This is a genomic window from Arcicella sp. LKC2W (assembly GCF_034931005.1).
Classification (GTDB): Bacteria; Bacteroidota; Bacteroidia; order Cytophagales; family Spirosomataceae; genus Arcicella.
Genome location: NZ_JAYGIN010000015.1, coordinates 1 through 57,671, shown reverse-complemented (window position 1 = coordinate 57,671; position 57,671 = coordinate 1). Strand labels below are relative to the sequence as shown.

40 protein-coding genes (1 of these 40 running past the window's edge) are annotated in these 57,671 nt (G+C 36.6%); 22 read left to right on the top strand and 18 right to left on the bottom strand.

The window, feature by feature from the left end:
* Both VB796_RS13295 and VB796_RS13290 read left to right on the top strand, forming a co-directional pair.
* Window positions 1-701, top strand: the final stretch of a protein-coding gene (locus VB796_RS13295; protein WP_323347041.1) for a TonB-dependent receptor domain-containing protein. The gene continues 2,107 nt to the left of window position 1, outside the view; only the last 701 of its 2,808 coding nucleotides appear in the window; its start codon lies beyond the left edge, outside the window; it ends in the stop codon at window positions 699-701.
* A 219-nt stretch (window positions 702-920) separates the two neighbouring features.
* Window positions 921-1,664: a GLPGLI family protein gene (locus tag VB796_RS13290; RefSeq protein WP_323347039.1), complete on the top strand. Its 744-nt coding sequence runs from the start codon at window positions 921-923 to the stop codon at window positions 1,662-1,664.
* Here the strand turns inward: VB796_RS13290 and VB796_RS13285 are convergent.
* On the bottom strand, window positions 1,651-2,223 hold the full coding sequence (locus tag VB796_RS13285; protein WP_323347038.1) for a hypothetical protein: 573 nt from the start codon (window positions 2,221-2,223) through the stop codon (window positions 1,651-1,653). The genes VB796_RS13290 and VB796_RS13285 overlap by 14 nt on opposite strands.
* Window positions 2,224-2,626: 403 nt before the next feature.
* Between VB796_RS13285 and fbaA the strand changes: the two genes are divergently transcribed.
* Complete coding sequence (gene fbaA, locus VB796_RS13280) at window positions 2,627-3,709, top strand: class II fructose-bisphosphate aldolase (RefSeq protein ID WP_323347037.1); 1,083 nt, start codon at window positions 2,627-2,629, stop codon at window positions 3,707-3,709.
* Between the two features lie 239 nt (window positions 3,710-3,948).
* Complete coding sequence (gene rplS, locus VB796_RS13275; protein ID WP_323347036.1) at window positions 3,949-4,311, top strand: 50S ribosomal protein L19; 363 nt, start codon at window positions 3,949-3,951, stop codon at window positions 4,309-4,311.
* 142 nt (window positions 4,312-4,453) lie between these two features.
* On the opposite strand, the gene VB796_RS13270 is transcribed toward rplS, so the two are convergent.
* The 4 genes from VB796_RS13270 to VB796_RS13255 all read right to left on the bottom strand — a co-directional run bounded on the left by VB796_RS13270 (window position 4,454) and on the right by VB796_RS13255 (window position 8,652).
* On the bottom strand, window positions 4,454-6,253 hold the full coding sequence (locus VB796_RS13270) for an acyl-CoA dehydrogenase family protein (RefSeq protein ID WP_323347035.1): 1,800 nt from the start codon (window positions 6,251-6,253) through the stop codon (window positions 4,454-4,456).
* A 134-nt stretch (window positions 6,254-6,387) separates the two neighbouring features.
* Window positions 6,388-6,867, bottom strand: coding sequence for a MarR family winged helix-turn-helix transcriptional regulator (locus VB796_RS13265; protein WP_323347034.1), 480 nt, complete (start codon window positions 6,865-6,867; stop codon window positions 6,388-6,390).
* Between the two features lie 221 nt (window positions 6,868-7,088).
* Window positions 7,089-7,883 (bottom strand): hypothetical protein, encoded by a 795-nt coding sequence (locus tag VB796_RS13260; protein WP_323347033.1) that lies wholly within the window; start codon window positions 7,881-7,883, stop codon window positions 7,089-7,091.
* A 235-nt stretch (window positions 7,884-8,118) separates the two neighbouring features.
* On the bottom strand, window positions 8,119-8,652 hold the full coding sequence (locus VB796_RS13255) for a hypothetical protein (protein ID WP_323347032.1): 534 nt from the start codon (window positions 8,650-8,652) through the stop codon (window positions 8,119-8,121).
* A gap of 503 nt (window positions 8,653-9,155) precedes the next feature.
* On the opposite strand from VB796_RS13255, the gene VB796_RS13250 reads away from it, so the two are divergent.
* The 8 genes from VB796_RS13250 to VB796_RS13215 all read left to right on the top strand — a co-directional run bounded on the left by VB796_RS13250 (window position 9,156) and on the right by VB796_RS13215 (window position 17,569).
* Complete coding sequence (locus VB796_RS13250) at window positions 9,156-9,662, top strand: GbsR/MarR family transcriptional regulator (RefSeq protein ID WP_323347031.1); 507 nt, start codon at window positions 9,156-9,158, stop codon at window positions 9,660-9,662.
* 764 nt (window positions 9,663-10,426) lie between these two features.
* Window positions 10,427-11,233, top strand: coding sequence for a LytR/AlgR family response regulator transcription factor (locus VB796_RS13245; RefSeq protein WP_229201512.1), 807 nt, complete (start codon window positions 10,427-10,429; stop codon window positions 11,231-11,233).
* 411 nt (window positions 11,234-11,644) lie between these two features.
* Window positions 11,645-12,250, top strand: coding sequence for a lysophospholipid acyltransferase family protein (locus tag VB796_RS13240; protein ID WP_323347030.1), 606 nt, complete (start codon window positions 11,645-11,647; stop codon window positions 12,248-12,250).
* A 103-nt stretch (window positions 12,251-12,353) separates the two neighbouring features.
* A complete protein-coding gene (locus VB796_RS13235; protein WP_323347029.1) occupies window positions 12,354-13,133 on the top strand; it encodes a TIGR00266 family protein in 780 nt (259 codons plus the stop codon).
* A gap of 169 nt (window positions 13,134-13,302) precedes the next feature.
* Window positions 13,303-13,911, top strand: coding sequence for a gliding motility lipoprotein GldD (gene gldD / locus VB796_RS13230; RefSeq protein ID WP_323347194.1), 609 nt, complete (start codon window positions 13,303-13,305; stop codon window positions 13,909-13,911).
* Between the two features lie 134 nt (window positions 13,912-14,045).
* Window positions 14,046-15,260: a TlpA disulfide reductase family protein gene (locus VB796_RS13225; protein ID WP_323347028.1), complete on the top strand. Its 1,215-nt coding sequence runs from the start codon at window positions 14,046-14,048 to the stop codon at window positions 15,258-15,260.
* A 169-nt stretch (window positions 15,261-15,429) separates the two neighbouring features.
* Window positions 15,430-16,626: an MFS transporter gene (locus VB796_RS13220; RefSeq protein WP_323347027.1), complete on the top strand. Its 1,197-nt coding sequence runs from the start codon at window positions 15,430-15,432 to the stop codon at window positions 16,624-16,626.
* Between the two features lie 295 nt (window positions 16,627-16,921).
* On the top strand, window positions 16,922-17,569 hold the full coding sequence (locus VB796_RS13215) for a hypothetical protein (RefSeq protein WP_323347026.1): 648 nt from the start codon (window positions 16,922-16,924) through the stop codon (window positions 17,567-17,569).
* An 82-nt stretch (window positions 17,570-17,651) separates the two neighbouring features.
* Here the strand turns inward: VB796_RS13215 and nhaD are convergent, their stop codons facing one another.
* On the bottom strand, window positions 17,652-18,944 hold the full coding sequence (gene nhaD, locus VB796_RS13210) for a sodium:proton antiporter NhaD (RefSeq protein ID WP_323347025.1): 1,293 nt from the start codon (window positions 18,942-18,944) through the stop codon (window positions 17,652-17,654).
* Between the two features lie 192 nt (window positions 18,945-19,136).
* Between nhaD and VB796_RS13205 the strand changes: the two genes are divergently transcribed.
* From VB796_RS13205 to VB796_RS13195, 3 genes are all read left to right on the top strand, one after another.
* A complete protein-coding gene (locus VB796_RS13205) occupies window positions 19,137-20,342 on the top strand; it encodes a pyridoxal phosphate-dependent aminotransferase (RefSeq protein WP_323347024.1) in 1,206 nt (401 codons plus the stop codon).
* A 204-nt stretch (window positions 20,343-20,546) separates the two neighbouring features.
* Window positions 20,547-21,008, top strand: a complete 462-nt coding sequence (locus VB796_RS13200; RefSeq protein WP_323347023.1) for a (2Fe-2S)-binding protein — start codon at window positions 20,547-20,549, stop codon at window positions 21,006-21,008.
* 21 nt (window positions 21,009-21,029) lie between these two features.
* A complete protein-coding gene (locus VB796_RS13195) occupies window positions 21,030-23,165 on the top strand; it encodes a xanthine dehydrogenase family protein molybdopterin-binding subunit (protein ID WP_323347022.1) in 2,136 nt (711 codons plus the stop codon).
* Window positions 23,166-23,243: 78 nt separating this feature from the next.
* Here VB796_RS13195 and VB796_RS13190 read toward each other — a convergent pair whose 3' ends face one another.
* On the bottom strand, window positions 23,244-23,969 hold the full coding sequence (locus VB796_RS13190) for a nitroreductase family protein (protein ID WP_323347021.1): 726 nt from the start codon (window positions 23,967-23,969) through the stop codon (window positions 23,244-23,246).
* Between the two features lie 217 nt (window positions 23,970-24,186).
* Here VB796_RS13190 and VB796_RS13185 point away from each other — a divergent pair, with 217 nt between their 5' ends.
* Window positions 24,187-24,684, top strand: coding sequence for a DUF6169 family protein (locus tag VB796_RS13185; RefSeq protein ID WP_323347020.1), 498 nt, complete (start codon window positions 24,187-24,189; stop codon window positions 24,682-24,684).
* 4 nt (window positions 24,685-24,688) lie between these two features.
* On the opposite strand, the gene VB796_RS13180 is transcribed toward VB796_RS13185, so the two are convergent.
* The gene (locus VB796_RS13180) at window positions 24,689-25,930 is read right to left on the bottom strand and encodes an RsmB/NOP family class I SAM-dependent RNA methyltransferase (RefSeq protein ID WP_323347019.1); all 1,242 of its coding nucleotides are present in this window, start codon (window positions 25,928-25,930) and stop codon (window positions 24,689-24,691) included.
* A 314-nt stretch (window positions 25,931-26,244) separates the two neighbouring features.
* Here VB796_RS13180 and VB796_RS13175 point away from each other — a divergent pair, with 314 nt between their 5' ends.
* The gene (locus VB796_RS13175; RefSeq protein ID WP_323347018.1) at window positions 26,245-26,574 is read left to right on the top strand and encodes a hypothetical protein; all 330 of its coding nucleotides are present in this window, start codon (window positions 26,245-26,247) and stop codon (window positions 26,572-26,574) included.
* A gap of 42 nt (window positions 26,575-26,616) precedes the next feature.
* On the opposite strand, the gene VB796_RS13170 is transcribed toward VB796_RS13175, so the two are convergent.
* Both VB796_RS13170 and VB796_RS13165 read right to left on the bottom strand, forming a co-directional pair.
* Complete coding sequence (locus VB796_RS13170) at window positions 26,617-28,734, bottom strand: tetratricopeptide repeat protein (RefSeq protein ID WP_323347017.1); 2,118 nt, start codon at window positions 28,732-28,734, stop codon at window positions 26,617-26,619.
* 7 nt (window positions 28,735-28,741) lie between these two features.
* A complete protein-coding gene (locus VB796_RS13165) occupies window positions 28,742-29,494 on the bottom strand; it encodes a LytTR family DNA-binding domain-containing protein (protein ID WP_323347016.1) in 753 nt (250 codons plus the stop codon).
* Between the two features lie 167 nt (window positions 29,495-29,661).
* Here VB796_RS13165 and VB796_RS13160 point away from each other — a divergent pair, with 167 nt between their 5' ends.
* The 3 genes from VB796_RS13160 to VB796_RS13150 all read left to right on the top strand — a co-directional run bounded on the left by VB796_RS13160 (window position 29,662) and on the right by VB796_RS13150 (window position 31,164).
* Window positions 29,662-30,393 (top strand): hypothetical protein, encoded by a 732-nt coding sequence (locus VB796_RS13160; protein WP_323347015.1) that lies wholly within the window; start codon window positions 29,662-29,664, stop codon window positions 30,391-30,393.
* A 21-nt stretch (window positions 30,394-30,414) separates the two neighbouring features.
* Window positions 30,415-30,750 (top strand): LytTR family DNA-binding domain-containing protein, encoded by a 336-nt coding sequence (locus tag VB796_RS13155; RefSeq protein ID WP_323347014.1) that lies wholly within the window; start codon window positions 30,415-30,417, stop codon window positions 30,748-30,750.
* A gap of 216 nt (window positions 30,751-30,966) precedes the next feature.
* Complete coding sequence (locus VB796_RS13150) at window positions 30,967-31,164, top strand: hypothetical protein (protein ID WP_323347013.1); 198 nt, start codon at window positions 30,967-30,969, stop codon at window positions 31,162-31,164.
* Window positions 31,165-31,315: 151 nt separating this feature from the next.
* On the opposite strand, the gene cysM is transcribed toward VB796_RS13150, so the two are convergent.
* From cysM to VB796_RS13130, 4 genes are all read right to left on the bottom strand, one after another.
* Complete coding sequence (gene cysM, locus VB796_RS13145; RefSeq protein WP_323347012.1) at window positions 31,316-32,194, bottom strand: cysteine synthase CysM; 879 nt, start codon at window positions 32,192-32,194, stop codon at window positions 31,316-31,318.
* A complete protein-coding gene (locus tag VB796_RS13140) occupies window positions 32,191-32,673 on the bottom strand; it encodes a DUF6169 family protein (protein WP_323347011.1) in 483 nt (160 codons plus the stop codon). Before VB796_RS13140 ends, cysM begins: the two co-directional genes overlap by 4 nt.
* Before the next feature lie 130 nt (window positions 32,674-32,803).
* Complete coding sequence (locus VB796_RS13135; RefSeq protein ID WP_323347010.1) at window positions 32,804-33,676, bottom strand: serine O-acetyltransferase; 873 nt, start codon at window positions 33,674-33,676, stop codon at window positions 32,804-32,806.
* Window positions 33,673-35,280, bottom strand: a complete 1,608-nt coding sequence (locus tag VB796_RS13130; RefSeq protein ID WP_323347009.1) for a GMC family oxidoreductase — start codon at window positions 35,278-35,280, stop codon at window positions 33,673-33,675. Before VB796_RS13130 ends, VB796_RS13135 begins: the two co-directional genes overlap by 4 nt.
* Before the next feature lie 310 nt (window positions 35,281-35,590).
* Here VB796_RS13130 and VB796_RS13125 point away from each other — a divergent pair, with 310 nt between their 5' ends.
* Window positions 35,591-36,187: a HupE/UreJ family protein gene (locus VB796_RS13125; protein WP_323347008.1), complete on the top strand. Its 597-nt coding sequence runs from the start codon at window positions 35,591-35,593 to the stop codon at window positions 36,185-36,187.
* 80 nt (window positions 36,188-36,267) lie between these two features.
* On the opposite strand, the gene VB796_RS13120 is transcribed toward VB796_RS13125, so the two are convergent.
* The 4 genes from VB796_RS13120 to VB796_RS13105 form a co-directional block, all read right to left on the bottom strand.
* Window positions 36,268-37,332, bottom strand: coding sequence for a phosphotransferase family protein (locus VB796_RS13120; RefSeq protein WP_323347007.1), 1,065 nt, complete (start codon window positions 37,330-37,332; stop codon window positions 36,268-36,270).
* A 134-nt stretch (window positions 37,333-37,466) separates the two neighbouring features.
* Entirely contained in the window at window positions 37,467-38,183 is a 717-nt protein-coding gene (locus tag VB796_RS13115; protein WP_323347006.1) for an SGNH/GDSL hydrolase family protein, read from the bottom strand.
* Window positions 38,184-38,249: 66 nt separating this feature from the next.
* The gene (locus tag VB796_RS13110; RefSeq protein ID WP_323347005.1) at window positions 38,250-39,602 is read right to left on the bottom strand and encodes a vanadium-dependent haloperoxidase; all 1,353 of its coding nucleotides are present in this window, start codon (window positions 39,600-39,602) and stop codon (window positions 38,250-38,252) included.
* A 436-nt stretch (window positions 39,603-40,038) separates the two neighbouring features.
* Window positions 40,039-40,197, bottom strand: a complete 159-nt coding sequence (locus VB796_RS13105) for a hypothetical protein (RefSeq protein WP_323347004.1) — start codon at window positions 40,195-40,197, stop codon at window positions 40,039-40,041.
* A 391-nt stretch (window positions 40,198-40,588) separates the two neighbouring features.
* On the opposite strand from VB796_RS13105, the gene VB796_RS13100 reads away from it, so the two are divergent.
* On the top strand, window positions 40,589-57,671 hold a 17,083-nt coding region (locus tag VB796_RS13100), incomplete at its 3' end, for an SdrD B-like domain-containing protein (protein ID WP_323347003.1).

Here is a 57,671-nt window from a genome sequence, read left to right as displayed (position 1 = left end):
ATTATAACTATTATACAAGCCAAGTGGTTTATAATCAGACGGTTGATGCTAATACTTTTGTGGTTCGTACTCGTCCAGAAAATCTATCAGGCGGACAAAGATTTAGTTCAGGTATTTATGCTGGTTTTCCAATCGTGAAAACTAAATTGACCGTCAATTTTAGCTCAAATATTAACTTGTCATCAAATCCAACCTTTATCAATGGCACTTTGAATCAAAACGATACACAAGGTTACAGTTTTAAACTTGGTTTTAGCCTCACACCGAGTGATAAATTGATAGTTTCGGGAAATGGTAAATTAGGATTTAGTACCATCAAATATACCATTAGTGAAGCCCAAAATCAGAACATCAAAAACAACAGTTTAGATGCTTCTGTGAAGTGGAATTTTGCCAAAAAAACATTCTTAGAAACTAATTTAGATTATACAAATTATCGCAACGACCGTTTTAATTTTAATCAAGATATTCCAATTTTGAACTGCTCTGTGCGTCGTTTATTCTTGAAAGAAAATAAATTAGAAGTACGTTTGGCGGCTTTTGATATTTTCAATAAACGTCAAAGTATTATTCAACGAGGTTTCCAAAATACCGTAACCAACCAAACCTCCTTGACTTTAGCACGTTATTTTATGTTGAGCCTTACTTATAATTTAAAAGGTCACGTAGATAAATTGAAGAAAAATCAAGGTTGGATGTAGTATTTGAAATACTTTAGTTTGTCGGATATTTCTTGAAAAAACATTTTGGTTTAACGGTCTGACTATCGTTTGACCGAATACTTGGATGGACTCGGTCAGACGATAGTCAGACTGCTAAGAAACAAGTCAAATTAAAGTTTTTTAAACAGTAGTTTTAAAATATTTCAAAACTGTCATTGCGAGGCACGAAGTAATGACAGCTTATTAACAATTAAAATCATGAAAAAAGTAATCATAATTATAGCAATATTTTTAGTGTCTATTACAACTTATGCCCAACAAGAGGGCGTTGTAAGTTATACACGTACCACTTACTGGACTAAACTCAACAGTACACTTTCGTATTTGAGCAAGCAAGAAAAAGAAAAGCAAGCCTATATGTTTGGCGGACGAGACGATTGGAAGGAATATACCCTGCTATATTTCAACGAAAAAGAAAGCCGATATACACACTCAGAAGAAAAATCGGACGAATCGGAAGGGTATGCTTGGCGTAAAGAAGAGTACAACGTAAGACGGAATTTTGAAAAAAATACCATGAATGATGCAATGGAAATGTTGGGGAAAGTTTATATCGTAGAAGATTCTTTACAAATGCCCAATTGGAAAATCTTGAATGACATTAAAGACGTGGCAGGGCATATTTGTATGAAAGCGATGATTCAAGACACTGTGAAAAAACAGAAAATTATCGCATGGTTTGCCCAAGATATTCCCGTAAATGCAGGCCCAGAAAGATTGTATGGTTTACCAGGGTTAATTTTAGAATTAGACATTAATGACGGAGCTGTAACGATTGAAGCAACCAAAATTGAAAATAAAAAACTAACAACCGAGTTTGATTTACCCAAAAAACAAAAAGGCAAGAAAATCAATGATTTAGCTTTTCAAGATATGCTTCGGAAATTTATTCAAGAGAAAATAAAAGAAGAACGTAATCCATATTGGACTATTCGATATTAGGTTTTAACAATGGACTTGAATAAGCTAAATGATACAAATGAAAATAATGGTGTTTGTTGATTTTATAATTTTGGCTCGATACCATTTTTAGTAAATAACTTGCACCAATTAACCCAGCACTTATGCCAAGAAGTGTTGGGTTATTTTTTATAGGAAGATTTTTCAATTGATTTAAAATATCAAAGGTATAAAGCATAACGCCCGCACTGCCCAAAGTGCCAAATCCCCTCATGGAAATAGCACTATGATTTTTCCCAAGATATACCTTTTTGATTTCTTTAAACTTCAATTCCTGCAAATCGAAAACCGTATTCAAATCCTCACTCGGAGCGTAGAAAAATGAACTATCCGTTAATTTGATAATTTCAAAGCGTTTGATTTTATGACTTTGGAAAGTTTTAAAGGATATTTCATTCCCTTCAAAAAAGTTGATATTCTTCTTTTTACCCGTCATTTGAAGTGAAAGACAACGCACAAAAGGCTCATTTTTATGGGCAATTTGAGCGAATGAGATAAGAACGTTTAAGAGAAAAATAAACAGTAAAATTGATTTTTTCATAGCGTTTAAATAAGCGTTTTCAAAATAACGTATGAAGAAAATCTGTATTTTGTAGGCTTGGAGAATTAACGTTATTTAACAGTAATTGATGTTTAACATTGAGTTAAAGATGAATGGTTGAATCAAATTAAATTTATGCTCATAAATAGATTGTGACACGGTGCCTTACCCCAACAGTACCATACAAAAGAAAACAAGCCCATTAAAAACTATAAAAGGGCATAAACCTTCGTATATTTGTGAGGGAATTGGCTGAAAGCGTTTTTTATATTATTTGGCAAAAAATCTATTTTCCAAATAATATTCTGTAAAAAGTGCAATATGCCAATTAAAATAATTATTTTTGGATTCTTTTATCCCAAAAAATAGTTAAAATAAGTTTTTAACAAGAAAAAATTAAATTATGTCAAGTTTGTCTTCTCAGAAAGGTGTTTTGTACGGAGATGCCGTACAAGAACTGTTCGAAATCGCTAAAAAACATCAGTTTGCTTTGCCAGCCGTAAACGTTACCGGAACAGATACTGTAAACGGTGTATTAGAAGCAGCCAAAGCGGTAAATTCTCCCGTAATTATTCAGTTCTCGAATGGTGGAGCTCAATTTTATGCAGGTAAATCTTTACCAAACGGAAAGCAAGAAGCTTCTATCGCAGGCGGTATTTCTGGAGCTCACCACGTACACCAAATGGCTGATGCTTATGGCGTTCAAGTGATTCTTCATACAGACCACTGTGCTAAGAAATTATTGCCTTGGTTAGATGGTCTTTTGGATGCAGGTGAAGCATTTTATGCACAACACGGCAAACCTTTGTTCTCTTCACACATGATTGACCTTTCAGAAGAACCAATCGAAGAAAACATCGAAATCTGTAAGCACTATTTAGAGAGAATGGCTAAAATAGGCATGACTTTAGAAATTGAATTGGGCGTAACAGGTGGAGAAGAAGATGGCGTTGATAACTCAGATATTGATTCGTCAAAATTATATACTCAACCTTCTGAAGTAGCTTATGCTTACGAAGAATTGAGCAAAATCTCTCACCGTTTCACAATCGCTGCGGCATTTGGAAACGTACACGGAGTTTATAAATCAGGAAACGTTAAATTGTCTCCAATCATTTTACATAATTCTCAAGAATTCGTAAAAGAGAAATTCGGTTTAACTGCTGAGAAGCCAATCAACTTCGTATTCCACGGAGGTTCTGGTTCATCTCGTGAAGAAATTCGTGAAGCACTTTCTTACGGAGCAATCAAAATGAACATTGATACAGACTTACAATGGGCATTCTGGGAAGGTATTTTGAACTTCTACAAAGAAAAAGAAGGATACTTGCAAGGACAAATCGGTAACCCAACAGGTGAAGATTCTCCAAACAAGAAATTCTATGACCCACGTGTATGGTTACGTAAAGGTGAAGATACATTCGTAAGTCGTTTGAAATTAGCTTTTGAAGATTTAAACGCAGGAAATGCCAATCAATACTTATAATACGAAGAATTATTTTGTTTGATAAAAAAAGCGTCTCTATTCATTTAGAGACGCTTTTTTGTTTAATAATATTTCAAATTCTCAAAAATAATCCATACCTTTGCAGTCCCAAACAAAAATGATTATGTGGCTGGGCAATCTTGATGTAACTAATTTATTGTTAATCAGACCTTTAAGGCTACCGCTGGTGATTTTTTCGGAAAATAAATCAAAATTTTCAACAGTCAAAAAAACAAAAAATGAACGATTTAATTAAGTTCGTAGAGGCTGAAAATGCTGCACGCCGTGCAGAATTGCCCGAGTTTTCAGCAGGTGATACTATCAACGTACACGTAAAAATCCGTGAAGGTGCTAAAGAGCGTATTCAGGTTTTCCAAGGAACAGTAATCCAACGTCGTAATGCAGGTGCAGGTGAGTCTTTCACAGTACGTAAAATCTCTAACGGTGTAGGTGTAGAAAGAATTTTTCCATTACTTTCTCCAAACATCGACAAAATCGAAGTATTACGTAAAGGTAAAGTTCGTCGTGCAAGATTATTTTATCTTCGTGGCAAACAAGGTAGAGCTGCTAAGGTTAAAGAAATGGTTAAGAAAAAGAAATAATCTTTTGATTAATACTGATATAAAAAGAGTCGTTTCGCAAGAAACGACTCTTTTATTTTGTCTTGAATTTAAGGACAAAAAAAGAGGCAGAAAATCCGCCTCTTTTTTCTTTCTAAACCAAAAAATATAATTTATTCTATCCCTAAAATACGTAACTGTTTTTCTCAATTGAAGCCTCTGCAATGCGTCTGCGAGCATCTTTCAAATTCATCGGTTCAATTTTCGTAAAGCGTTTCAATCCCATCAACATTACTCTCAATTCGTCACCTTCTGCAAAACTTGTAATGGCTGATTTTCCTGCATTATTCACTTTTTCAACGGCATGATATAAATAAATCATGGCGGCATCACGTTGTAATTCACAAGCTGATTCGCCCTTCATACCAATTAATTTCTCAACTCTTAATAAAGTTGACTCTGCAATGTAAAGTTCGATTAACATATCCGCCAAATCCATGATGATTTCTTGTTCTTGTTCAAACTTCATCATAAATTTCTGTAAAGCAGCACCTGCAATCATCAAGGTCGCTTTTTTCAAATTCTTAATAACTTTTTTCTCAGCGATAAATAAGCCTTCCTCTTCCTCCGCTCCAAAATCAGGAATTGACATAATTTCTTTACCAACCGCCATTGCCGCAGGCATCAAATTCAATTCGCCTTTCATGGCACGTTTTACAATTGTTCCTACCGAAAGCAAACGATTAATTTCGTTTGTTCCTTCAAAAATTCTATTGATACGTGAATCACGATAAGCTCTGTCCATTGGTGCTTCGGCTGAAAAGCCCATGCCACCATAAATTTGCACACCTTCATCTACTACATAATCCAATACTTCTGAACCATGCACTTTTAACATCGCACACTCAATCGCAAATTGTTCAACACCTTTTAGTTTTGCCTGAGCAGAATCCATGCCACCAGCCAACAAATCTTCAATGGCATCATCAATGTTTTGTCCTGCACGGTAACAAGCTGATTCTGAGGCGAACACTTTAACAGTCATTTCGGCAATTTTATGCTTAATTGCTCCAAAATTACTAATTGAAGTACCAAATTGTTTACGTTCATTAGCATAATTAACTGCCGTAGAAATAACACCTTTCGATGCTCCCATAACAGCCGATGCCAATTTGATACGCCCAATATTTAAGATATTTACTGCAATTTTAAAGCCTCCTTCACGAGTAAATAATTGATTTTCAACGGGTACAACACAGTCATTAAAGAAAACCTGACGAGTTGATGAACCCTTAATCCCCATTTTACGCTCTTCCTCGTTCATCGTGATTCCACCAAAATCTTTTTCTACAATAAAGGCAGTCAATGATTTATCAGAATCAATTTTTGCGAATACAATAAATAAATCGGCAAAACCACCGTTTGTAATCCACATTTTTTGTCCGTTGATGATGAAATTCTTACCATCTTCCGACAAAACCGCTTTCGTTTTTCCTGAATTAGCATCTGACCCAGAATCTGGCTCGGTCAAACAATAAGCTGCTTTCCATTCTCCAGAAGCTAATCTTGGTAAATATTTTGCTTTTTGTTCTTCGTTTCCGTAATATAAAATAGGTAATGTGCCAATGCCCGTGTGTGCCGAAAGTGCCACCGAGAATGAATGTCCACCTCCACAAGCTTCTGCTACCAACATCGAAGTGTTGAAGTTCATACCAAAGCCACCGTACTCTTCTGGAATAGCCGTTCCTAATAGACCCAACTCACCCGCTTTGTCCATCAATTCTACCATCAAATCCGTATTTTTGGCATAATCAACTTCGTCTAAACGAGGATGAACTTCTGTACGAAGAAAGTCAATACAGGTTTGAGCAATCATTTGTTGCTCTTCGGTAAATTCTTCAGGAATAAAAACCTGTGAAGCGTCAATATCTTTGATTAAAAACTCGCCTCCTTTGATAGAAGCTTTGTTAGCTGTGAGTGTCATATTCTTTGGATGTTATAATACTGATATTCGGTTTTATTAAATTGGTATGCTTGCATACCAATTTTTTGTAAAGATACTTAATAATAAAAATGTTATGCAAGCATACTATTTAAAATATTTTCATTTTTTTTTACTTAGATGATTTCTTCTTCAATATTGGCATCAGCTAAACTTTCTGCTCGGTAATTTGCCGTATCATTGTTGACTACTTCATTAATTTTTTTCATTACCTCAAAAAATGTATTAAGGTTTTCTTCGCCAATTTTTTCATAAACAGCATTATTGAAAAGAATCACACCTTCACGAGCGAGGTCACGTTTACGTTTCCCTTCTTCGGTTAAATAAACTTTTACTACTCTGCGGTCATCTTCATCGGTTTCTCGACGAATCCATTTTTTGTCTTCCAAAGATTTTAACATCCGAGTCAAACTACGTGCCTCCAAACCCAAAGCAGGTGCAATTTTGGTAGCAGGAGTTCCCTTTCTGTCGATATTTAGTAAAACATACCCAATTGCCATTGTCATATCAAATGGAGCGGCATATAGGTTATACATTCTGCTGATTGCGTGCCAGCCAGATTTAATATGATAATCTACGGTTTTCTCTGCTTTCATGGGCTTCATTATAAATTGAAATATTTATACTATTTTAGTGGTTAATTATTATGCACTGCATAACATCGTAAAATTGTAAAATAAAAAATTATTATGCAAGCATACTATTAAATATTCGTTAAATTTTTATTTACACTTGCAAAAATAAAAAATGGTCAGATTGATAGATATTAGCTTCCTAAATCTATCAATCTGACCATGAGATAGTTATGAGTTAAATTTTAAAACATTTTTTCTGTTCTTCTAAATTGAACTTTGAAACGTTTTTCATCTTTAACATCTCTTATTTTAACAATATATTCTCCTGGTGATAGGGGATATGTTGGTAATAAAATTACTTCACTTTTACTTTTTTGTACAGCATCGCATGGTACTCCCATACCCGTAATTGTACTTAATAAAACATCAGATTCTTTAACATTGTCCATTTTGACACGTATCATTTCTCCTTCTTCTGATGTATGCAAGGTTACTCCAAACGCTTCACCATTCATGGCATTAGCTTGTACAGCCATCGGCGAATACACGTGCATATTTCTATCAGTATCAAATTCAATAACTCGATAGTGGTTGACAAAGCCCCCCGATGGGTTTTCGTCAATAAAAGTATGGATTAACTCATTTGCTAAAGGTTTGACTTCGGCAACGTCATAAAATTTTTCTAAATCTTTGCTTCGTTGAATAATAAATTTGCGACTATTATGCCCTTGCGGAGTTGTCCATGTTAATTGAATGTTTTGTTCCGTGGCTACAGTTGTTAATCCAATCGCCAAATTGGACGTGGTGTGTACTTTCCCTTTCAGAGTTGTTTTGGGTGATGAATTATCACTTGTTTCTTTTTCGGGACCTTTTTTACTGGCAAAAGAATCCAGAAACTCAAGTTCTGATTTAGCTACCGCTAAGTTCAGGGAAGTTAGAATGCCTTTAGGTTGTTTGGGCAGCGATACAAATGCCATACCCACCAACGACGAACAGGCTACGCCTACGCTTAGAATGCGTTTGTGAAGATTTTTCATGGGAAATCTAATGGTTGTTTAAAAATACTTCGGGCGGAAGAGCGGAGATGTGCGTACTTAGAGATGAGCAAATATCATTCCAAAATATGGCTAACAAAATACAAGAGAAGGGAGGCAAATAAATTGAAATGATGTAGCTTTAATATGATGTTTTGAGATAAAAATAAAAAAAGGCATTAAAAATGGAAGACTTGATTCTTCAATTTTTAATGCCTTTCGAATACTTTTGGGCTGATTATTTTACTTTATTTCCCTTCATCTTACGAACTTTAATTTTCAGATTGTTCAAAACACTTTTTGAAAGCATAATTCGTACTCTTGGTTTTTTATAAATCACTAAATATTTATTTCCTTCATAATCTAATCTTGAAAATGCTGGACTTCCTTGAGAATCAACAAGTTGATAAAAGAATTCACCTTTTTCTCCCGCAACTGGTCCAAAATTTAGAGCATTGTCATCTTTACTTTTTTCAAACGATAATAACAAATTGCCTGCATTTTCTTTTTGAAGCAAACCTGGAGTTCCTTTTTCTAAAGAAATTCGGTTGATATATCTTCCATTTTTAAAAATCACTTTCCCTGATTTTATGTTGGCATCAGACGAAGGTACTTCTCGTTCCAAATAGAGAGGATTATCATTGTAAAATTGAATTCGAGTTAAGTCGAGTTCATTTTCTTGGAGCTGGTGCATCAACGAACCTGTTAAATACACATTTTTTTGACAGCTTGCCAGTGACAGAACACTGAGAATGAGCAAGATTTTTTTCATTATTTCAAGTAAGGATTTTCAGGCTATTACGGTATAGGTTTGATTATATACAATAACCGTATGCTGGGTTTGGTTACTATTGACCGTATTTTATATCCATTTAATTATAAAAATACTCAAAAGTTCGCTCAAAATCCAAATTTTTGGATTTTATTGAGTATTTGGTCAGTCATTATATACGTTCATTTATTATTTATGACTTACAATAATAATTAATGAACTTGTTGAAGTTGTTGATTATCAGTTGTTTAAATTCTCTTTTTGATTTATAGTCCCTTTGTTTATCATCGTATAGTGATAGTTGCCAAAGACTATGCCAGTTTTTGATTTATGAAAGGACTACTCTTGAGAAGTTTAAAAGAAAGAGTTCTTGTAATAGTAAATATTATAGATATAACTATTATAAAAATACTTTCAAAAAATTTTGAAAGTTCAATACTATTCCATATTTTTGTTTCATAAAAAGCAATCGCCACACAATTAAAACTATTAAATCTCAATCTATGACGCTTGATGAAGCAAAGCAACATTTAATCCAAGCATGGGGAACTTTAGGTTCGAGTTGGGGTGTAAGCCGAACAATGGCTCAGGTACACGCACTCTTATTAGTATCACCAGTTCCGATGACGACCGAAGATATTATGGAAGCCTTGCAGATTTCGAGAGGGAATGTCAATATGAACGTTCGGGATTTGATAGACTGGGGAATTGTACGAAAAGTATTGAAACCAGGTGAAAGGAAAGAATTTTTTGAAGCAGAAAAAGATGTTTGGAAAATTGGTATGCAAGTAGCTAAAGAGCGTAAAAAACGTGAATTAGAGCCAGTTTTAAGAGCATTAGAACAAGTTTCAACTATTGAAGCAGACATTACAGACCCTGACGTTAAGCAGTTTGCTGAAACAGTTGAGAATCTGAAAAAATTTGCTTCAAATACAGATAAAACGTTAGAATCTATCATCAAAGCAGATGAAAATTGGTTTTGGGGAAGTTTCTTTAAGTTATTCAAATAAGCAAGGTCATTCCAGAAACGGAATAAATTTATACCAAACCACTATTATTAAATTAATCCTTACTTTGTGACGTACCAAATAAAAGACCCATTTTGGGTCTTTTATTTATTTTAGGACCTTTCAATATTTATTGAAAATAAAAGATGATTTATTGAAAGTAGTTGGATGTTATTTTTCGTGATTTGAGTATTAATCCTTTTGACTTTCAATATTTATTGAAAATTAAAAGGATTAATACTTTAGAATTGAAGCAGCTTCATCATTCGCCGTTCACCGCTACATATTTAGTACAAATATCAAAATGCAATGAATTATAAAATCCCTAAAAAGGATGTAAATATGGATGCAGAATAATGCACTCTTTTGAGGTTTCAAAATCATAGATAATCAAACTTATGATAATCATAAATTGTAATTCTCAAACCGTCATTGTACTTATATTATTGATAAATTAGTTGCAGAATTTTAAAGAAAAATACTTTTTATTTGTAATTTTTGAAATAATACCGATTAAATTACATTTAATAAAAAAACCAGTTATAAATATATTCAGATTGCAAAATATGGATTGGAATTTGTTATATTAGCAGTTAAATACCTTAAAGCAGACACATTTTATTGAAATACCGTCAATTTCAATTTATTTTGTATTCGTTCTGCGATAAATCAGTAAGAATAGGTAAAAACAAGATACCATCCCCTGATTGGTTCACAGGTGTTGAATCATATTAGTAAACAATGTTTGAAAATTAAGTTACACAGATATGGCAAATAGAAAACCCTATTCTCCCCGAGCTGGTAACCGCCACTATCAAGACTTGTCCCCTGTAAAGCAAATGACTAAGAAAATTAAAACCATCTTGGTGGATGACGAAAGGTTGGCCCGCCAAGAGTTGAAGTATTTATTACAAGAATATCCAGATATTCAGATAATCGATGAAGCAGAAAACGTAGATGAAGCTTTAGAAAAAATTCATCGTCTGCAACCAGATTTAATTTTTCTCGACATTGAGATGCCAGAGAAAAATGGATTTGATTTGCTGACTGATTTGGAGTACGTTCCTAAAGTAGTTTTTGTTACGGCTTATAATCAATATGCGATTCAAGCATTTGAATCGGAGGCGATGGACTATCTGTTGAAACCGATGAAGTCTGACCGTTTGGCAAGAACTATCGAAAAGGTTCGTGCGGATATTCAGCAACATCGTATTACAGAAGCCGTATCGGAGGGAAGACTTCCTCCACAAAAGCGAATCTTCTTGAAGGATGGCGAAAAATGTTATTTTGTTCGTTTGACCGAGATTTATATGATTGAATCGGTTGGGAATTACTGCCGTTTCCATTTTGGAACGAGTCGCCCAATGATTCACCGTTCTTTAAATAAAATTCAAGAGCGTTTAGACCCACATATTTTCTTCCGTGCCAATCGCCAGCAAATTATTAACACTGAATATATTGCCGATATCGAATCTTATTATAAAGGTGGTATGAAGGTGGTTTTAACGAATGGTATTGAATTAGAGATTTCAACCCGAAATTCTGTTGCTTTTAAAGAAATGATGGGTATGTAATTCATAAGAATTATAGTTATTGAAAAGGTCTTTGAGAATATCAAAGACCTTTTTTATTTGTCTCAGAAATGGCTTAAAAATCAAAGTAATATTTAATAGGTTTATCATCAAGATTCAGCAAACGTGTACTTTCTCTTGTTTTCTTATCATAGGATAACTAAGTTTGTATCAAATATCTGCACAGATATTCTTAAAGGGCTTAACAGTGGCGGCTGTTTAGCCCTTTTATTTTTTCTTCAAGTTTCTGATAATTCCGAAACTTAGTATCTTTGCCTCATGCGTATTCTGATTTTCTTCTATACACTCTGGGCGACCTTTTGGTTTGTATTCCTGTTTTTATTATTGTTTCCTTTGTTTTGGATTTTTCTTCAGAAAAACGAATGGAAACCCTATGCTCATTATCTAAATAGGTTGTGGGGAAAATTTTTCTTTCCAATTGTCGGTATTCCTATTAAGGTTGAATACGAATTTGAACCTGATACAAAACAAGCTTACGTTTTTTGTGCCAATCATTTTTCATATATGGATATTGCTTGTATGGGTATGGTTATTAAAAACTATTATGCTTTTGTGGGGAAGGCTTCTATCAAAAATGTGCCTTTATTTGGGTATATGTTTGCGAAGTTGCATATACAAGTAGATAGAAATGATAAGAATAGTAGAGTGACTTCATTGACTCGTTCTGTTAGGGCATTACAAAGTGGGCGTAGCATTATGATTTTTCCAGAGGGAGGAATTAAATCAACTAATTTCCCACAAATGCACTTGCCTTTAAAAGATGGAGCTTTTGTAATGGCAATTCAACAGCAAGTTCCGCTTGTTCCGATTACCTTCTTGAATAATTATAAAATCATGCACGATAATCAGTTTGCCGTTTATCCACAAACATTACGTGCAGTTGTTCATAAACCTATTGAAACAAAAGGTATGACTCAAGCCGATGTTGATATTTTACGACAAGCTTTTTATGATGTCGTTCAGGTAAGATTAAATAAGTACGAACTGGAAAAAGGGTAATGCTTTTGCCGTTTAATAGTTTTCCTGACCAATTAGCCATATTTGCTTTTTTGAATAAACAAGACCGCATTATTTTGTGGTATTAATTTTAAACCCAAAAGACATGAACTCACACGAAATTGATTACAAAATTATTGGCGAGGATATTCAACTCGTAGAAATTGAACTTGACCCAAGTGAAACCGTAATTGCAGAAGCAGGTTCAATGTGCTATATGGAAGACGGAATTACCTTTGAAACTAAAATGGGGGACGGCTCAAATGGAGATAATTCGGTGATGGGGAAAATATTTCAAGCGGGTTCTCGTTTGTTGACAGGTGAGTCTTTATTTATGACACATTTTACCAATCGTGGTGTTGGGAAACGTAAAGTAGCTTTTTCTGCCCCGTATCCAGGAACTATTGTACCGATTAATTTGGCAACTTTACCAGGAAATACTCTGATTGCTCAGAAAGATAGTTTTCTGTGTGCAGCTTTAGGAACGAAGGTTTCTATTACTTTTAATCAGAAAATTGGTGCGGGTTTCTTTGGTGGAGAAGGCTTTATTTTAGAGAAATTACAAGGCGATGGGCTTGCTTTTGTTCACGCAGGTGGAACAATTATTGAAAAGCAATTGAATAATGAAACGCTTAGAATTGATACAGGTTGCATCGTTGCTTTTGAGCAGACATTGAGTTATGATATTCAAAGAGCTGGAAACTTAAAATCAATGATTTTTGGTGGAGAAGGTATTTTCTTGGCAACTGTACGTGGCACAGGACGAGTTTGGATTCAGTCAATGCCAATTTCAAAATTAATCCGTGCCGTAAGTCCTTATAGTGGAAATGCTAACAAAGAAAATGGCTCAGTTTTGGGCGGATTAGGTAATTTGTTAGGAGACTAATTTTTCAGTTATCAGTGAGCAGTAAACAGTAAACAGTTATCAGTGAACAGTAAACAGTTATCAGTGAACAGTAAACAGTGAACAGTAAACAAAATTATAGATGATAGAGAAAGTCTCAAAGCAAACAATTAATAATGTGCAAACTCCTGAAAACAGTTTCCAACATAAAATGTATAAAATTAATAGCTTGTTGCTGCTTACTGCTTACTGTTTACTGATAACTGTCTTGTTTTCTTGTGGGAAAAAAACTGAATCTGGAGATTTTATGCCAAAACCAAAAGGGTATAACCGAATAGAATTGCCTGCGGTGAAATATCAACACATGACTGAAAGTCATCCATTTAGTTTTGATTATTCAACCCAAGCAATTTTGAAACCCGATACCGTAAGATGGGCAGAACCACATTGGATGTATGTGTATTATCCCGCATACAAAGCAATGATTCAGTTGACCTATAAACCTTTGGGGGGAGATAAAAATATGTTAGCAAAATTGATTGATGATGCCCATAAATTAGCCGCTAAACACGGACAAAAAGCCTCTTCTATTCAAGATTTAATTTTGAAAACACCTTCTGGAAAATCAGCAATGTTGATGGAATTGGAAGGAGAAGTGCCAACATACTTACAGTTTTATACCACTGATTCTACCAAACACTACTTGAGAGGAGCTTTGTATTTTAATACTGCCATGAAGAGCGACTCACTTGCTCCAGTAATTGATTATCTGAAAAAAGATGTTATTAAATTATTGAATACTTTAGAATGGAAAAAGTAAGAGTGTTCAAATATCTCACAGAGAGTCAGAGGTTTAGAGCTTCTGGCTCTTTTTATTTTTTAACCTTTTTGAGGTAAATTGAGAACTAATCTTTGATTTTAGAAATTATACCTTTGTACTTCATCCAAATTATCATGAGAAAAATCTTTGTTATTTTAACGCTAATCTTTTTTAGTCAGTCATTCACTCAAGCACAAACAACCCGCTGGCGTGCTACCGTCCAAGTTGAAAATGGTCAACTTCCTTTTGGTTTAGAAATTCAAAAGAAATCAAAAAATACCTTCGATGTTTATGTTTTAAATGCCACAGAAAGGTTTAAAACGGATAAAGCAACACTTTCGGGGGATTCAATCACGATTCCTATTTCTCTTTTTGACGCTGAATTAGTCGCAAAAATGACTGATAAAACGCTTACAGGTGTTTATCGAAAAAATAAAGGTAGAAAGTCGTTTTTTCAAGTGCCATTCAATGCCAAACTTGGTTATCTTGACCGATTCAGAACGAATAAAATGGCAATTTTAGGGAATGTTCAAGGGAAATGGGCAACCAATTTTACCAATCCAACAAGCCAAAAAGTAAGTTTTGCGGTTGGTACTTTCCAACAAAAAGGGAATGTAGTAACTGGGTCGTTCTTGACAACTACTGGCGACTATCGTTACATGGACGGAAATATGGTAGGTGATAGTTTATTTATGTCCACTTTTGATGGTTCTCATGCTTTTTTGTTGAGAGCAAAAGTGGAGGGTGACAAAATCACTGGTAAATTTCAAGATGGTGTGTTTGGCTATAAAATCTTTGAAGCTAAACGAGATGCAAAAGCAGCATTGCCAGATGTCAAGAAAATTACTTATTTGAAAGAAGGTTACGACAAATTAGATTTTACTTTTCTGAATGAGAAAGGAGAGAAGATTTCACTTTCAGACGATAGATTTAAAGGGAAAGTTGTGGTTGTGCAAGTGCTTGGTTCGTGGTGTCCGAACTGTATGGACGAAACTAATTATTTAGCTCCCTTCTACAAAAAAAATAAAGCAAAAGGATTTGAAGTAATAGGTTTGGCTTACGAAAAGACATTGGATAAAGATTTTTTCGTAACAAAAATGAATTTGCTACGCTCACGTTTTGGCGTAGAATATCCATTGCTTCAAGCAGGAATTAATAGTTCAGAGAGTGCGTCAGAAAGTTTGCCGATGTTGAATAAAATTATCGGTTTTCCAACTTCGATTATCATCGACAAAAAAGGCAAAATTCGTGAAACTCATGCAGGTTTTTCTGGGCCAGGAACGGGGAAATATTATACAGAATGGGTAGCAGAATTTGAAAGTCTAATTGATAAACTATTGAAAGAATAAGAGGGTTTATGCGTGCGGAACTATGATTTAGAAGATTGGATGATTTTGGGATTGATTATTTGATTTACTGCAAATTTTTTATAGTTCAGAAATCCATCAATCTTAAAAATCATAATTCCGAGCTAAAAAATCACTCAATCACTAAAAAGATAATCACTTACAACAAAATATGACTAAAGACCAAAAAGTAATACTTTATTTATTAGCGTGTGTACAGTTTACCAACATCATGGATTTTATGATAATGATGCCAATGGGACCCATTATTATGAAAGAATTTAGTCTCACCGCCAGAGAGTACAGTTTCTTGGTTTCGGCATATTCGATTAGTGCAGGTGTTTGTGGATTCATCGCAGCGTTCTTTGTAGATAAATTTGACCGTAAAAATGTATTAACTATTGCTTATATTGGGTTATTGATTGGCACATTTGCCTGTGCAGTTGCCCCAACCTATACGATGCTTATGATGGCTCGTATAGTGGCAGGTGTTTTTGGTGGAGTATTAGGTTCACAAGTGATTGCCATCGTGGGTGATACCATTAGTTATCAATACCGTGCTGAAGGAATGGCAATTATTATGGCTGCTTTTTCAACTGCTTCCGTTTTGGGTGTTCCGTTGGGTTTATATTTAGCATCAAGCATAAGTTGGCATATTCCATTCGTTTTTATCGTGGTAGTTGGTTTTGTAAATTTGTTGCTGATTTATAGGTATTTACCAAATTTGACAAGTCATATCAATACATCTCTAATAAAGCCAAGTCCCTTTGCTGTTCTGACAAATATCGCCAAAGATTCTAACCAAATAAAGGCATTATGTTTATCAGTTATTGTGATTTTTGGGCATTTTTGTACCATACCATCTTTAAGTCCTTATTTGACAATCAACGTAGGAATGTCTGTTGATAATGTCTCTTTGATATATTTAATCGGTGGTGCAGTAACCATTGTAAGTGCCAGAGTTGTAGGGAAATTAGCTGATAAGAAGGGGAAATATTTGATATTTGCGATTTGTGGAACGCTATTTTTAATACCTGTATATTTGATGACAAATCTCTACACAGGAGCGAGTTTGGTGGTGATACTTTCTATTACCACAATGTTTTTTTTATTTGCTAATGGGCGAACTTTAACGATGCAAGCCATTGTGTCGGGCGTGGTGGATAATGAACAACGAGGAGGCTTTACAAGTATCAATTCTTCTGTGCTTCAGTTAGGTTCAGGGGCAGCGTCATTTGTGGGCGGATTAATCGTCCAAAAAGCCTCAGATGGTAAACTTTTGCATTATGAGTGGGTAGGTTACCTATCAATTGCGTTTATGATTGTTGGAATTGTTTTAGGAAAATATATAAAACCCTACAAAGAATAATCTCTCAAAATTTATTGACCCTCGAATTAGCAATCAAATTTTCTTCGTTCAGATAAAACAGGGCTATTATTATGGCATATTTTTTTTATCACCATAAATTAATAGTAATTTTACCGTAAAATAAATTTAATGTAAATAATTCGTTAAATAATCATATATTTATACAGTGATAATTTTTCAATGAGTTATTTTATTATAACGTAACTTCAACTACCATAATCCGCCAATTTGTTAGTTAGAATCCTTGAAAATATCCTTAATTGTTTTGTTAACTATTCTTATTAAGCCATTCATAATGAAAACACACTTTACACTTGCTGTGGCGGCAGTATTTTGTCTATTATTTGTAAGCAATACTTCTATTGCTCAGTCTCCCAAAGCCCGCACAAATAAAGAAATCCTGATGGAGACAGCTATCAATCCAGATAACCGTGTAGTGATAAAATGGGTAAGTCAGGAAGAACACCAGTCTGCTCGTTTTATTGTTCAAAGAAGTAAAGACAATGATACTTTTTTTGACATCAGAGAGATTGATGTAAAGAAAACCATAGACGGAGAACAACCTCAACGTTTACAGTTTGCTTTTACAGATGTAAAAATGTTGCGTAATACAGAATATTATAGAATTATGGAATATGACCATGATGGAGAAGTATATGTTTATTCTACTATGTCTGTAAAACCCATAAGTCCAGTTTCAATTATCAGAAATGGGGAATCAAGTATTGTAAGAGTTATGGTAGATGATAGCAAAAATTTAACGGCTTTAATGAGTACCGAATCAGGATTAGGCGTTCCGTGTGAGTTTGAACTTTCAGATAATAATGACGTGATTTTAAAACCTGCTTATTCTTTAAACGGAGGAAGTTATTTAGTAAAACTTCGCTCTTCAGCAGGAGAAAAGCAAATTAAGTTTTCTGTAAAAGCAGATGACTTGTTATAATTTGAATTTTAGATATTCTTTCATAAAAAAAGCGGGATTTACATTTGAGTAAATCCCGCTTTTTTTATGACTTGTTATGATATTAATGTAGTAATGCAAAGATTAATAAGTAGGTTATAACTCCTGCGAAATAGCCAATCAGAGCAGTAAATGAGATTTTGCGGAGATACCACAAGAAATCAATTTTTTCCATGCCCATCACGGCTACTCCTGCCGCTGAACCAATAATTAGAATACTTCCTCCTGTTCCTGCACAATAAGCCATAAATTCCCAAATTTTTGAATCAGTCGGGAAAGTCGACAAATCATACATTCCCATTGAAGCCGCTACCAACGGAACATTATCAATAATAGCCGAAGCTATACCAATTACAATAACGATAATGTCTTGATTGCCAATGGTGCTATCCATCCATTGTGCTAAACTTGATAATAAATGTGTTGATTCTAATGCTCCAATGGCGACTAAAATTCCTAAGAAAAACAGAATACTTGACGTGTCTATTTTGCTTAAAGCATGAGCCACTGTAAATGGATGACGTTCTTCTTCGTCTTTTCCAGAATGAAGGATTTCTGAAACTACCCAAACTATCCCCAGTCCTAATAAAATGCCCATGTATGGAGGCAAATGTGTGATTGTCTTAAAAATTGGAACAAATAGGAGCGTACCAAGTCCTGTTAAAAGCATGATAACAGAATTTTGAGTTTTGATAATTAACTCATGTGGGTTTGTTTGTGAATCATCGTCTGCTTTATTCAAATGTACCGACCCTTTCATTTTAAATGTAAGATAAATAAGCGGTATAATCAATGAAATTAAACTTGGAATTAGTAACATCTTGATGATATTAGTAGGCGTAATTTGACCACCAATCCATAACATGGTGGTAGTTACGTCGCCAATTGGTGACCATGCTCCACCTGCATTGGCTGCAATGATGACTACACCTGCAAATAGTTTTCGGGTTTCTGGCTCTTTAATTAGTTTTCTCAAAACAGAAACCATCACGATTGCCGTTGTTAGGTTATCTAAAATAGCGGATAAAAAGAAGGTAATCAGAGCGATAAGCCACAATAGAGTAACTTTATTACGACTGGTGATGCGGTCGGTGATGAGTTTAAATCCTTGATGAGCATCAATTAATTCTACGATAGTCATTGCTCCCAAAAGGAAGAAAAGAATTTCAGAAACACTGGCTAAATGATGAGATAATTCTCCAAGAACTAATGTTGGTTCATGTTCAGAAACGATATAGACAGTCCAACACAAAACACCTGTAATGAGGGAAGTTGCTGTTTTATTAATTTTTATTGGATGTTCTAAGGCGATTGCTAAATAACCAATTACGAAAATCAGGATTAGAAGTGTTTGCATGAAGAGTTTGTTTATTTTGATATTTAGAATTCCGAAATATAAGCACCGAAAACAAATTTAACACTAATAAAATAATGCTTTTCCCATAAAAACCTTTTTTTTCTTTTGTATCCCACCTATCAGCCCTAACTTTGCACAATTTTTAGGGACAAATAGTCCAAAAGCTTTTTCATTAAAAACAATTGAACAAAAATGAGTTTAACAGTATCGCTCGCCGACCGCATTAATGCACTTGAAGAGTCTGCAACACTCGGGATGACTAAAAAAGCCCGTGAACTTGCCGCTCAGGGACACAAAGTTATTAGCCTTTCAGTAGGTGAACCTGATTTCAAAACCCCAAAGCACATTTGCGATGCAGCTAAGAAAGCCATTGATGATGGTTTTCATGGGTATTCGCCTGTAGCTGGTTATCCTGACCTTCGTAAAGCGATTGCCGATAAGTTAAAACGTGATAATAATATTGAGTGGGGACCTGAAAATATTGTGGTTTCGACGGGTGCAAAACACTCTTTGGCAAATGTAATTTCTACTTTGGTTAATCCAGGTGAAGAAGTTATCATTTTCTCACCATACTGGGTTTCATATTCAGAAATGGTGAAATTGGCTGATGGCGTTTCAGTAGTTGTTGATGGTGCTTTTGATAATAATTTCAAAGTGACACCTGAGCAATTTGAAGCGGCTATTACACCAAAAACTAAATTGGTCATGTTTGCTTCTCCAAATAACCCAACTGGTTCGGTTTATACTGAAGCTGAGTTGAGAGCAATTGGTGCTATCGTGGCAAAACACCCAAATATTTTTGTAATGGCTGATGAAATTTACGAATACATCAACTTTACAGAAGAAGGACATTTCTCAATCGGGTCAATTCCAGAAATTAAAAACCAAGTAATTACGGTAAATGGTGTGGCAAAAGGACACGCTATGACTGGTTGGAGAATTGGTTTTATCGCTGCGGCAAAATGGATTGCTGACGGTGTTGAGAAATTGCAAGGACAAGTAACTTCTGGTACAAACTCTATCGCACAAAAAGCGGCAACAGTTGCCTTTAACGGTACTTTGGAAGAAGCTTACAAAATGAAAGATGCTTACAACCGTCGTCGTGGATTGGTTGTTGGTTTATTACGTGAAATCCCAGGATTTAAAGTAAATATGCCTGACGGAGCATTTTATGCTTTCCCAGACATTAGTGCATATTTCGGAAAATCTGACGGAACAACGTTGATTAAAGATTCAGATGATTTCTCAATGTGGTTATTGGACGGTGCTTTTGTAGCAACCGTAGCAGGTTCAAGTTTTGGAGCTCCCAACTGCATCCGTATTTCAACGGCAGCGGCTGACGAACAATTAGTTGAAGCTTGCGAGCGTATCAAAGCAGCCGTAGCAACTTTGAAATAATTGTAGCACAGGAATCTTTCCTGTAATTGAAAAAAGCCTCTTCTCTGTTTGGGAAGGGGCTTTTTATTGCCCATGTTTTATGGATAGTCGCACGATTAGGTATCTCTATCAAATAGAAAATGGACTTACGTCTAAAATAGTAATCTTCTAAACTTATTCTTCGTATTTTCGTTTAAGATATTAGCATTAATTCCCAAAAACTTCATGGCAAATTTATCTCTAAAAATTAACGGAAAAACATATAACACAGATGTTGACCCGAATACTCCGCTATTGTGGGTTCTGCGTGACCACATTGGTTTGGTTGGAACTAAATACGGTTGTGGTATAGCTCAATGTGGAGCTTGTACTGTTCATCTCAATGGTTCGGCAACACGCTCTTGTATTTTGCCAGTTTCGGCAATTTCGGGTATGGACGTTACCACAATTGAAGGACTTTCTGAAAATGGAACGCATCCTGTACAACAAGCTTGGGACGAATTGGACGTGCCTCAATGTGGTTATTGTCAGGCGGGGCAAATGATGTCAGCTTCGGCTCTTTTGGCAACCAATAAAAAACCGACGGACAAAGATATTAGTAATGCCATGAGTGGAAATATCTGCCGTTGTGGTACTTATCACAGAATTGAGAAAGCCGTTAAATTGGCAGCAGAAAAAATGAAATAACCGTAATTAAAACCAAACACAATGGAAAATATTCAATCAAGAAGAAATTTTTTAAAAATAACTTCGGGTATTACGGGAGGACTGATTCTCGGTTTTAATTGGTTTTCTGCAAATGCTACTGAAACTGAAATTATCAATTCCACGTTTTCTTCTTCTTTAGATTTCAATTCATTTTTAGCGATTGAACCAACGGGGAAAGTAATTATTTATTCGCCAAATCCTGAAATTGGACAAGGAATCAAGACGGCGTTTCCAATTATTGTTGCAGAAGAATTGGACGTAGATTGGAAAGACGTTATCGTTAAACAAGCTGATTTAGATAAAAAATTTGAACGCCAAGTGACGGGTGGAAGTGGAGCAATCAAACATTCGTGGGATAGATTACGCAAAGCAGGAGCAACCGCCAAATATTTGTTAAAAGAAGCGGCTGCCCAACGTTGGAAAGTAAATATGAGTGAATTAAAAACCGAAAAAGGGTTTGTTATTCATACCTCAGGAAAGAAATTAAGTTACGGAGAATTAGCAGAAGAAGCATCTAAACTGAAAGTTCCTGAGAAAGTAGAATTGAAGAAATTTGCTGATTATCAATTGATTGGAAGTACCATCAAAGGAGTGGATAATCCAGATTTATTGGTTGGAAAACCACTTTTTGGCATTGATTATCAGAAAGAAGGAATGTTGCACGCTCAAATTCAACGTCCGCCTGCTTTTGGCATGAAACTCAAATCATTCGATGCTACCGAAGCCAAGAAAATGTCAGGAATTGTCAATGTAGTTTCGTTTGGCAATAAAGTGGCAATTGTCGGAAAGTCAACATGGGAGGTAATGCAAGCTCGTAAAACGGTAAAATACGAGTGGGAAAAAGAAAAAGACCTCGAAAGTACCGACGACCACAACAGAATTTTCAATGAATTGCTGAACAAAAAAGAAGCAGAAATTCGTAGAAAAGACGGTGATATTGAAACGGCTTTCAAGAATGCTTACAAAGTAATTGAAGCGGAATATCAATGTCCTTTCATCCCGCACAATCCGATGGAGCCGATGAACTTCTTTGCTCATGTACGTGAAGATGGTGTAACATTGGCAGGACCAACCCAAAATCCGCAAAGTGCTCAACAACAAGTAGCCAAATTATTAAACATTGCTCCCGAAAAAATAACGGTTGAATTAACCAAAATGGGTGGAGGTTTCGGAAGAAGATTGAATAGTGATTATGCTCTGGAAGCTGCCGAATTATCAAGTATCATCAAAGCTCCTGTTCGGGTAATGTGGACACGTGAAGACGATATGACAGGTGGAATTTACCGTCCTGCCGTAAAATATCGCTTCAAAGCCTCAATTGATAAAAACGGAAACATGACAGGTTTTTATCTGAAAGGTGTCGGAATGAATGCAGGTAATGCAACTCGCCAAGACAATTTTCCAGTTGGAGCAGTTGAAAATGTGCTGATAGAATCGGTTGATTATAAATCATCCATTACGACAGGGCCTTGGAGAGCTCCAATTACCAATTTCTTAGCCAGTGCCGAGCAGTCATTTTTAGATGAAGTGGCAGTGGCAGTAGGAAAAGACCCCATCCAATTTCGTTTAGAATTATTGGAAAAAGTAAAATCAAATCCCATTGGTAAAATCACGTATGAACCCAATCGTTTTATTGAAACTATCAAAATGGTAGCAGAAAAATCGAATTGGGGTAAACAGAAAAAAGGTATTTATCAAGGATTTAGCGTATATTTTTCACACTTTTCGTATGTCGCACAAGTGGCACAAGTAGAAGTAAAAAAAGGAAAACCTACTTTGAAAAAAGTGTTTGCCGTAACAGATTGTGGCGTTGTTGTGAATCAGAGTGGGGCAAGAAATCAAGTTTACGGAGCAATTGTAGATGGTTTTGGTCACGCCATGTTTGCCAATTTGAAGTTTAAAAATGGAGCTCCCGAAGAAAGTAATTACGACAAATATCGCTTGATTCGGTACAATGAAGTGCCAGAAATAGAAGTACATTTTGTCAATAATGGTATCGACCCAACGGGTTTGGGAGAACCTGCACTTCCGCCAACAGGTGGAGCAATTGCCAATGCCATTTTCAAAGCAACTGGTAAAAGATTATACAGTCAGCCGTTTATTTTGGCGGATGAAAAATTAGAGAATTTTGTGTAGAATATCGGTATTGCCATAAAAACGGAAGTCGTCACTCAAAGCGACGACTTCCGTAAAATAAATAAGTTTCTATAAACGCTACACTTCAAAAATCACTTCTTCATTTGGCACCCTTAATCTTTCTGAATAAATGCCTTCAGGTTTCCCAATTCCACAGGCAACAATCATGGTGATTTCTGCTAAAGCAGGTAAATTCAAGGCTTTTTTTACTAAATCTGCATCAAATCCTTCCATCGGACAAGTGTCATATCCTTCCGATGCCAAACTCAACATAAAAGTTTGAGCTGCCAAAGCACATGATTTATGCGTCATTACTCGTTGGTCGCCATTGTTTCTAATTCTTAAAAAAGGTTTATTGAAACCCATAAAAAATACGATAATTGTTCGTAGTAAAGTATTTAATCCGAATGGGTCGTAACGATAAACCAAAGGCATTAATTTTCGATAATAATCAAAGGCTCTTTTATCTCGTGAGGTTAATTCCTTTCCCTCAAACTGCTTTTCCAAATTCGTAATATTCCATTTGACACGCTCCTTCCATTTATCTTGTCGAGTCACAAAAACAACCAATTGCTTTGCCGTTTTCGCCGCCGATTGTCCCATACAAGCGTGCGAAAGTACATTGTGAATTTCCTTTGATTTTACCCAATAAAACTCCCACAACTGCATATTACTACTGTTTGGGGAAAGTACCGCACGTTCAAGTCCACGTTTGATGACACTTTCATCAAAAGGAGCAGTTTCATCGTAGATTCTAATAGAACGACGTTTTTGGATAATTTTATCGAAATCTTGAATTTGCATGGAATTGAAGATGAATTTTTGGAAACAGTTTTTTGTTTATATCTTTGATTATCAAATACTAATGAAAATGGAAACTAAAAAGAAGTTATCAAAAGAGGAAAAGCGAGCTAAAGTCTTAAAATTCCTTAGACAGTCTGCTAATAACTATAAAGAAACCAATTTGATTTTAGACCAGATTTTACCCGATATTATTCAAAGTTCTTCTACTAAATGAAAAATGATGCAATACTACACTTATGATATTATTGAAGAAGAGTTTACTACTTATTTCTTCAAGACAACCTTTCAGGTCTTTTATCGTATTGAATTTAAACCTACAGGATATATTTTTAGAGAAGAATATATTTGGTCGCACTACTGTTATGAGTTTTCAATAAAGCTATCTGAGAATTCTCCTAAAAATACACCTTTAGACCCTTTAGTTTCTTCAACGATAGCAGTAATCTTTATGGATTTCTTTAAGGATAAAGAAAAAATTATACTATATACCTGTGATACTGCTGACAGAAAACATTTAGTGAGGGTCAGGAAATTTGATAGATGGTTTGAGCAATTCAATAAAGAGTTATTTTTAAAAATTGATAATTCAATTACTGACTTTGCTCAAAACACAACCTACTATAATTCCTTAATTATCAGGCGGGATAATCCTTATAAAGATGAAATTGTAGAAGCTTTTGAAGACCTCATTGGTGGATTTGAAGAAGACAAATAATTTACTATTTCTTCAACAAACAAGCCATATAAAATCCATCATAACCGTCAGTTGCAGGAGAAGTTCTTTGTTCTTTCAATAACTCCCATTTATCGGGTTGTTCTGCTAATAATCTTTGTACATGTGCTTCACTTTCAGATGGTAATAAACTACACGTTGCAAATACCATTTTCCCACCTTTTTTCAACATAGAAGAATATTGTGTAAGAATGTCCCATTGGATTTTACGGAGATTCTCAATAAACTCTGGTGTAAGTTTCCATTTTGAATCTGGATTTCTACGAATTACGCCCAAACCCGAACACGGAACGTCTAATAATAATCTATCAGCACTTTCTTGTAATCGTTTTAGTGTTTTTGGTTCAATTAGTTTCACCTCCACATTATTTACTCCGTTGCGTTTGGCACGCTTCATTAATTCGGTAAGTTTGTATTCTTCTACATCCATTGCCACAATACGCCCTTTATTTTGCATCAAAGAGGCAAGGTGTAACGTTTTTCCACCTGCACCTGCACAAGCATCAATAACTCTCATGCCAGGTTTAACATCTAAGAAAGGGGCAATCATTTGAGAACCAGAATCTTGTACTTCGAAAAGTCCATTTTTAAAGAATTCTGTTTTGAAAATATTACCTCTTTGTTTTAACATTAAAGCATCGGGTAAATTCTCTGGAATGATGGTTTCTATCTCAATATCAACCAATAAATCTTGTAATTTATAAGGATTGGTTTTCAATGAGTTCGCTCTTAAAATCACAGGAGCTTGTTGATTCATAGCTCGGATTTCAGTAGTCCATTTTTCTGTGCCTAATTCTGCTTCTCCCATTTCGTCTAACCAATCAGGGATAGATTCTCTGATTTTACGTACTTTTTGAGCTTCTTCTAAACGAGCCAATATTGTTTCTTCATTAACAAAAGAAAACTCTTCCCATTTAGGTAGAAAATCTATGTTATCACCATCGGGATTCAATTGTTTTTTTATCAGAAGCCATGAACCTACCATCTGAAAAAAGAATTGTGGTCGGAGCTTATCTGCTTGCATTTCATTGACAAAAAGCACCAAACGCCAATTTCTGACAATTTCGTAGGTGTGTTCTGCAATAAAGGCACGGTCACGGCTGCCCCATTGTTTGTTGGATTTGAGAGTTGCCTCAATAACTCGGTCTGCCTGACGTGGTTTGTCATTAAGGAATATTTCTTGCAAGGCTTTAACAGTTGCCAAGATTAATGGACGATGAAGACGCATTGTTTTAGTTAAAATTAAGCGAAAAAGTGATTGGCGAAAAGCGAAGGTGGTAATTCAATAAATGATACACTAATCTTTTCAATCACATTGGCTTATCAGTAAACCGTTTACTGATAACCATGACAAATTTCCGAAAATTTACCGACAATCACGAATGATTATGTGAATGCTCCTATTTTATGGGTTAATCTTATTTCCTTTTATAAACTCAAAAGCCCATTTCGTGTTGTTAAGAGTCCGTTTCATGGATTAGGAAAAATACTTGACATTGAATCCAATAATTTTGAACCATAAACTAAACAAAAAATAAAATCATGAAAAAAACATTATCTCTTCTTATGTTATTGGCTTTGGTATCAATGACTTCAATTGCTCATAAAAATGTCAAAATTGTTCCTGTAACAAAATCTTTTGCGGTAGGAGGAAGTATCAAAATTAAAATCAAAAATGATACGAGTGATGAAGTAACCGTTTATAATGGTGGCGGCAATAGCTCGTATAGACTACAAAAAAATATCATTACAACGATTGCAATGGATGCAGGCGATAAACTTTTTGACTATGCAGGGGGCAAAAAAGGAAGAGTGCTTCTGGTAGTTTCGGCTGATATGGATGGTAAAGTTCAGATGTATAGTAAGTTGTAAATAAAAAATCCCGTTCTCAATCTGAAAACGGGATTTTTTATTTTACCCTAAGGCAATGGTAAGCGTAACTTTTGTACCAATGACTTGGTTATCATCATTTTTCAAATCTTCATAAACGATTAAGTTTTGATTTTGGAGGTCATTGTTCAATAATCTCAAACGTTCTTCTGTGGCAGATGTTGAAAAAGATTCATGTTGCTGCACACGTTTACTTTTGATTTCGGCTGATTTTACACGTCCAACTCCATTGTCTTCTACTACACAAATCAAGTTTTCTTCTGTTTCATCCAAATCAAAACTTATGCTTAATTTTTTGTCTCCTTGTTTGTGGAGTAACCCGTGTTTGACACTGTTTTCTACAAAAGGCTGAATCAACATGGGCGGGAGTTGGTGATAGTCTTCGTCAATGTTTTTGCTCAGATTTATGGTATAGTCGAAGCCCTCTGCAAAACGCATTTTTTCTAATTCTAAATATTTAGTAAGAATTTCGATTTCGGTGGAAAGGTTGATTTTTTTCTTACCCGAAACCGTTAAAATTTGGCGGGTCAAGTACGTAAAATTCCCCATTTGCTCGTTGGCTTTTACCTTATCTCCATACATAAATTGCTCTTGAATACCGTTTAGAGCATTGAACATAAAATGCGGATTCATCTGGCTTTTGAGGGCTTTTAGTTCACTTTCGGTGGCTTTTTGTTCAATCTCGATACGGCGTTTTGCTTCTTCGAGTTGGGTTGTTAATAATTCATTTTCTTTTTTGGCTCGGAACCTTGTAAATGAAAAATAAGCAATGGCTGATAAGGCTAAAATTGCTCCTAAGATGCTGTAAATTAGGGTAGTTTTACGAGTAGATTCGAGTTCGGAGATTTGTTTTTGTTGAGCAATTTTTATGATTTCATCATCTTTGGCTTCGGTTTCGTATTTGAATAATGCTTTGATGGCTGAGTTTTTAGTATTGATTTTATTCAAACTATCTTTCATTTTAATCTCAATCTCTGCATACTGAAAAGCTAAAGGTGTATTATTAAGGTTTTTATAGATTTCTTTTAATCTTTTTGAGGCTTGCATTATTGTTTCAACACTACCCGAATTTTCTCCTCTTTTGTAAGCAGTTAAACCAAAATTTTCGGCTTCTCGGTATCGCTTTTTTAATTTCAGAATATTGGCATATCGAATAATTGCCATTGTATAACCTGGTTCAATTATACTCTTTCTACCATACTCCAATTCAATATTTGTAAATTTGTAGGCACTATCTAATTGATTGTGGTCTAAATAATAACTTGCTAAAAGTCCGTATGTATCTGAGAGTAGAGAAGGTAGATTTTTTTCTTTTGCGATTGCCATTGCCTTTTCAGAATATTGGAACATTTGTTTGTATTTCCCTAATTCACTGTAAACAAAAGCAATCTGGTGATATACTTGACCCAATAATATTTTATCCCCACTCTTCACGTAATAGTCAATTAACTCAAAAGCATAATCTAAGATTTTTTGATATTCTTTTTGGTCTAAAAGAGAAGAAGTTAGAAAACCTAACGTTCTTGCCTTTGAGGCTTTGTCGTTGATGTCATCAGAGATTTTTAGCGATTTTGTAAAATACTCCATCCCTTTATTAATGGCTCCGTTTTCACAATAAACCCGCCCAAAATCAGCATAAATGTTGGCTAAACCAGCAAAATTCTTTGTTTTTGTATAAATATCTAATACCTGATTATAGTTGTTTAAAATCTGTTTGGGTTCGCCTTTATAATCATAGTGAGTACCAATATTTTGAAGCGTTTGAGCCAAAGCGTTTAAGTTATCTCCATTCTTAAATTTTAACACGGCTTTACTGTAAAAGTATAAAGCACTATCATAATTTCCTTTTATAGTTGTGTAGTAAAATCCAATATTATTGAAGTGCATTCCCCAATAATTATTATAGGCTTTTCGCTCTTTGTCGGATAGGGATGTACCTAATTTTTGGCTACAAATTTGTCCTAAAATAGTATTGTATTTCATCCAAACCTTTTCATCGTTTTCAAGCTCAATAAATTGATTCAATCTTTCACATTGAATGGTATCTCTCAACTTGTAATTATTGATAACCCTCAGTAAACTATCCTTATTTTGCCCAAACGAAGACCAAGAAATTAGTAGCAACAAATATATTTTTTTCATCGAAAAATTACACTTTAATATCTGAAATAAACTCATCAAATTCCTTCACCTTTTCACGGGCAACGGGTGCCGAAAAACCATTGGTAAATTCAATCATGGCTCCGTCTTTTTTGTTGTACTTTACAATCTGGTGCGTGTTGATAAGATAAGAGCGATGTACTCTATAAAAGCGAGTGTCGTTACTTAGAAGCTCATCAAATTCCTTGATTTTTTTGCTCACAAGTGTTTTGCCAGCCTTCGTAACCACGTGTGTATATGAACCGTCGGCTTCAAAGAAAAAAATATCTTCTAACTGCACAAAAACCAAACTATCTGCCATTGGTAGAGCAATTTTTTGGAGTTTACTTACGCTCAAATTTTCTTTCAAAACACTCACTCGCTGAATAATTTGATTTTGCCCGACCAGTTTTATGGCTTTTTCAACTGCTAAAATCACTTTTGAAATACTGATTGGTTTCAAAATATAATCCACCGCCGAAACCTCAAAAGCACGCAAGGCGTATTCTGAATAAGCAGTACAAAAAATAGTCTCGAAAGTTGGTTGGTTGAAGTATTCAAATAGAGCAAAGCCGTTTTCTTCGGGCATTTCGATGTCCAAAAATACAAGGTCAATGGTGTGCTTATTAATCAATTTTACGGCAGATTTTACATCAGGAGCTTCATCTACCAGGTTAATCATTGGGCAATGTTCAGTGATAATTTGCCGAAGCATGGAGCGGGCTGCGGGTTCGTCATCAACAATGATGGCGTTGAGAGTCATAACAGTTAAAAATGTTAGTGGATATTTCTTAGTGCAAAATACTTAAAACGGTTTATGAATCCAAATGTACGTTTCATTCGGTTTTAATGACAGTTCATGGAGTGACTCTAAAAAAGGATGACTGAGTTTGTAGTTTTGAACCATCAAATAACAAAAGAACTTTACTCATGAAAAAAATATTCTTATTAATTCTCTTTATAAATTTCTGCTTTTCAGCAATTGCCCAACAACCCATGACCATTAGTCCAGGTCTTACGGTTACGTCGCCATCGGCAGGAACAAGTGGATTGAAATTTACGAACTTAAATTCCTCATCATCCGCAGCAACAACACCAACCAAAGTATTATCAGTAGATGCTTCGGGAAATGTTATTTTGGGAAATGCGGCTTCGGGCGGGGGAGGAACTTCCTCTTGGACATCAGCAAGCGGTATAACTTCAACAACTGAAAAAGTAGTTATTGGCGGTTTTACAAAGTTGGGTAATGAAACCACTACCACAACGGCAGGGGTCACTAAATCTACTCCTTCCATTAAAACAATATTATTGACAGGAAGTATTAATGTTGCACTTGCCACTGAAACATCGGCTTCTTTGACGACCTCAGTACCACATGGACTCAATTGGGATAAAATCATTGACGTTTCCATTATTCTAAAACCTACAATTCTCTCAGCCAGTGGAAATTATGACCTTATCATTCCTCCAAAATTTATCGATAACAGACCGTCTCCTGGTGGTACAAACGGATTTGAGTTCACTTATATCATTGGTTCAACCAGCGTTGATATTATTAGAAATAATGGAAATAGTAGCAAGCTTGCCAGAACTGCCGTTGCAGGTACAAATATACCCGCATACGGTTCGCCCTATAAAATTCTAATAACTTACCTTGAATAAATTATCACTTACACACTAAATATGGAAAATTTCAAAATCTATAAAGATGACTTGTTGACAATTGACCAACGTAAAAAGAAAGTCATTTATATAAACCAAATAATTATGCTCAAAGGTATTTCTAATTATACCTGCTTTTATCTGAAAAATGGTACGCAACGGCTTACATCACACACACTGAAATACTATGAAAACCAATTGGAAAGTAAGGGGTTTTTGAGAGTTCATCGAGGGTTTATCGTCAATCAGCAATGTATTGTAAAGCACGACTCTTATAATTCTCAACTCTTACTGACTGATGGTTATGAAGTGGAGATTTCAAGACGTAAAAGAAGACAGTTTGAAGGAAGTTTTTAAGAATGGATTATTTTGAAAAATAATCTAATAATTTTTCAAACATGAAACAAAAAGATATACTTCATCGTTTTACTGATATGTTGTCTAAATTAACAGAAAGCCTTGCTCATCAGCAGGGCTTTTTTATTTGTACTTAGTGCAAGAATTTGTATATCGTATTATCAACGAAACATCAATAATTTCAAACTGTGGTTAAAGTTGAGAATATAGTAGAAATTGAAGACTCTTATTGCTTGCAAAACGATTCCTACTTTACAAGAATATGTTTTAACAGACAATCCTGAAATAGAGATTTATAGAAGAGAAAATGAAGACTACTGGTCATTAATAAAAGAGAGAGAGGTCAATCATTATGTTCATTTTAATGCCATAGATTTTAGTTTTGAATTAGGAGAGATTTATCAGAGAAAATAGTAAAAAAAAGCCTTGCAGAATTACTTTGCAAGGCTTTTTTGTCGGGCGGATAGCCTACCACAATTCTTCAGAATCGTGAATTTAGTGGATACGATTCTGGAGAATTGTGAATTTAGTGGATACGATTCTGGAGAATCGTGGTACATAATTATCACCCAAATAAATCACTTGATAAATATCTATCCCCTCTATCACAAACGATAAAAACAATTACACCTGATTCTAATTCTTGGGCTAATCTGATGGCTGCTGCTGCTGCTCCTCCGCTACTCATTCCACCAAAAATAGCTTCTTCTTTTGCCAAACGATTTGCCATAATTCGGGCTTCTTCTTCTGAAATATCCATGATGCTATCAACTCTTGCTGCATCAAAAATCATGGGTAAATATTCTTTTGACCAACGTCTAATCCCTGGAATTTTAGACCCTTCCGTTGGCTGGCAACCCACAATTTGAATTTTCGGATTTTGCTCTTTCAAGTACATCGACGTTCCCATGATTGTACCCGTTGTTCCCATCGAGCTTACAAAGTGAGTAACTTCTCCGTTGGTATCTTTCCAAATTTCTGGACCTGTTGAACGGTAATGAGCCAAATAGTTATCCGAATTCCCGAACTGGTCGAGCATAAAATAACCACCCTTTGTCATTTGGGCTTCGGCATAATCTCTTGAACCTTCGATACCTTCTTCGGCAGGAGTCAAAATTACTTTTGCTCCGAATGCTTCCATCGTAAGGACACGTTCACGGGTAGAGTTTTCGGGCATCACTAATTCAATATCAAGATTATACAAACGTGCAATCATGGCTAAGGCAATACCTGTATTTCCAGAAGTGGCTTCAATCAGTTTCATGTCTGGCTCGATTTCACCTCTTTCCACAGCACCTTTAATCATGCTATATGCTGCACGGTCTTTTACCGAACCACCTGGATTATGTCCTTCTAATTTTCCGTAAATCTTAACGTTAGGATTCGGATTAATTCTGTTTAATTCTACGATGGGCGTGTTGCCCACTAAATCTAATATTGTCATTTGTATTCGTTACCAAAATTCATAAACTCATATTGGAAAGTAAATAAATTAGGGTTTTTTGAAGAGGTTAAAAAAGAGACATAAGTATCGCCATCATAAGTAATATCATACTTGACAAATCCCATTTGGTTGTAATCTTTAAACCATCTATTAAAAAGACGATTTCTATATCTCTGTTTAGCATCTGATTGCCCACAAACATAGATAAGAATGTTAGTTTCTTTACTTAAAAAATTTAAGATAGAAGTGATTATAGTATCCGAAATTTTCTTATCATATTTAACACTTTTAGGTTTGCCAAGATAGTCAAATCCAAAAAGTTTTACAGAATTTGAATAAGACAATTTCGGGAAATATCCTTCTGTATCCGTAAAATAGATAGTATAATCATCTCCTTCATCTGTTGTAAAGAAAAACTCACTATCGTTTTCTTCTTGGTAAGTGGGATAAGGTGTCAGGGATAGAAAATTTAAGTCCATATTCTTTTGAAGCACGTTCCACACCAACTTTGCTGATAAGTTCCTTGTCTCTCAACATCTGTTCGATTATCAATTGTAATCTTGGTTTTTTTATTGTGTCCATAATTTTATTTTTTTCAAAGGTACAAATTTACTGTAAAATCTTCACTTGTTCTTGATGGTAAATCTTGGTGTTTTCAGGTACACTTCGGGTTAACCAAACGTTGCCACCGATGATAGAATTTGCCCCTACAACGGTTTCTCCACCTAAAATTGTTGCTCCTGCATAAATCACTACGCCGTCTTCAATCGTGGGATGGCGTTTCATAGATGCCATTGATTTACTAACCGATAATGCTCCCAATGTTACACCTTGATAGATTTTTACATTTTTACCAATAGTGGTTGTTTCCCCAATAACGATACCTGTTCCGTGGTCGATAGTGAAATATTCGTCAATTTCTGCCCCTGGGTGAATGTCAATGCCTGTTTTGGAATGAGCATATTCTGTCAAAATTCGGGGTACTATTGGAACATCAAATTTCAATAGTGCATTTGCCAAACGATAAAAAATAACGGCATAAAACCCTGGATAAGCCCTAATTACTTCATATTCACTTTGAGCAGCGGGGTCGCCCGCCATAATCGCTTGTACGTCTGTCAGTAAAATACGGTAGATTTCGGGTAATTGTTGAATATAACTACTCGCAATTTTACGTGCGTCGTCTCGCAAATGTTGTTGCATCGACCGTAACATTCGTGTTAAACGTAATTCTATTTGGTCAAAAGCTTCTTGAAGTTCATCCACACAACCAAAGTGTCTTTGCGTTTGTTCGGGGAACATCGCCAGCATAATGTCGGTAAATAATTCCTTTACCACCGTAGTTGCTGGAAAAGTGTTTGGCTTGGAATGTTTCTCGCAAAGTTGTTCTAAGAATGATTTTGGCAACATATTATTTGTCGTTAGGTTTTGCTTTGACTTCTTTATTTCAAAATTAACGATAATCATGCCTAATTGATTCATCCATTTAAAATTAAATCAGCCGCTTTTTCTGCTACTGCAATCACTGGAGCATTGGTATTACCAGAAATTACCATTGGAATTACTGACGCATCGACAACCCTTACGCCTTCCAAACCTCGTATTTTTAAGTTCTCGGGAGCAACAACTGCGTTATCATCTATGCCCATCGTACACGTTCCGCAGGGGTGATAAACGGTTTCACAATGATTCAGAATATGCTCAATGAGTTGTTCGTCTGTCTCTGAATTCATGGGGAAATTCAAATGATTTTCTTTCCGAAAAGGAGTGAAGGCATCCGATAAAATGACCTCTTTTGCTTTTTTCACGCCTCTTAACATCGTGGCTAAATCTTCCCCATTGGCATCAGAAAAATATTGTGGGTCAATTAATGGAGCGTCGGTAGCTCTATTAGAATGTAAACCGATGTGTCCTCGACTTTTGGGAGCGAGTAGTGTTGGAAGAATAGTAAATCCTTCTGTTTTGGGTAATTTGGATAAATCATGAATATCTTCACCCATGACAGGGGCAAAATGAAATTGCATATCTGGTCGGTCGAGATTGGGAATTGTTCTGACAAATGAACAAGCTTCTAAAGGACTTGATGATAATGGACCTTTTTTATTGACAAAATAATTAAACGCATTGCCAATTATCCAAGGGAAACGTTCGGCGTTATTATAGGTTATTCTTTGATTGCATAATACGTTGAGATTTACAAAAAGATGGTCGGAAAGATTCTGCCCAACACCCGTCAAATTTACTTTTGAATTTATCCCAAAATCCTTCAAATAATCAGCATTCCCAATCCCCGAAAGCATTAATATTTGTGGGCTTTGAAATGCCCCTGCTGACACAATTACTTCTTTTTTTACCCATATTTTTTCAGTAGTTTCAGAAGCCTTTTTGATGATTTCTACACCAATTACTCGGTCGTTTTCAATCAATAATTGTTTCGTTAAAGTATTGGTAAGCACTCTCAAATTAGGTCTTTTTAAAGCAGGAACTAAAAATGCGGAGGCAGTAGAATGGCGTTTTGCATCCTTAATAGTAAATTGAAATTTACCTGCTCCATCTTGTGTCGCTCCGTTAAAATCAAAGTTTTCTCCAATACCACATTCAATATTTCCTCTTACAAAAGCCTCTGCCAAAGGCGTAATATTCCGATTATGCGTAACATTTAATAAGCCTCCCATTCCGTGAAATTCATTATGAAATTGCTCATTATTTTCAGATTTTTTGAAATAAGGAAGCATCGTTTCATAGTTCCAACCTTTGTTTCCCCAACGTTCCCAATCGTTATAATCTTCTTTATTTCCTCTGATGTAAGCCATACAATTGATGGATGAACTACCGCCCAAAGTTTTGCCACGAGGTTGATACATTCTTCTATTGTTAACGTGTTTTTGAGGTTCTGTAAAGAAGTCCCAATTCAGACTTTTATCATAATTGAGCTTAGAATATGCCGCAGGAATGTGAATATTCATGTTATTATCTTTTCCGCCAGCCTCTATCAATAGTACATCTATTTGAGGATTTTCTGACAAACGATTGGCAAGAACACAGCCTGCCGAACCTGCTCCAATAATAATATAGTCGGGTTTCATAGAAGTGATTTTGTGTGATGAAAAGATTGTTTATGGTAATGTAAATTACCATTTTATCATCAAATAATGCAGTTTTTTGATTGAGAATATAACAATAAAAATTGTAATTTTGTGAAAACTATTCGGAACTATCTACAATTTGTCGCAGAATAAAATTAGACCACAGATTGTACTGATTCAACAGATTTACACGGATAAGTTTAAAGAAAAATCAGTGTAAATCTGTTTTATCTGTTCTATCCGTGGTCTAATTTTGTCTTGCGACAAATTGTAGATAATTCCGAAACTATTTAACTTTTACTAACCACAAATGTCTGATTTTGAAATTTATTTACCGCTCGGTTTTCAACATATTACTGATATAAATGGCTATGACCATATTCTTTTTGTGGTTGCTCTATGTGCTATTTTTCGCTTAAAAGATTGGAAGAAAGTAGCTTTTCTCATCACAGCTTTTACCATCGGACATTCCATAACTTTGGCTTTAGCAACACTCAATCTTATTACTTATAGCTCAAAATTGATTGAGTTATTAATCCCAATTACTATCTTTTTGACGTGTATTCTGAACTTTTTTCATAAGTCTGCGGAGTATTCTTTGGATAAAGAGAAACCTTCAATGTTTCGTTATCCAATGGCAATGACCTTTGGTTTAATTCATGGAATGGGTTTTTCTAACTATCTGCGTAGTCTTTTAGGAAAGGAAGAAAGTATTTGGCAGCCGCTTTTGGCGTTTAATATTGGTTTAGAGATTGGGCAATTAGTAATTGTGGCTATTTCTTTGATTATCAGTTCGTTACTGCTGGATTTATTCAGAGTGAAAAAGCACGACTGGAATTTAATTCTTTCGGGACTTGTAGCGGGTGTTGCTCTTACGTTGATACGAGATGCGGAATTTTGGCAGTAGTTTTGTCAATTGTAGAGACAAGGCAATGCCTTGTCTTTACAATATTTTTTGCAAATTAAAGACAAGGCAATGCCTTGTCTCTACAAATCACCCCGTTTAATTGCTTGAATTGCCATTTTTGATAATTCTTGAATTCCCAAAATTAAGCCACCAAAACGTGGGTCTTTTGTTAATCCTGCTTTCCATCGAGCGTAAATTTGTTGCATAATGACGGTGTTTTTATACAGTCCGAAAACATAATAAAACAAAATATCTGTAACATCTCTATTCGTTTTTTGGGCATATCGCTCTACTACTTCTTTACGGTTTAAATTTCCATTTAACCACGTGATATTGAACGATTTAAGGAATTGACCGTCGCCATCTTCGCACCAATACGCAAGACTTGCCCCCAAATCCATTAAAGGGTCGCCAACGGTGGACATTTCCCAATCTAAAACCCCAAGAATCTCCGTCAAATTATCAGGATTTAATAATACATTATCGTATTTATAGTCGTTGTGTAGAAAGGCTGGAGCTTGCGGACGTGGCATATTTGCCCGCATCCAATCCGCAATTTCAATCATCGCTGGAATATCATCCGTTAGTGATTTTTCGTATCTGCCAATCCAACCTTCTACTTGTCGTTGTACATATCCTTCTGGTTTCCCGAGATTAATTAAGCCTGTTTTTTCAATATCAAGCAGGTGTAAATCAACTAAATTATCAATCAAATTCTCTGAAATTTTACGCATTGTAGTTTCAGAAATACGCATTTTTAGAGCATCTTTTCCTCTGAAAATTACCCCATTTACTCGCTCCATTACATAAAATTGACAGCCCATTACAGACACATCTTTACAGAAAATTACGGCTTGTGGTACTCTCGGATAATGCGGTTTTAGTAGAGACAAAACCTTAAATTCTCGTTCCATATCATGGGCAGATTTGATATTTACTCCAAATGGTGGACGACGTAAAACGTATTCTTTTTCAGCCGTTTTTATCAAATATGTCAAATTTGAAAAGCCTCCTGCAAATTGTTCGATGCCTAAAATCTGCCCAAAATCTGGAATTTGAGCCTTTAAATATTCATTAAGTTGGTCTTGATTGAGTTCTTCGCCTTGACGAATCTGCGTTGATTTGTCGATATTTATGTCTGACATGATGCGTGTAATTCAGTTTTTTGTACTTTAATTATTTCGACAAGTTAGGACAAAATGATGAAAAATTGTGGATTTATATAGATTGATGCAAAATTAAGCCCTATCAAAATGGTGTTGATAGGGCTTGAGATATCTTATTTTAATATATTTTTGACTGTTGGTAAGGCAGCTTTTGCCCAAAGTTCGTGCATCTTTCCAGAGAAATGTAACTGGTCGCTGGCTATCATTGAAGCATCAATATTTGTTCTCGAAAGGTCTGTAATATTCACAAATGCAATCTTCATGTTCTTACCTTCTTCTTGAGCAACTGCATTGAATTTGTCGATTTCAGAAGCTATTTTCTGTTTGTCACTACTTCCTGCAAAGGGTGTTACGCCCCAATCTGGAATAGATAAAACGACTACATTTTGAGGTTCGTTCTTGGCATATTTCGTACTTATTCTGAGTAATTCTCTAAATTCTATGCGGTATTTTTCAATACTTTGTCCACGATATTGATTGTTTACGCCAATTAATAAAGATACCAAATCATACTCTCCCGATAGCTTTCTATCATTAATGGCATCAATTAATTCTTCGGTTGTCCAACCTGTTCGAGCAATAATATCATACTGTGGAATGCCAAAATCAGGCTTCACTAAGTTGCATAAATAAGCACTCCATCGGTCGCTTTCAGGAACATTTTGCCCAATTGTATATGAGTCTCCGAGTGCTAAATAAGTTCGTTTAGGAATATTAGTATTATCCATATTGGTTGGTGGTATGTTCGGACTTATACCTTCTTTTTGCTCTGAAGAACTACAAGAAATCATCATCATAATAAAAGATAGTATGTATGGAAATTGTTTCATTTTCAAGTTGATTTTAGATTTTTATTCAAGAAAATATACGCAATTTTTGACGAATTAGATGTTGAATTACTTCAACCAATTTAATCCATTAACACTTCTTCCAATACGTTTTCCTTGTTCCAAACCCACTTCGCAAGCCTGACGAAAATGAATTCCTCCGTATATTCTTGACATTGATGCTTCCTGAGCAGCTTCATCAAAACTCTTAAATTTTCGAGGTACTAATTTGTCTCTTAAATAGTCAGTTTGGTCAATAAAGGCATATTGATTACCAAAAATCGAACTCAAAACCTCCGCTCCAGCACCCCATTGTGTAGAGTGTCCCGAGGTGTATTCTGGAAAAGCAGGAGTATAAAATGACGGCTTAAAACGCTTGTCAATAACCTCTTGTATATAAGTTATTGGACGTATGCAATTGGTTGAATATTTAGTTTCCCAACAACAAATAAAAGCATCATTTAAAGCAATTCCTGTTTTGGCATAAGCATAAGCAAATTTGTCTAAAGATGCCTTTTCCTTTTCAAGAGCATTGACCAAAATATGAATTGTATGCCCACCTGGAGTATAAGAAACCACCGCTTCGTCACGCCAATATTCGGCAATTAATCGTTGGTCAAAGGTCAATTGTCTTGATATTTCATAAACTTCCATCGCTTGTTTATAGAAGTCAGAATCTGGTTCTTTTGAGAATACAATTGGATTTGCAGGTTTTGTTTGTTCATAAACATCTTTGATAAAAGTCCTGTTTTTCCCCCATGTTGGTTGTATCGAAATACGAGAGCGAGTCTTGGTATCGTCCCAAGATGAACCACTTGGAGCTTCATAATGGGTGTAATCACGAGCAACAGTTTCCTCTATACTTTTCCGAAATCCTCCATCAGATTTAGAATATTGATATACATATTCAGCCATTTTTCTCCCAAAAATAGCTGATTCTTCAATTTGTTTTGGTGATTTATAAATAGACTTAAAATAGATATTGTTGTTTTTATGTAAAGTATCCAATGCCTTACGTATATAATTATAGTTGGCAAGAGTTGGATATAAATAAGAAAACAAGCTGTCTGCTACTGTTTTTAGGGCTTCATTTGCCACAACATCCCACAAGAGGTTTTTATTAGCAATAGGCGGATTAGTGAAGCTATTAATTTGGTTTGTTAGAGAGCGATAAGTAGGAGAACCGCCATTAGTAGCCTGATAAAGCGTTATACCAACATATCCATGAATACGTGCGGCATTTGTAGCAGCTATACCCGTTTTCATAATCATTGTATTGATTAATCGAACATATTGTTTGGGAATATTAGCATCGTAGGCAGTTGTATTTTTGGATATTTTAGTCTGGGCATTGGAAAAATTAAAACTCCCCAGTAGCAATAATCCGAAGAATATATAAAATGATAAGGCACTTTTTTGCATTTTGGTTGTATGGTTTTGATAGATTTGGCTAAACATTTTGTGTGAATAATTAATACGAATTAAGGAATATTTCAGATTAAAACTAATTTCTTAAATCATTTATGTCTAAATCAATAAGCAAAATTAGTAAAAAATAATACTTTTTTTATGTCACTTTCTGGACTTAATAGCGTCTATAATAGAGTGTATTTTAGGTGTTTATGTACTCTTGGAAATCTCTGATTGAATTGGTTAAAAAAAATATCAAAAATCTCTGCTTAGTTTAAATACCGTCAAATTTGTTAAAATTGGCATGATTTTGGCACTATACTCCGTAGCAATCTTAAATTTCGCCGATTTAGAATTGTTTAAAAAATAAGAATGAAATGCTTTGTTTATTACAAATAAATCGTTTTATTTGCGACCTAAACTCCAACTGAACGTTATCAAATCTTTATCAATTATCGCCTAAGGGATAAAGAAAACGTAGAGCCTTAAGTCCCTTATTTTTTAGCCAAGTAGTTAAACTTAAAATTTGCAAGTAGTCAGTATTTCCTCCCATAAAAAGGAATACGATTGCCGATTTTGCCATTTGCTTCCCGCCCTTGATAGCCAATGGATTTAATGTTTTGCCAGTTTTTTAGGTCAAAACATAGAAGGAAACACTATTCTGGCCGCCCCTGAAGTTTCCTTACTTCAATTTATCAATCTTATACTCAATGATTTAGGGCATGATGAATGGTCGCCGCCGCAAAAGACCTTTCGTGACTTATTTCCTTACAACACTTTTAAAACATTCGTATCCGCTATCCTGAGATTCAGGGTATTTTATGCTTGCTTTGAAAATTTCGCAATTTTCTCTGCTCCTGAAATTCCTATATCCTCTCGGTAGCCTGTCTCGCTGTGTTTCAAAGGTTTTGAAATCGAATTTTTGTAGTAACCAAGTTTTGTGGTTGCATAGAAATATTTACCCAACAATCCGCCCTAAAATCAATAAAGTTTCTAAAATGAAAGACTTTACTGCTGTAATGTTCTCATTATGTGAGAACGTGATTTCCAATTCAAAACAGGTAACTGTTAAAAAATCGGAAGCGGGAAGTAGCCGCAATTACCGTGCCAACCTCTTTAATGATATTTCTGCAAGAATTTTTTTGTGGGGATTTTATGCTATTTTTTCAGGGCTATTTAAGTCGCTCGGAGGACGAATTATGTCTGCCCGAGAAGGCTCCTATAAAATAGGTCAGCACTATCAAAATTTTTGTTCGGTTACGAGCAGTAAGGTCTTTCAAAACTTTGCTCAGGTTTCTACCATAAGTAGAAGCCTTGTCGTGGTTTTAATAGGATTGTCATTCTTCAACACACCGACGGCTTCAGCCCAATGTACAACTTGTACTTTTTCTGCTCCAGCCAGTGGAAGTAGTTACAACTTGGATGGGAACAAGACGCTTTGTATTACAGCCAATACTGGTTCGTTGACTTTGAACTTTAGTGGTACAGGGAATAAAATCTGTGTTGCTCCTGGAGTAACATGGACACAGAGCAGTGGGAACTTTGCAGGTGTTACGATTGATGTTTATGGAACATTCAATATGAATGGAAGCTATAACTACAATTCACCTGTTGTGATAAACGTGAAAGCAGGAGGAGCATTGAATTCCAATACTACTGGTTTTGGAAATAACCTCACCATTAACAATGAGGCTGCCATAACATTATCGGCAACAACACAAATTACGGCACAAGGTTCATTCGTTTTGAATAACATTGGTACTGGGTCGGTGTTGAATGCTATCAATACTTCTTTGTTCTATCTTGGTAGTGGAGCAACTTTGACAAATGATGGTACGATTAATTTTACAAGTTTTGAAAATAGCGATGCTCTGTTGGTAAGAAACACAGCTACTGGAAAGATTACGATTGACGGAACACTTTACAATCATGGGAATATTATCAACTATGGTTTAATCCAAACAGTATGTGGACCATTTGGTGCAGTAGGTTGTAGTTTCATCGTTGGAAATAAAGGAGCGGGTAAAGAATTTAACGTAGCGGCAGGTGGTTGTTTGAAAATTGCGGGAGATGCTACCTTTGATGGTCCGGGTGTAATTAATGGTGGTTTGGAGATTGGTGGAAACTTAACAATCAACAAAGCAGTAACTGGAACGAATGGTTCTATCTTGGTAAAAAATGGTATCAGTAAAATTACGATTGATGGTAGTTTTAATGGTACCAATATGTTGTTTTACGATGTAAATACTGCGAGTCATGATTTTGATACAAAGGGAGGTAATGTTGCATCGGTTGGATATACCGTAAGTTCAGGAGCTGGTTGTAGTACACCAGTAATTCCACCTTTGGCAACTTGTACAAGTATAGGGGGAGTTGTTTTTAGAGACTTTAACTTAAATGGTAAAAAAGACAACAGTGATGAGATAGGTTTAGCAGGTGTAACGGTTAAAGCATTCAATGCTGCTAACGCTTTAGTGGCAACAACGGTAACACTTGCAGACGGTACTTATGCTATCAATGGAACTTCTGGCGCATTGAGAATTGAATTCTCTAATTTGCCAGCAGGGTATGTTTCTGGCCCAGATGGAGCTACAAGTGGAACAAGCGTTCAATTTTTATCGGCTAATAGTTGTAACGTAAATTTTGGCGTTAACCACCCAGATGATTTCTGTGCGAAGGAAGGGGTTCAGCCTAAGGTTGCTGTGCCGTGCTATGCCAATGGTAGTTACACTGCGAATGGTACAAATGGAGCTGGTCTTGAAGACGCTTTGGTTTCGTTCCCATACAATAGAACGGGTGATAAGTTAACTTCTGGAAATGAACCTTACGTCATGTCGAAGTATAGTTCAATTGGTTCTGTTTGGGGGATGGCATACAATAAGTATAAAAAGACTTTGTTTGCTACTGCTTTCATGAAACGTCACTCTGGTTTTGGTCCGCAAGGAATTGCAGGTTTGTACGTGATTCAGAATGCAGATAACAACGGAACTGGTTATACCATCACGGGTATTAATTTACAAACAGTTCTGGGCATTAATGCAGGAACAGAACCTACCCGTAATTTATCAACTGATAAAACTTTGCCATCAGATGATGGAGGTAATGCTGTTTTTAATGCAGTTGGTAAAATGTCATTTGGTGATGCAGAACTTTCATCAGATGGAAATACATTATACATCACAAACTTATTCGATAAAAAGATATATGTTTTGAATGTAAGTAATCCAACATCTCCAACCTTAGTTACTTCTTATGCTGTACCTAATCCAGCTTGTAGTGTAGCAAGTGAATTTGCTCCATTCGGTTTGAAATATTACAGAGGAAAAATTTATGTGGGTGTTGTGTGTACTGCTGAGTCTTCTCAACCTGGTGCGTTAGGTGCATTGTACGGACAAGCTGGATTCGATGTACCGTCTTTGAGTTCTCCGAACTTAAAAGCAACGGTGTACGAATTGAATGGTTCAACTTTTACAACTGCTCTAACTCAATTTCCTTTAAATTATGATAGAGGTAAGTCAAATAGTAGTACCGTAAGTTATGCTATTTGGAGACCTTGGGTTAATAGTTATGCTCAAGTAGATGCAAATATTGCTGAAACCTATCCACAACCAATGTTGTCAGATATTGAATTTGATAGTGATGGTTCTATGATTTTAGGTTTTGCTGACCGTTTCTCTCACCAATTGGGAAATGCGAATTACCCTCCAGGAGACGGTATTACAAATTATATCAATAATGGTAGCTTTACCAATGGAGCAACTTCTTTTTCATCAGACTATAACTATTCAAGTTCGGGTAGTGGGACTTATGGAATAACAACAAACTCTAACGCTTATTATAGTTTTGCTCCAGTTTGTAAAGATAAAACAACTGGAACAGGTAACTTCCTTGTAGCGGATGGTTCAACCAGTTTCCTTTTTGGTTTACAAAGAGTTTGGTATCAAAATGTTAGTTTCCCTTCTAATACATCATTGCGTTTATCTTTTTGGGCAATGTCGTTGGGTACTACTAACTTACCACAGCTTTATTTTACAGTTAATGGAAACCGAATTGGTTCAGACCATGCACAAGTAACTGCTACAAGTTGTGGTTGGGTGAAATACAGTATTGATGTCAACTCTGGTTCATCTACTTCAGCCGTGATTGGTATTGTAGATGGTAATACGCTTAGTTCGGGCAATGACTTTGCTATTGACGATATTTCAATGGTGAGTTTATATACGCTTACAGGTAGAGTAGAAGGAGATGTAATGCGTGCTACAAAATCTGGCTCAACTTGGACTATCGAAAATAATGGTACCGCAAGTAATACAACTACTTCGGGTGCTAATAAAGGTGGTGGACCTGGTGGTGGAGAATATTATTTTGGAGATATTACTATTGACCATGATGAGCCTACAATGGGTGGTATTGCTTTATACCCTGGAACTGGTGAAATTATGACAACTATTGCTGGCCCTGCTAATATTTTCTATTCAGGAGGTACTCGTAGAATGGACAACAGCACTGGTGATTATTTATATGCGAATTCCCCAATTGCATGGAATAGCGTTTCTAATTATCGTTTAGATTATGGGCCTCGTCCAGCACCAACAGGAGATTATAAATTATACGATGGAAATACGCCTGGGGCATTTGGTAAAGCATCAGGTTTGGGAGATATTGAGGTATTTTGTGCTTTAGCTCCTTTAGAAATTGGTAACCGTATTTGGAGAGATTATGACCAAGATGGTATTCAAGATGCAAATGAACCAGGTATTCCAAGTATTACTGTGCTTTTATTTAAAGCAGGTGTACAGGTAGCTACAACAACGACAAGTTCAACGGGAGAATATTATTTCAATGATGCCAACGTTACAGGTGGTTTATTACCAGCAATGGCTTATGAAATTAGAGTAGCGACTGGTCAGACAAATCTTGCTAAAACATTCTTGTCTCCAGCCAATGCTAATACAAATAATAGTGATGAAATTGATAGTGATGCTACTATTTCAGGTAGTAATGCCATCATTGCAGTAACAACAGGTGCTTACGGTGAAAGTAATCATACGTATGATATTGGTTTCTCGCCAAATTGCCCTACGTTGAGTAACCCTCAGCCTAACAACGGAACTCAAACTATTTGTTCTGGTGCAAGCATTCCATCATTAACTTTAACAAGTAACTCAGCGAGTCAGTCATTACCAGTAACAACTTATATTGAATGGTGTGCTTATAAAGTTCCACAAGCAAATCCATATTTAATGGTTGATGAACATTACTGTTTACAACCACAAGCATTATTAATTGATGGAACTGTAACGGCTTCTAATTTAACAGGCTTACCTGCCAACACAGGAACATCACCAATTACGTATTATGTGTATGCGTGTTTGAAACCTGTACCAGATTCAAACAATCCATATTGCCGTCCATTTGTAGCTTATACCATTACTGTTAATCCAATTCCTGCTGCACCAAGTGTAGTAACGGGTGGTTTGGCGTGTAAGTCGGGAGCAACTGCAACTGTTTCATTAGGAGCAACTTGTGGAGTAAGTGAAACACCAGTTTGGTATGCTTCTCAAACATCAACATCAGTATTAGGTATTGGAGATGCATTTACTACGCCAGCCATTTCAGCAACAACCACTTATTATGTAGGTTGTAAAGGAGTAACTTCACCTAACTGTGAAACTGCAATCAACACACGTAAGCCAGTTGTCGCAACAATTATTGCAACACCTGCCGCACCAACAGTTACCATTACTGGAAACGGTGGAAACGGTAATGTTTGTGGTACTTCAGTGACTTTAGAAAGTGGTTGTGCTTCAGGAACATTGAAATGGTCAAATAATGAAACAACGAATGTAATTACGGTTAATACTTCTGGCACATATACAGCTACTTGTACACTTAATGGTTGTACAGGTTCAGTATCAAATGCTGCAACAGTTACCATTAACTCTGTCCCAAATGCTCTTACAGTAACAGGTGGAGGCGTATCAATTTGTGCAGGAAGTTCAACTACTTTAACTGCATCGGCTTGTTCAGGAACTTATACATGGTCTAATGCAGTATCTGGAACAACTGCTACTTCAATTACAGTTGCACCAACTGTTACTACAAATTATACTGTTACTTGTACAGTTAACGGTTGTACAAGCCCAGCTTCTGCTAATGCAACCATTACGGTAAATCCAATTCCAAGTCAACCAACAGTTACAGGAGGAGGAGTTACAATTTGTTCTGGAGCTTCTACAACTTTGACAGCTTCAGGATGTGCAGGTACTTATACTTGGTCGAGTGGACAATTAACGACATCTATCACAGTTAATCCAACAGTAACAACTGACTATACGGTAACTTGTAAAGTAAACAATTGTACAAGTGCTAACTCTGCCAATGCAAGAGTAAACGTAAGTCCAAACCCGATTGTAACTGCTTCTGGCGAAACCGTTTGTGAAGGAGAATCTATCAATTTAACTTCAGTAGGTGCTCCAGGAAATTTTGTAAGTGGATTAAATATCTCAGGATTGAGTTTTGACCACGCAGGTATTCCAACAGCCAATTTACTAAATCAATATGACGGAGGAACTTCACCGCATAACTCGGTAGCAACAATTATTGACTTAAATATTCCTTCTAAAGGATTAACAGATTATACTTCATTCTGTGCAGAGGTAGGTTCACCTATTGGCATGAATGTTAATTATACAGGATACAACATTGTTCCATTAGAATCACTTGCAAAACAATATGCAGGAGTGGCAGGTCATGCCTCTGTATTGATTCCAACAGGAGGTATTGGAGCTGTTCATGCAGGTATGTTAAGATACCTTTATGACAAACACTTTATATCAACATCACCTTCTGCTTGGACATTAGAGCAAGCGGCAGCTTTCCAAATTGCACAATGGGAAATTACCCATGACCAATATGTAGCTAACCCTGATTTCTCGGTAAAAAATGCAAGTACAAACGGATTGTATTATAATTATGCTTCAAATCCAACGGCAGTACAAGCAATCATTGACTTAGCAGAAACATGGTTAAATGAAATTGATAGTCAGACAAGAGATTGGACAACATATACTTCAACAACTTGGTATCCATCAGGTATTCAAAGTTTAAATAACCAACAAGATTTAGTAGTTGCAGAACCAATTTCTACTTGTTTAACATATAGTTGGACTGGTCCAAATGGTTTTACAAGCACTGCTCAGTCTCCAGTAATTGCCAATGCAACCACTGCGAATAATGGTGTTTATACAGTAAAGGTGACCAACTGTAATGGTTGTACCGCTACTGCTACTGCATTGGTAACTGTTAATAGCACTTTACCTGCACCAACAAATGCTCAGTCAAGTAAAGTAAATGTTTGTATTAATGAAACCTATACCTTAAGTGCAAGTTGTGGAACTGGTCAAACAGTTAAATGGTATGATGCCGTAGGAACTTCAATCACAACCTTAACTTATACACAAACGGTTGCAGGTACTTACATTTATAAAGTAGGTTGTACAAACTCAGCAGGTTGTGAAACATTATCTGCCAATAGAGCAACAGTGACGGTGGTAGTAAATCCAATCCCAACAGCCCCATTAACTCCATCAGCAAGCAAGAGTTCAATATGTTTAGGTGAGAGCGTAAGTTTAAGTGGTACTTGTGGTACTAATGAAGTAGCTCAATGGTACGAAGGAACTACCTCATTAGGAAGTGGCAATATTACATTAACGCCAACAGTTGGTAGTCATACTTACAGTGTAGGTTGTAAAAATACAGTAACAGGTTGTGAAACAGGTTCATCGAATCGTGCCAATGTAAGTGTAATTGTGAATTCAATTCCAAACAAATTGACGATAACAGGTGGAGATGTTTCAATATGTAATGGAGCTTCTGCAACATTAACGGCTTCATCTTGTGGCGGAGCATATTTATGGTCAAATGGTGGAACGACGAGTTCAATCACAGTAAGTCCAAGTGCAACGACCAATTATACTGTTACTTGTACGGTTAATTCTTGTACAAGTCCTGTATCACTAAATGCTACCGTGAATGTAAATTCTATTCCAAGTGCCTTAACGGTAACAGGTGGCGGAGCGTCTATCTGTTTAGGAAGTTCAGCGACATTAACTGCATCATCTTGTGGAGGAACCTATACATGGTCAAATGGTGGAACGACGAGTTCAATCACGGTAACACCAACAGTAGCAGGAACAACAAATTACACAGTTACTTGTAGCATGAATGGTTGTGTTAGTTCTGCTTCAACAAATGCAAGTGTAACGGCAAATCCAATCCCAACAGCTCCATTAACTCCATCAGCAAGCAAAGGTTCAATATGTTTAGGTGAGAGTGTAAGTTTAAGTGGTACTTGTGGTACTAATGAAGTAGCTCAATGGTATGAAGGAACGACCTCATTAGGAAGTGGCAATATTACATTAACGCCAACAGTTGGCAGTCATACTTACAGTGTAGGTTGTAAAAATACAGTAACAGGTTGTGAAACAGGTTCATCGAATCGTGCCAATGTAAGTGTAATTGTGAATTCAATTCCAAATAAATTGACGATAACAGGTGGAGATGTTTCAATATGTAATGGAGCTTCTGCAACATTAACTGCTTCATCTTGTGGCGGAGCATATTTATGGTCAAATGGTGGAACGACGAGTTCAATCACAGTAAGTCCAAGTGCAACGACCAATTATACTGTTACTTGTACAGTTAATTCTTGTACAAGTCCTGTATCATTAAATGCTACGGTAAATGTAAATTCTATTCCAAGTGCCTTAACGGTAACAGGTGGCGGAGCGTCTATCTGTTTAGGAAGTTCAGCGACATTAACGGCATCATCTTGTGGAGGAACCTATACATGGTCAAATGGTGGAACGACGAGTTCAATCACGGTAACACCAACAGTAGCAGGAACAACAAATTACACAGTTACTTGTAGCATGAATGGTTGTGTTAGTCCTGCTTCAACAAATGCAAGTGTAACGGCAAATCCAATCCCAACAGCTCCATTAACTCCATCAGCAAGCAAAGGTTCAATATGTTTAGGTGAGAGTGTAAGTTTAAGTGGTACTTGTGGTACTAATGAAGTAGCTCAATGGTACGAAGGAACTACCTCATTAGGAAGTGGCAATATTACATTAACGCCAACAGTTGGTAGTCATACTTACAGTGTAGGTTGTAAAAATACAGTAACAGGTTGTGAAACAGGTTCATCGAATCGTGCCAATGTAAGTGTAATTGTGAATTCAATTCCAAATAAATTGACGATAACAGGTGGAGATGTTTCAATATGTAATGGAGCTTCTGCAACATTAACTGCTTCATCTTGTGGCGGAGCATATTTATGGTCAAATGGTGGAACGACGAGTTCAATCACAGTAAGTCCAAGTGCAACGACCAATTATACTGTTACTTGTACGGTTAATTCTTGTACAAGTCCTGTATCATTAAATGCTACCGTGAATGTAAATTCTATTCCAAGTGCCTTAACGGTAACAGGTGGTGGAGCGTCTATCTGTTTAGGAAGTTCAGCGACATTAACGGCATCATCTTGTGGAGGAACCTATACATGGTCAAATGGTGGAACGACGAGTTCAATCACGGTAACACCAACAGTAGCAGGAACAACAAATTACACAGTTACTTGTAGCATGAATGGTTGTGTTAGTCCTGCTTCAACAAATGCAAGTGTAACGGCAAATCCAATCCCAACAGCTCCATTAACTCCATCAGCAAGCAAAGGTTCAATATGTTTAGGTGAGAGTGTAAGTTTAAGTGGTACTTGTGGTACAAATGAAGTAGCTCAATGGTACGAAGGAACGACATTCTTAGGAGCAGGAAATATCAGTCAAACGCCAAGTTTAGGAAATCATACTTACAGTGTAGCTTGTAAAAATACGGTAACAGGTTGTGAGACAGGTGCATCAAACCGAGTGAGTGTACCAGTGGTAGTAAATTATGTACCAGTTTCTCCAACAAGTGCGAATGTGAAGGGTGATGCCAGATGTGAAGCAGGTGTTGTTAATTTGACAGCAACTTGTGGCGTAGGTGAAGTAGCTCAGTGGTACAATTCAGCAGGAACGTTTGTTTTTGCAGGTGGCACTTATTCACCGAACATTAGTTCAACGACGACTTACAGTGTAGGATGTAAGAATACAGGAAGTGGTTGTGAGACCCCAGCCAATGGCAGAATCAATGTGATTGGTACAGTTAATCCAAACTTACCTGCACCAAGTAGTAGTCAAGTAACAGGCGATAAGACGTGTGGCGTGGGTGTTGTGAGTTTAACGGCAACTTGTGGGACAGGTCAAACGCCACAATGGTATAACGGTACAGCATCAGGTTCGACATTATTATTTGCGGGTAATACTTACAGTCCAAGTATCAGTACAACAACGACTTATTATGTAGGTTGTAAAGACAATGCAACAGGTTGTGAGACTTTACCTTCGAATCGTCAGCCAGTAGTGGGAACGTACATTGGTTTAGTAAGCAACGGTGGAACGATAGCGGCCAATCAAAGTAATTGTGGAGCGTTTGTACCTGCAAAATTAACGAGTGTTACTTTACCATCGGGCAGTACAACAGGCATAGAATATCAGTGGTTAAGAAACGCTACTGGAGCGACGACTTATAATCCAAATGACCCTAACTGGTTACCAGTTGGGGGTGGTAATACTTCAGAATTCCAACCTGGTACAATTAGTCAAACGACCTCATTCATTCGTTGTTCGAGAAGTGTAGGTTGTAATGATTACACAGGGGAGTCTAATATTGTAGTTATCACGATCAATCCAATTCCAAATGCCCCAAGTAATCCAAAATCGGATAAAGGGGTAGTTTGTGTAACTGAAGTTTATACTTTAAGTGCGAGTTGTGGAGCGAATCAAGTAGCGAAATGGTATGATGCTTCTGGAGCATTGTTAAGTAATTTAGTAATTACTGCAAGTTCAGCAGGGACGTTTACTTACAGTGTAGGTTGCCAAGAAACAACGACAACGAACAAATGTGAGACCTTACCAACGAATAGAGCAAATGTAAGTGTGATTGTGAATCCAATTCCAACGGCCCCTACCGATGCGAAGTCAAACAAAGCAGAGGTATGTTTAGGAGAGACAATCGTATTAAGTGCAACTTGTGGAGTGAATGAAGTAGCTAAATGGTATGACCAATCAGGAGCAAGTTTAACAAGTTTAAGTTTTGCACCGAGTGCAGTAGGTACATTTAATTACTATGTAGGTTGTAGAAATACGGCAAGTGGTTGTGAGACAGCGAGTGGGAATCGTGCAGTAGTGCCAGTGGTGGTTAATCCAATCCCAACAGCCCCATTAACTCCATCAGCAAGCAAAGGTTCAATATGTTTAGGTGAGAGCGTAAGTTTAAGTGGTACTTGTGGTACAAATGAAGTAGCTCAATGGTATGAAGGAACGACCTCATTAGGAAGTGGCAATATTACATTAACGCCAACAGTTGGTAGTCATACTTACAGTGTAGGTTGTAAAAATACAGTAACAGGTTGTGAAACGGCAAGTGGAAACCGTGCAAATGTCACGGTAGTGGTAAATTATGTACCAGTTTCTCCAACGAGTGCCAATGTAAAAGGCGATGCTCGTTGTGAAGCAGGTGTTGTGAATTTAACAGCAACTTGTGGCGTAGGTGAAGTAGCTCAGTGGTACAATTCAGCAGGAACGTTTGTTTTTGCAGGTGGCACTTATTCACCGAACATTAGTTCAACGACGACTTACAGTGTAGGATGTAAGAATACAGGAAGTGGTTGTGAGACCCCAGCCAATGGCAGAATCAATGTGATTGGTACAGTTAATCCAAACTTGCCAGCCCCAAGTAGTTCTCAAGTAACAGGCGATAAGACGTGTGGCGTAGGTGTTGTGAGTTTAACGGCAACTTGCGGAACGGGTCAAACACCACAATGGTATAACGGTACGGTATCAGGTTCGACCTTATTATTTGCAGGTGTAACTTATAGCCCAAGTATCAGTACAACAACGACTTATTATGTAGGTTGTAAAGACAATGCAACAGGTTGTGAGACTTTACCTTCGAATCGTCAGCCAGTAGTAGGAACGTACATTGGTTTAGTAACAAATGGCGGAACGATAGCGGCAAATCAAAGCAATTGTGGAGCTTTTGTCCCAGCTAAGTTGACAAGTGTTACTTTACCAACAGGTAGTACAACAGGTTTAGAATATATCTGGTTAAGAAATAATACAGGAGCCACGACTTATAATCCAAATGACCCTAATTGGTTACCAATTGCTGGTAGTACAGGTACAGAATTCCAACCAGGGACAATTAGTCAAACGACCTCATTCATTCGTTGTTCGAGAAGTGTAGGTTGTGCTGATTACACAGGCGAATCGAATATTGTAGTTATCACGATCAATCCAATTCCAAACGCACCAACCAATCCAAAATCGGATAAAGGGGTAGTTTGTGTAACTGAAGTTTATACTTTAAGTGCGAGTTGTGGAGCGAATCAAGTAGCGAAATGGTATGATGCCTCAGGAGTATTGTTAAGTAATTTAGTGATTACTGCTACGACTTCAGGAACGTTTAATTACAGTGTAGGTTGCCAAGAAACAACGACAACGAACAAATGTGAGACTTTACCATCGAATAGAGCAAATGTAAGTGTAATTGTGAATCCAATTCCAAGTTCACCGACCGATGCGAAGTCTGATAAAGGAGCGATTTGTATTGGCGAGACGATTGTATTAAGTGCTACTTGTGGAGTGGGCGAAGTAGCGAAATGGTACGACCAAGCAGGCGTAGCGTTAACAAGTTTAAGTTTTGCCCCGAGTCCAGTAGGAACATACAATTATTATGTAGGATGTAGAAATACAGCATCAAGTTGTGAGACAGCAGGAGCTAATCGTGCAAAAGTAACGGTAGTTGTGAATCCAATTCCAACTGCACCAATTGATGCGAAGTCAAATAAATCAGCGATTTGTTTGGGTGAAACAATTGTATTAAGTGCGAGTTGTGGAGCGAATCAAACGGCAAAATGGTACAATGAATCAGGAGCAAGTTTAACGAGTTTAAGTTTTGCCCCAAGTCCAATTGGTACATATAATTACTATGTAGGTTGTCAAGATAATTCTACAAGTTGTGAAACAGCAGGAGCGAATCGTGCGAAAGTAACAGTAGTTGTAAATTATGTACCAGTAGCCCCAATCAGTGCAAACGTAAAAGGAGATGCCAGATGTGAAGCAGGAATTGTGAATTTAACAGCGACTTGTGGAACAGGCGAAGTAGCCCAATGGTACAACTCAGCAGGAACATTTGTTTTTGCAGGTGGCACTTATTCACCGAATATTAGTGCAACGACAACTTATAATGTAGGATGTAAAAATACAAGTACAGGTTGTGAATCTACATCGGCAGGCAGAATTGGCGTAGTAGGAACAGTTAATCCAAACTTGCCAGCCCCGAGTAGTTCTCAAGTAACAGGCGGTCAAACGTGTGGGGTAGGTATTGTTAAATTGACAGCAACTTGCGGAACGGGTCAAACACCACAATGGTATAACGGTACAGTATCAGGTTCGACTTTATTATTTGCGGGAGTAACTTATAGCCCAAGTATCAGTACAACAACGACTTATTATGTAGGTTGTAAAGATAATTCGACAGGTTGTGAAACTTTACCAGCGAATCGTCAACCCGTAGTTGGAACATACATTGGTTTAGTAACCAATGGTGGAACAATAGCTGCTAATCAAAGTAATTGTGGAGCGTTTGTACCTGCAAAATTGACGAGTGTAAGTTTACCATTAGGCAGTACAACAGGCATAGAATATCAGTGGTTAAGAAACGCTACAGGAGCCACGACTTATAATCCAAATGACCCTAACTGGTTACCAGTTGGGGGTGGTAATACTTCAGAATTCCAACCTGGTACAATTAGTCAAACGACCTCATTCATTCGTTGTTCGAGAAGTGTAGGTTGTAATGATTACACAGGGGAGTCTAATATTGTAGTTATCACGATCAATCCAATTCCAAATGCACCAAGCAATCCAAAATCGGATAAAGGGGTAGTTTGTGTAACTGAAGTTTATACTTTAAGTGCGAGTTGTGGAGCGAATCAAGTAGCGAAATGGTACGACGGTTCAGGCGTGTTGTTGAGCAATTTAGTGATTACTGCAAGTTCAGCAGGGACGTTTAATTACAGTGTAGGTTGCCAAGAAACAACGACAACGAACAAATGTGAGACCTTACCAACGAATAGAGCAAATGTAAGTGTGATTGTGAATCCAATTCCAACGGCACCAACCGATGCGAAATCTAACAAAGGCGAGGTATGTTTAGGGGAGACGATTGTGTTAAGTGCAACTTGTGGAGTGAATGAAGTAGCTAAATGGTACGACCAATCAGGAGCAAGTTTAACAAGTTTAAGTTTTGCCCCAAGTCCTGCTAACACTTATAATTACTATGTAGGTTGTAGAAACACAGCATCAAGTTGTGAGACAGCAAGTGGAAATCGTGCTAAAGTAACGGTGGTAGTAAATCCAATTCCAACTGCCCCAGTTAATCCAACTGCCAGCAAAGGTTCAATCTGTTTAGGAGAGAGCGTAAGTTTATCAGCAACTTGTGGTACTAATGAAGTAGCTCAGTGGTATGAAGGAACAACTTTCTTAGGAGCAGGGAATATCAGTCAAACGCCAAGTTTAGGCAGTCATACTTACAGTGTAGCTTGTAAAAATACAGTAACGGGTTGCGAGACAGGTGCATCAAACCGAGTGAATGTACCAGTAGTTGTAAATTACGTACCAGTAGCCCCAATCAGTGCAAACGTAAAAGGAGATGCCAGATGTGAAGCAGGAATTGTGAATTTAACGGCGACTTGTGGAACAGGCGAAGTAGCCCAATGGTACAACTCAGCAGGAACATTTGTATTTGCAGGAGGAACTTACTCACCAAATATCAGTGCAACAGCGACTTATAATGTAGGTTGTAAAAATACAAGTACAGGTTGTGAATCTACATCGGCAGGAAGAATTGGCGTAGTAGGAACAATTAATCCAAACTTACCAGCCCCAACTGATGCAAAATCTGACAAAGGAGCCATTTGTTTGAATGAAAGTTATGTATTAAGTGCAAGTTGCGGAACTGGTCAAACCGTGAAATGGTATGACGCAGCAGGTGCAGCACTTACTACATTGAGTTACACAGGAACAGTAGCAGGAACGTACAATTATTACGTAGGATGTACAAATCCAACAGGTTGTGAAACTCCTTCGGCAAGTCGTGCAAAAGTAACGGTAGTCGTGAATCCAATTCCAACGGCACCAACGGATGCGAAATCAAGCAAAGGAGCAATTTGTCTGGGAGAAACTATCGTATTGAGTGCTACTTGTGGAGCAAATCAAACGGCAAAATGGTACAATGAAGCAGGAGCAAGTTTAACAACATTGAGCTTTGCCCCAAGTCCAATTGGAACATACAACTATTATGTAGGTTGTCAAGACAATAGTAATTCAACTCAGTGTGAGACATTACCAGCTAATCGTGCAAAAGTAACCGTAGTAGTGAATCCAATTCCAGTAGCTCCAACATCAGGAAATGTTTCTGGCGGTGCGGTTTGCGGTAGTGGTTCAATTGATATGAAAGCTACTTGTTTGGCAGGTTCAACGCCAGTTTGGTACGATACTCAAAGCTCAACAACAGCCTTGAAAATCGGTAGTCCATATACAGTAGCAGTAACGGCAAATAAAACATATTATGTTGCTTGTAGAAGTTTAACAACACCAACAGAATGTGAGTCGCCAGTAGGTAGCCGTACACCAGTTGATGTTATTTACAACATTACGCCAGTACCAGTAGCAACTGCTATGCCAAACGCAATTTGTGTAGGTGGTAAAACGACATTGGCAGTAACTTCTACTTTCACAACTTATGCTTGGGAAGGACCAAACGGATTTACAAACTCAAATCAAAGTGTTGACATTAACAATATCGTTACAGCCAATGCAGGAGTTTATACCGTAACAGTTTCGGCAGCAGGTGGATGTACAGGAGTTGCAACAGTAAGAGTAACTGTAAATACAAACCCAACGGTTACGGCATCGGTACTTGATAATACAGTTTGTGAAAAATCAACTATCGAATTACGTAGTTCGGCAGCGGCTGCATCAGGAGCAACGATTTCAACGTATAATTGGACTGGACCAAATACTTATACATCTGGTATTCAGAATCCAAATATTCCATCGGCAACTGCTGCAATGGCTGGAAATTACGTTGTAAAAGTTACTGATAACAATGGTTGTACGGCAACTTCTCAAGTAAATGTGGTAATCAATCCATTGCCAAGTGCAACGGCATCGGTAGAAGGTGGAAATGTGATTTGCTTAGGAGCTCCAATTAGTTTCTACGCAAATGGAGCAGGTTTAGGTGGACAATATCAGTGGACTGGGCCAGCAGGTTCTAATTTCTCTGAAACAACGCAAAACCCAACTATTCTTACTTCAAATGCTACTAACGCAGGTGTTTATACAGTAAGTATTACAAATTCAAATGGTTGTACAGCAACTACAACTATCAATGTTGTAATTGATAAATGTTTGAAATTAGGAAACTTAGTTTGGGAAGATAAAAATAATAACGGAGTTGTAGATAGCGGTGAAACTGGAATTGACGGTGTAAATGTACGTTTATTCGTAGATGCAAATAACGACGGAACACCAGACGGAGCAGCAATTGCAACACAAGTAACAGCGGGTGGTGGTAAATATTTATTCCAAGCATTAGAACCAAATTATTATATCGTAGAAATTGATGCTCCAACAGGATACAAATCATCTACGGGTACAAATGGTTCTGCAACGGGAGCTTATGAAGTAGCACAAGACCCAGACAACGATAAAGATAACGACGATAACGGTTCAACATTATCTGGTCAAATTGTTAGAAGTAAAACAATTCAATTGCAAAACTTCAACGAACCAACCAACGATGGTGATACTGATAATAATACAAACTTGACGCTTGATTTCGGTTTATTCAAATCAGGTAAATTAGGAGATTATGTTTGGAATGATGATAACAGAAACGGACAACAAGATTCAGGTGAAACTGGACAAGCAGGAATTACGGTAAATCTTTATGATGCTTCAAGTTCAACAACGCCAATTGCCACAGCAGTTACTGATGCAAGCGGTAAGTATTTATTTGATAACTTAAATCCAAATACTTACGTAGTAGAATTTGTAAAATCAACTTTACCAAACGATAAGCAATTCACAGTTCAAAACTCAGGTGCTGACACAACGGATAGTGATGCAAGTGCAACAGACGGTAAAACAGCTCCAATTGTATTAGGAATTGGAGAAAGTAATTTGACAATTGATGCAGGTATTCAATGTCCATTACCAACACCGACTACAACGACAACCACAGCACAAGTTTGTGTGGGCGGAACAATTACCTTAAAAGCAACAGGCGGAAAAGCTTATGCTTGGAAAGGTCCAAATGCTTTTGTTGGAACAACGGCTGACATTAACATCAGCAATGCAGTTATCGCCAATGCAGGAACTTATACAGTGACCGTAACGGCAGATAATATTTGTGCGGCAACAGCAACGGCAACGGTAGCAGTTATTGTAAACGCAAACCCAACGGTAAGTGCAACGGGTGCGGTAGTTTGTGCAACAGAGACAATTAACTTGAAGGCTGAAGGTACAGGAACATATACTTGGAGTGGTCCAAGTTTCAGCTCAACGCAACAAAATCCAAGCATTACCAATGCAACGGCAGCTAATGCAGGAGTTTATACAGTAGTTGTGACAAACGGTTCAAGTTGCCAAGTTTCAACAACGGTTAATGTAGTCGTTAATCCTTTACCAAATCCTCCAGCTACGCCAAGCGTAAGCAAAGGAAGTATTTGTATTGGTGAAACAATTACTTTAAGTGGAGTTTGTGGAACGGGTCAAACAGTGAAATGGTACGACGAAGCAGGAGCAAGTTTAACAACTTTAACCTTTGCACCAAATCCAGTAGGAACATACAAATATTACGTAGGTTGTAAAGATGACGTAACAGGTTGTGAAACAGGAGCGACAAGCCGTAAGA

Coding starts and splice junctions, on each gene's coding strand:
- VB796_RS13290 (WP_323347039.1), top strand. CDS start 921: ATGAAAAAAGTAATCATAATTATAGCAATATTTTTAGTGTCTATTACA.
- VB796_RS13285 (WP_323347038.1), bottom strand. CDS start 2,223: ATGAAAAAATCAATTTTACTGTTTATTTTTCTCTTAAACGTTCTTATC.
- fbaA (WP_323347037.1), top strand. CDS start 2,627: ATGTCAAGTTTGTCTTCTCAGAAAGGTGTTTTGTACGGAGATGCCGTA.
- rplS (WP_323347036.1), top strand. CDS start 3,949: ATGAACGATTTAATTAAGTTCGTAGAGGCTGAAAATGCTGCACGCCGT.
- VB796_RS13270 (WP_323347035.1), bottom strand. CDS start 6,253: ATGACACTCACAGCTAACAAAGCTTCTATCAAAGGAGGCGAGTTTTTA.
- VB796_RS13265 (WP_323347034.1), bottom strand. CDS start 6,867: ATGAAAGCAGAGAAAACCGTAGATTATCATATTAAATCTGGCTGGCAC.
- VB796_RS13260 (WP_323347033.1), bottom strand. CDS start 7,883: ATGAAAAATCTTCACAAACGCATTCTAAGCGTAGGCGTAGCCTGTTCG.
- VB796_RS13255 (WP_323347032.1), bottom strand. CDS start 8,652: ATGAAAAAAATCTTGCTCATTCTCAGTGTTCTGTCACTGGCAAGCTGT.
- VB796_RS13250 (WP_323347031.1), top strand. CDS start 9,156: ATGACGCTTGATGAAGCAAAGCAACATTTAATCCAAGCATGGGGAACT.
- VB796_RS13245 (WP_229201512.1), top strand. CDS start 10,427: ATGGCAAATAGAAAACCCTATTCTCCCCGAGCTGGTAACCGCCACTAT.
- VB796_RS13235 (WP_323347029.1), top strand. CDS start 12,354: ATGAACTCACACGAAATTGATTACAAAATTATTGGCGAGGATATTCAA.
- gldD (WP_323347194.1), top strand. CDS start 13,303: ATGTATAAAATTAATAGCTTGTTGCTGCTTACTGCTTACTGTTTACTG.
- VB796_RS13225 (WP_323347028.1), top strand. CDS start 14,046: ATGAGAAAAATCTTTGTTATTTTAACGCTAATCTTTTTTAGTCAGTCA.
- VB796_RS13220 (WP_323347027.1), top strand. CDS start 15,430: ATGACTAAAGACCAAAAAGTAATACTTTATTTATTAGCGTGTGTACAG.
- VB796_RS13215 (WP_323347026.1), top strand. CDS start 16,922: ATGAAAACACACTTTACACTTGCTGTGGCGGCAGTATTTTGTCTATTA.
- nhaD (WP_323347025.1), bottom strand. CDS start 18,944: ATGCAAACACTTCTAATCCTGATTTTCGTAATTGGTTATTTAGCAATC.
- VB796_RS13205 (WP_323347024.1), top strand. CDS start 19,137: ATGAGTTTAACAGTATCGCTCGCCGACCGCATTAATGCACTTGAAGAG.
- VB796_RS13200 (WP_323347023.1), top strand. CDS start 20,547: ATGGCAAATTTATCTCTAAAAATTAACGGAAAAACATATAACACAGAT.
- VB796_RS13195 (WP_323347022.1), top strand. CDS start 21,030: ATGGAAAATATTCAATCAAGAAGAAATTTTTTAAAAATAACTTCGGGT.
- VB796_RS13190 (WP_323347021.1), bottom strand. CDS start 23,969: ATGCAAATTCAAGATTTCGATAAAATTATCCAAAAACGTCGTTCTATT.
- VB796_RS13185 (WP_323347020.1), top strand. CDS start 24,187: ATGATGCAATACTACACTTATGATATTATTGAAGAAGAGTTTACTACT.
- VB796_RS13180 (WP_323347019.1), bottom strand. CDS start 25,930: ATGCGTCTTCATCGTCCATTAATCTTGGCAACTGTTAAAGCCTTGCAA.
- VB796_RS13175 (WP_323347018.1), top strand. CDS start 26,245: ATGAAAAAAACATTATCTCTTCTTATGTTATTGGCTTTGGTATCAATG.
- VB796_RS13170 (WP_323347017.1), bottom strand. CDS start 28,734: ATGAAAAAAATATATTTGTTGCTACTAATTTCTTGGTCTTCGTTTGGG.
- VB796_RS13165 (WP_323347016.1), bottom strand. CDS start 29,494: ATGACTCTCAACGCCATCATTGTTGATGACGAACCCGCAGCCCGCTCC.
- VB796_RS13160 (WP_323347015.1), top strand. CDS start 29,662: ATGAAAAAAATATTCTTATTAATTCTCTTTATAAATTTCTGCTTTTCA.
- VB796_RS13155 (WP_323347014.1), top strand. CDS start 30,415: ATGGAAAATTTCAAAATCTATAAAGATGACTTGTTGACAATTGACCAA.
- cysM (WP_323347012.1), bottom strand. CDS start 32,194: ATGACAATATTAGATTTAGTGGGCAACACGCCCATCGTAGAATTAAAC.
- VB796_RS13140 (WP_323347011.1), bottom strand. CDS start 32,673: ATGGACTTAAATTTTCTATCCCTGACACCTTATCCCACTTACCAAGAA.
- VB796_RS13135 (WP_323347010.1), bottom strand. CDS start 33,676: ATGAATCAATTAGGCATGATTATCGTTAATTTTGAAATAAAGAAGTCA.
- VB796_RS13130 (WP_323347009.1), bottom strand. CDS start 35,280: ATGAAACCCGACTATATTATTATTGGAGCAGGTTCGGCAGGCTGTGTT.
- VB796_RS13125 (WP_323347008.1), top strand. CDS start 35,591: ATGTCTGATTTTGAAATTTATTTACCGCTCGGTTTTCAACATATTACT.
- VB796_RS13120 (WP_323347007.1), bottom strand. CDS start 37,332: ATGTCAGACATAAATATCGACAAATCAACGCAGATTCGTCAAGGCGAA.
- VB796_RS13115 (WP_323347006.1), bottom strand. CDS start 38,183: ATGAAACAATTTCCATACATACTATCTTTTATTATGATGATGATTTCT.
- VB796_RS13110 (WP_323347005.1), bottom strand. CDS start 39,602: ATGCAAAAAAGTGCCTTATCATTTTATATATTCTTCGGATTATTGCTA.